This is a genomic window from Brevundimonas balnearis (assembly GCF_042434805.1).
Lineage (GTDB): Bacteria > Pseudomonadota > Alphaproteobacteria > Caulobacterales > Caulobacteraceae > Brevundimonas > Brevundimonas balnearis.
The window spans coordinates 10,001-65,632 of record NZ_JBHLSW010000004.1 but is presented as its reverse complement, the minus strand read 5'-3'; the positions used below and the strand labels follow the sequence as shown (position 1 = coordinate 65,632).

At 70.4% G+C, this 55,632-nt stretch carries 52 protein-coding genes and 1 tRNA gene (2 of these 53 only partly in view); 39 read left to right on the top strand and 14 right to left on the bottom strand.

Going from position 1 to position 55,632, the window contains the following annotated elements; genetic code table 11:
• The 10 genes from ACFFGE_RS05960 to ACFFGE_RS05915 form a co-directional block, all read left to right on the top strand.
• Positions 1-715 carry the final stretch of a heme lyase CcmF/NrfE family subunit gene (locus ACFFGE_RS05960; protein WP_376835332.1) on the top strand. 1,262 nt of this gene lie to the left of the window's left edge, so only the last 715 of its 1,977 coding nucleotides appear in the window; the start codon falls outside the window, past its left edge; the stop codon is at positions 713-715.
• A complete protein-coding gene (locus ACFFGE_RS05955; RefSeq protein WP_376835330.1) occupies positions 712-1,218 on the top strand; it encodes a cytochrome c-type biogenesis protein in 507 nt (168 codons plus the stop codon). The genes ACFFGE_RS05960 and ACFFGE_RS05955 overlap by 4 nt, the downstream gene beginning before the upstream one ends.
• A gap of 105 nt (positions 1,219-1,323) precedes the next feature.
• Positions 1,324-2,886, top strand: coding sequence for a Do family serine endopeptidase (locus tag ACFFGE_RS05950; RefSeq protein WP_376835328.1), 1,563 nt, complete (start codon positions 1,324-1,326; stop codon positions 2,884-2,886).
• Between the two features lie 70 nt (positions 2,887-2,956).
• Positions 2,957-3,628, top strand: coding sequence for a response regulator transcription factor (locus ACFFGE_RS05945; RefSeq protein ID WP_376835326.1), 672 nt, complete (start codon positions 2,957-2,959; stop codon positions 3,626-3,628).
• A gap of 19 nt (positions 3,629-3,647) precedes the next feature.
• Complete coding sequence (locus ACFFGE_RS05940; RefSeq protein WP_376835324.1) at positions 3,648-5,048, top strand: sensor histidine kinase; 1,401 nt, start codon at positions 3,648-3,650, stop codon at positions 5,046-5,048.
• Entirely contained in the window at positions 5,045-7,873 is a 2,829-nt protein-coding gene (locus ACFFGE_RS05935; RefSeq protein WP_376835322.1) for a bifunctional [glutamine synthetase] adenylyltransferase/[glutamine synthetase]-adenylyl-L-tyrosine phosphorylase, read from the top strand. The genes ACFFGE_RS05940 and ACFFGE_RS05935 overlap by 4 nt, the downstream gene beginning before the upstream one ends.
• A gap of 79 nt (positions 7,874-7,952) precedes the next feature.
• Positions 7,953-8,462, top strand: coding sequence for an EF-hand domain-containing protein (locus ACFFGE_RS05930; protein WP_376835320.1), 510 nt, complete (start codon positions 7,953-7,955; stop codon positions 8,460-8,462).
• 71 nt (positions 8,463-8,533) lie between these two features.
• A complete protein-coding gene (locus tag ACFFGE_RS05925) occupies positions 8,534-9,097 on the top strand; it encodes an RNA polymerase sigma factor (protein WP_376835575.1) in 564 nt (187 codons plus the stop codon).
• Between the two features lie 2 nt (positions 9,098-9,099).
• Positions 9,100-9,534: a hypothetical protein gene (locus ACFFGE_RS05920; protein WP_376835318.1), complete on the top strand. Its 435-nt coding sequence runs from the start codon at positions 9,100-9,102 to the stop codon at positions 9,532-9,534.
• Positions 9,531-10,022 (top strand): periplasmic heavy metal sensor, encoded by a 492-nt coding sequence (locus ACFFGE_RS05915; protein WP_376835316.1) that lies wholly within the window; start codon positions 9,531-9,533, stop codon positions 10,020-10,022. Before ACFFGE_RS05920 ends, ACFFGE_RS05915 begins: the two co-directional genes overlap by 4 nt.
• Before the next feature lie 20 nt (positions 10,023-10,042).
• Here the strand turns inward: ACFFGE_RS05915 and ACFFGE_RS05910 are convergent, their stop codons facing one another.
• A complete protein-coding gene (locus ACFFGE_RS05910; RefSeq protein WP_376835314.1) occupies positions 10,043-11,035 on the bottom strand; it encodes a complex I NDUFA9 subunit family protein in 993 nt (330 codons plus the stop codon).
• 148 nt (positions 11,036-11,183) lie between these two features.
• Between ACFFGE_RS05910 and ACFFGE_RS05905 the strand changes: the two genes are divergently transcribed.
• From ACFFGE_RS05905 to ftsA, 15 genes are all read left to right on the top strand, one after another.
• Positions 11,184-11,270: transfer RNA gene (locus ACFFGE_RS05905), tRNA-Leu, on the top strand.
• Positions 11,271-11,370: 100 nt separating this feature from the next.
• On the top strand, positions 11,371-11,985 hold the full coding sequence (locus ACFFGE_RS05900) for a ribonuclease D (protein WP_376835312.1): 615 nt from the start codon (positions 11,371-11,373) through the stop codon (positions 11,983-11,985).
• Positions 11,986-11,987: 2 nt separating this feature from the next.
• A complete protein-coding gene (gene lptC / locus ACFFGE_RS05895; protein WP_376835310.1) occupies positions 11,988-12,635 on the top strand; it encodes an LPS export ABC transporter periplasmic protein LptC in 648 nt (215 codons plus the stop codon).
• Position 12,636: 1 nt separating this feature from the next.
• Positions 12,637-13,107 carry an LptA/OstA family protein gene (locus ACFFGE_RS05890; protein WP_376835308.1) on the top strand — a complete coding sequence of 157 codons (471 nt, stop codon included), beginning with the start codon at positions 12,637-12,639 and terminating at the stop codon, positions 13,105-13,107.
• Between the two features lie 11 nt (positions 13,108-13,118).
• Positions 13,119-13,964 (top strand): LPS export ABC transporter ATP-binding protein, encoded by an 846-nt coding sequence (lptB, locus tag ACFFGE_RS05885; RefSeq protein WP_376835305.1) that lies wholly within the window; start codon positions 13,119-13,121, stop codon positions 13,962-13,964.
• 308 nt (positions 13,965-14,272) lie between these two features.
• Entirely contained in the window at positions 14,273-15,763 is a 1,491-nt protein-coding gene (gene rpoN / locus ACFFGE_RS05880) for an RNA polymerase factor sigma-54 (protein ID WP_376835303.1), read from the top strand.
• Between the two features lie 50 nt (positions 15,764-15,813).
• Entirely contained in the window at positions 15,814-16,893 is a 1,080-nt protein-coding gene (gene murG, locus ACFFGE_RS05875; protein WP_376835301.1) for an undecaprenyldiphospho-muramoylpentapeptide beta-N-acetylglucosaminyltransferase, read from the top strand.
• A gap of 180 nt (positions 16,894-17,073) precedes the next feature.
• A complete protein-coding gene (locus ACFFGE_RS05870; protein ID WP_376835298.1) occupies positions 17,074-18,186 on the top strand; it encodes a mechanosensitive ion channel family protein in 1,113 nt (370 codons plus the stop codon).
• 33 nt (positions 18,187-18,219) lie between these two features.
• Entirely contained in the window at positions 18,220-19,650 is a 1,431-nt protein-coding gene (murC, locus tag ACFFGE_RS05865) for a UDP-N-acetylmuramate--L-alanine ligase (protein ID WP_376835296.1), read from the top strand.
• Entirely contained in the window at positions 19,647-20,099 is a 453-nt protein-coding gene (locus ACFFGE_RS05860) for a GFA family protein (RefSeq protein ID WP_376835294.1), read from the top strand. Before murC ends, ACFFGE_RS05860 begins: the two co-directional genes overlap by 4 nt.
• Entirely contained in the window at positions 20,096-21,010 is a 915-nt protein-coding gene (gene murB / locus ACFFGE_RS05855; RefSeq protein WP_376835292.1) for a UDP-N-acetylmuramate dehydrogenase, read from the top strand. The genes ACFFGE_RS05860 and murB overlap by 4 nt, the downstream gene beginning before the upstream one ends.
• A gap of 43 nt (positions 21,011-21,053) precedes the next feature.
• Positions 21,054-22,622, top strand: a complete 1,569-nt coding sequence (locus ACFFGE_RS05850) for an MASE1 domain-containing protein (protein WP_376835290.1) — start codon at positions 21,054-21,056, stop codon at positions 22,620-22,622.
• 64 nt (positions 22,623-22,686) lie between these two features.
• Positions 22,687-23,625, top strand: a complete 939-nt coding sequence (locus tag ACFFGE_RS05845) for a D-alanine--D-alanine ligase (protein ID WP_376835288.1) — start codon at positions 22,687-22,689, stop codon at positions 23,623-23,625.
• A gap of 86 nt (positions 23,626-23,711) precedes the next feature.
• Positions 23,712-24,491 (top strand): cell division protein FtsQ/DivIB, encoded by a 780-nt coding sequence (locus ACFFGE_RS05840; protein ID WP_376835286.1) that lies wholly within the window; start codon positions 23,712-23,714, stop codon positions 24,489-24,491.
• Positions 24,488-25,804 carry a cell division protein FtsA gene (gene ftsA, locus ACFFGE_RS05835; protein WP_376835284.1) on the top strand — a complete coding sequence of 439 codons (1,317 nt, stop codon included), beginning with the start codon at positions 24,488-24,490 and terminating at the stop codon, positions 25,802-25,804. Before ACFFGE_RS05840 ends, ftsA begins: the two co-directional genes overlap by 4 nt.
• 250 nt (positions 25,805-26,054) lie before the next feature.
• Here ftsA and ACFFGE_RS05830 read toward each other — a convergent pair whose 3' ends face one another.
• Complete coding sequence (locus ACFFGE_RS05830) at positions 26,055-29,165, bottom strand: TonB-dependent receptor domain-containing protein (RefSeq protein WP_376835282.1); 3,111 nt, start codon at positions 29,163-29,165, stop codon at positions 26,055-26,057.
• Between ACFFGE_RS05830 and ACFFGE_RS05825 the strand changes: the two genes are divergently transcribed.
• From ACFFGE_RS05825 to lpxC, 4 genes are all read left to right on the top strand, one after another.
• Positions 29,146-29,406 (top strand): hypothetical protein, encoded by a 261-nt coding sequence (locus tag ACFFGE_RS05825; RefSeq protein WP_376835280.1) that lies wholly within the window; start codon positions 29,146-29,148, stop codon positions 29,404-29,406. The two genes, ACFFGE_RS05830 and ACFFGE_RS05825, sit on opposite strands and share 20 nt — an antisense overlap.
• 83 nt (positions 29,407-29,489) lie before the next feature.
• Positions 29,490-31,529: an alpha/beta hydrolase family protein gene (locus ACFFGE_RS05820; RefSeq protein WP_376835278.1), complete on the top strand. Its 2,040-nt coding sequence runs from the start codon at positions 29,490-29,492 to the stop codon at positions 31,527-31,529.
• Positions 31,530-31,757: 228 nt separating this feature from the next.
• On the top strand, positions 31,758-33,290 hold the full coding sequence (gene ftsZ / locus ACFFGE_RS05815; protein WP_376835276.1) for a cell division protein FtsZ: 1,533 nt from the start codon (positions 31,758-31,760) through the stop codon (positions 33,288-33,290).
• Between the two features lie 206 nt (positions 33,291-33,496).
• Complete coding sequence (lpxC, locus tag ACFFGE_RS05810; RefSeq protein ID WP_376835274.1) at positions 33,497-34,399, top strand: UDP-3-O-acyl-N-acetylglucosamine deacetylase; 903 nt, start codon at positions 33,497-33,499, stop codon at positions 34,397-34,399.
• Positions 34,400-34,555: 156 nt separating this feature from the next.
• Here lpxC and pgeF read toward each other — a convergent pair whose 3' ends face one another.
• From pgeF to lgt, 3 genes are read right to left on the bottom strand one after another with little or no spacing between them, the layout of a single operon-like run.
• On the bottom strand, positions 34,556-35,329 hold the full coding sequence (gene pgeF, locus ACFFGE_RS05805) for a peptidoglycan editing factor PgeF (protein ID WP_376835272.1): 774 nt from the start codon (positions 35,327-35,329) through the stop codon (positions 34,556-34,558).
• Positions 35,326-36,399 carry a class I SAM-dependent methyltransferase gene (locus ACFFGE_RS05800; RefSeq protein WP_376835270.1) on the bottom strand — a complete coding sequence of 358 codons (1,074 nt, stop codon included), beginning with the start codon at positions 36,397-36,399 and terminating at the stop codon, positions 35,326-35,328. The genes pgeF and ACFFGE_RS05800 overlap by 4 nt, the downstream gene beginning before the upstream one ends.
• Complete coding sequence (gene lgt / locus ACFFGE_RS05795) at positions 36,396-37,268, bottom strand: prolipoprotein diacylglyceryl transferase (RefSeq protein WP_376835268.1); 873 nt, start codon at positions 37,266-37,268, stop codon at positions 36,396-36,398. The genes ACFFGE_RS05800 and lgt overlap by 4 nt, the downstream gene beginning before the upstream one ends.
• Positions 37,269-37,455: 187 nt before the next feature.
• Between lgt and ACFFGE_RS05790 the strand changes: the two genes are divergently transcribed.
• From ACFFGE_RS05790 to ACFFGE_RS05780, 3 genes are all read left to right on the top strand, one after another.
• Entirely contained in the window at positions 37,456-37,731 is a 276-nt protein-coding gene (locus tag ACFFGE_RS05790) for an accessory factor UbiK family protein (protein ID WP_376835266.1), read from the top strand.
• Between the two features lie 64 nt (positions 37,732-37,795).
• Positions 37,796-38,299 carry a type III secretion system chaperone family protein gene (locus tag ACFFGE_RS05785; RefSeq protein ID WP_376835264.1) on the top strand — a complete coding sequence of 168 codons (504 nt, stop codon included), beginning with the start codon at positions 37,796-37,798 and terminating at the stop codon, positions 38,297-38,299.
• Positions 38,296-39,087 (top strand): pyrroline-5-carboxylate reductase family protein, encoded by a 792-nt coding sequence (locus ACFFGE_RS05780; protein ID WP_376835262.1) that lies wholly within the window; start codon positions 38,296-38,298, stop codon positions 39,085-39,087. Before ACFFGE_RS05785 ends, ACFFGE_RS05780 begins: the two co-directional genes overlap by 4 nt.
• Before the next feature lie 3 nt (positions 39,088-39,090).
• On the opposite strand, the gene ACFFGE_RS05775 is transcribed toward ACFFGE_RS05780, so the two are convergent.
• The 4 genes from ACFFGE_RS05775 to ACFFGE_RS05760 all read right to left on the bottom strand — a co-directional run bounded on the left by ACFFGE_RS05775 (position 39,091) and on the right by ACFFGE_RS05760 (position 42,833).
• Positions 39,091-40,332, bottom strand: coding sequence for a glutamate-5-semialdehyde dehydrogenase (locus ACFFGE_RS05775; protein WP_376835574.1), 1,242 nt, complete (start codon positions 40,330-40,332; stop codon positions 39,091-39,093).
• A gap of 17 nt (positions 40,333-40,349) precedes the next feature.
• On the bottom strand, positions 40,350-41,483 hold the full coding sequence (gene proB, locus ACFFGE_RS05770) for a glutamate 5-kinase (RefSeq protein WP_376835260.1): 1,134 nt from the start codon (positions 41,481-41,483) through the stop codon (positions 40,350-40,352).
• 44 nt (positions 41,484-41,527) lie between these two features.
• Positions 41,528-42,364: a KPN_02809 family neutral zinc metallopeptidase gene (gene ypfJ / locus ACFFGE_RS05765; RefSeq protein WP_376835258.1), complete on the bottom strand. Its 837-nt coding sequence runs from the start codon at positions 42,362-42,364 to the stop codon at positions 41,528-41,530.
• 61 nt (positions 42,365-42,425) lie between these two features.
• Positions 42,426-42,833, bottom strand: a complete 408-nt coding sequence (locus tag ACFFGE_RS05760) for a DUF1761 domain-containing protein (protein ID WP_376835256.1) — start codon at positions 42,831-42,833, stop codon at positions 42,426-42,428.
• A 121-nt stretch (positions 42,834-42,954) separates the two neighbouring features.
• Here ACFFGE_RS05760 and fabD point away from each other — a divergent pair, with 121 nt between their 5' ends.
• Together fabD and ACFFGE_RS05750 are read left to right on the top strand one after the other, a co-directional pair.
• Positions 42,955-43,914, top strand: coding sequence for an ACP S-malonyltransferase (fabD, locus tag ACFFGE_RS05755; protein ID WP_376835254.1), 960 nt, complete (start codon positions 42,955-42,957; stop codon positions 43,912-43,914).
• Between the two features lie 85 nt (positions 43,915-43,999).
• On the top strand, positions 44,000-45,235 hold the full coding sequence (locus ACFFGE_RS05750; RefSeq protein WP_376835251.1) for a cation:proton antiporter domain-containing protein: 1,236 nt from the start codon (positions 44,000-44,002) through the stop codon (positions 45,233-45,235).
• A 19-nt stretch (positions 45,236-45,254) separates the two neighbouring features.
• On the opposite strand, the gene ACFFGE_RS05745 is transcribed toward ACFFGE_RS05750, so the two are convergent.
• Positions 45,255-46,031 (bottom strand): PhoH family protein, encoded by a 777-nt coding sequence (locus tag ACFFGE_RS05745; RefSeq protein WP_376835572.1) that lies wholly within the window; start codon positions 46,029-46,031, stop codon positions 45,255-45,257.
• A gap of 298 nt (positions 46,032-46,329) precedes the next feature.
• Between ACFFGE_RS05745 and ACFFGE_RS05740 the strand changes: the two genes are divergently transcribed.
• Together ACFFGE_RS05740 and ACFFGE_RS05735 are read left to right on the top strand one after the other, a co-directional pair.
• Positions 46,330-46,857, top strand: coding sequence for a gamma carbonic anhydrase family protein (locus ACFFGE_RS05740; protein ID WP_376835249.1), 528 nt, complete (start codon positions 46,330-46,332; stop codon positions 46,855-46,857).
• A gap of 95 nt (positions 46,858-46,952) precedes the next feature.
• Positions 46,953-47,825 carry a hypothetical protein gene (locus ACFFGE_RS05735; RefSeq protein ID WP_376835247.1) on the top strand — a complete coding sequence of 291 codons (873 nt, stop codon included), beginning with the start codon at positions 46,953-46,955 and terminating at the stop codon, positions 47,823-47,825.
• Positions 47,826-47,945: 120 nt separating this feature from the next.
• On the opposite strand, the gene ACFFGE_RS05730 is transcribed toward ACFFGE_RS05735, so the two are convergent.
• The gene (locus tag ACFFGE_RS05730; protein WP_376835245.1) at positions 47,946-50,795 is read right to left on the bottom strand and encodes a M16 family metallopeptidase; all 2,850 of its coding nucleotides are present in this window, start codon (positions 50,793-50,795) and stop codon (positions 47,946-47,948) included.
• Between the two features lie 126 nt (positions 50,796-50,921).
• On the opposite strand from ACFFGE_RS05730, the gene ACFFGE_RS05725 reads away from it, so the two are divergent.
• Positions 50,922-51,893, top strand: coding sequence for an alpha/beta hydrolase (locus tag ACFFGE_RS05725; protein ID WP_376835243.1), 972 nt, complete (start codon positions 50,922-50,924; stop codon positions 51,891-51,893).
• Here ACFFGE_RS05725 and hfaD read toward each other — a convergent pair.
• The 3 genes from hfaD to hfaA are packed head-to-tail and all read right to left on the bottom strand — an operon-like array spanning position 51,882 to position 54,500.
• A complete protein-coding gene (gene hfaD / locus ACFFGE_RS05720; protein ID WP_376835241.1) occupies positions 51,882-53,090 on the bottom strand; it encodes a holdfast anchor protein HfaD in 1,209 nt (402 codons plus the stop codon). The genes ACFFGE_RS05725 and hfaD overlap by 12 nt on opposite strands.
• Positions 53,050-54,060 (bottom strand): holdfast anchoring protein HfaB, encoded by a 1,011-nt coding sequence (gene hfaB / locus ACFFGE_RS05715; RefSeq protein ID WP_376835570.1) that lies wholly within the window; start codon positions 54,058-54,060, stop codon positions 53,050-53,052. Before hfaB ends, hfaD begins: the two co-directional genes overlap by 41 nt.
• A gap of 5 nt (positions 54,061-54,065) precedes the next feature.
• Positions 54,066-54,500: a holdfast anchoring protein HfaA gene (gene hfaA / locus ACFFGE_RS05710; protein ID WP_376835239.1), complete on the bottom strand. Its 435-nt coding sequence runs from the start codon at positions 54,498-54,500 to the stop codon at positions 54,066-54,068.
• A gap of 115 nt (positions 54,501-54,615) precedes the next feature.
• On the opposite strand from hfaA, the gene ACFFGE_RS05705 reads away from it, so the two are divergent.
• Together ACFFGE_RS05705 and ACFFGE_RS05700 are read left to right on the top strand one after the other, a co-directional pair.
• Positions 54,616-55,290, top strand: coding sequence for a rhomboid family intramembrane serine protease (locus ACFFGE_RS05705; protein ID WP_376835237.1), 675 nt, complete (start codon positions 54,616-54,618; stop codon positions 55,288-55,290).
• Positions 55,291-55,331: 41 nt separating this feature from the next.
• Positions 55,332-55,632, top strand: partial view of a CBS domain-containing protein gene (locus ACFFGE_RS05700; protein WP_376835235.1) — the 5' portion only. 128 nt of this gene lie beyond the right edge of the window; the window shows 301 of its 429 coding nt (coding positions 1-301); its start codon is at positions 55,332-55,334; its stop codon lies beyond the right edge, outside the window.

Sequence of the window (55,632 nt, the reverse complement as noted above, 5' to 3'; positions counted from 1 at the left end):
CCAGCGGCTGGTCTGGGCGGCGGGCGCGGCCATGGCGGCGGGCGTGCTGACGTTGGCGGTGAGCGACCTCGGCAAGGCGCTCGCGGCGGTGGGCGTCGCGGTCGGCGTCTGGCTGATCGCCGGCGCTTTGGCCGAGGTGGCCGAGCGGGTGCGCCTGTTCCGCGCGCCGTTCGACGAGGTGCGTCGCCGGACTCTGGGTCTGCCGATGGGCGCCTGGGGCACGACCCTGGCGCACGCCGGTCTGGGCGTGTTCCTGCTGGGCGCGGTGGTCGAGACCAGCTTCAAGGTGGAGGCTCAAGGCGTGGTGTCGCCCGGCGAGGTGGTGCGCGCGGGGCCTTACGCCGTCACATTGAACGCCGTGCGGGTCGTCGAGGGCCCCAATTATCTGGCGGAGCAGGGGCGGGTGACCGTGCGGCGCGCCGACGGCTCGGGCCCACGCGACCTGACGCCGGAGCGCCGGTTCTTCCCAACCGGCGGACAGACCACGACCGAGGTCGGACTGGATTTCCGGGGGCTGGACGACGTCTATGTGGTGCTGGGCGAACGCCGGGCGGGCGAGGACGGGCGTCAGGCCTGGAGCCTGCGGGTGCATCACAATCCCTGGGCGCGGCTGATTTTCCTCGGAGCCGCCGTTATGACGGCGGGCGGGCTGGTCAGCCTGCTGGACCGGCGGCTGCGCGCCACGCCGCTTCAGCCCCGGAAGGCCGCCCCATGATCGGTCGTCTGGTCTTCGCCGCCGTCGCCGTGGTGATGCTGACCGCCCAGGCCGAGCCGCTGTCGCGGCCAGACGCGCCGCTGCCGGACGCCGCGGAGGAGGCCCGGGCCCAGGCCCTGTTCGAGGACATTCGCTGCGTCGTCTGCCAGCACGAGGCGATCTCGGACTCCCCCGCCGGCGTCGCCGCCGACATGCGCGCCTGGGTTCGGGAGCGGGTGGCGGAAGGCCGCACCGACAGGGAGATCCGCGAGGAGCTGGTGCGCCGCTATGGCGACTATGTGCTGTTCGAGCCCCCGTTCCGCGCGGGCACGCTGATGCTTTGGCTAGGGCCGTTCCTGATCGCGGCGGGGGCGCTGGCGGGTCTGACGGCATGGGCGCGGCGCCGTCGCACGGCGGAGCCCGCCCCCCTGTCGCCGGAGGAGGAGGCGCGGCTGGCGGAGATTACCGGCGCGGCAAGCCGCCGCCCTGATCCTGACGCAACCTCGCCTCAAGGCGGGCATTGAGCCCGAGAACGATCGCGAACCGGCGTTGGCCATCGGCGGCGCCGCGCTATATCTAGGACGATCAAGGCTTTCGGGCCGACCTCAAGCACGAGACGACGGGACCAGATGGTGAAGCGCAAGGAGTTCATGCTCGGGGCCGCGGTGGGGCTGACCTTCGCGGCGGCGGCGACGGCGGGCGGGGTCATCGACTGGCCGACCGCGCGGGCGGAGACCGTTCAGGCCGGGCGGATCGTTCCGAACTCCGGCGTCGCCGGGGCGGCCTTCGCCCCTCCGCAGGGCGCGCCGCGCTCCTTCGCCGACATCTTCGACCAGGTCGCCCCGGCCGTGGTCCAGATCGACGTCCGGGCCCGCATCCCGACCCCGCGCGGCGGCGGAATGTTCACCATTCCCGGCACGCCCTTCCAGTTCCCCATCCCGCCCGGCGCGCAGCCGCCCGGCCAGGGTCAGGGCGAGGAGGATGAGGGCGTGGTCTCCGAAGGCTCCGGCTCGGGCTTCTTCATCTCGGCCGACGGCTTCATCGTCACCAACAATCACGTGGTCGAGAACGCCGAGGAGATCACGGTGCGTCTCTCGGACGAGCGGGAGTTGACCGCCCGGCTGGTCGGGCGCGACGAGGACACCGACCTCGCCGTGCTCAAGGTCGACGGCGGACCTTTCCCGTTCGTGCAGTTCGAAGGGGACGCCGCGCCGCGCGTCGGCGACTGGGTCCTGGCCGTCGGCAACCCCTTCGGCCTGGGCGGCAGCGCCACGGCGGGCATCGTCTCCAGCACCGGCCGAAACCTGCCGCTGCGCGAAGGCACCTTCACCGACTTCCTGCAGATCGACGCCGCCATCAACCGGGGCAACTCGGGCGGTCCGACGTTCGACATCTACGGCCGCGTCGTCGGCGTGAACACCGCCATCTTCACGCCCACCGGCGGGTCGGTCGGCGTGGGCTTCGCCATCCCTGCCTCCACCGCCAAGACCATCACCGACCGCCTGATGCGCGGCGAGCAGATCGAGCGCGGGTATCTGGGCGTGGAGATCGGCAATGTCCTGGAGGACCAGCGCGACGCCCTGGGCCTGCCCTCCGACTTCCGCGGCGCCTACATCAACAGCGTGACGCCCGACACCCCCGCCGACCGGGCGGGCCTGCGTCCGGGCGACATCGTGACGGCCGTGGACGGGCGGGCGGTCGACGGATCGACCGAGGTCACCCGCGCCGTCGCGGCCAAGCGGCCCGGCGAGACGCTGCGTCTCGAGGTCCTGCGCGAAGGACGCCGCCAGACCGTCGAGGTGCGTGTCGGACTCCGGCCCCGGAACCTGGGCGCCGAGACCGGCCCCGCGCCTTCGGTCGAGGAGCCGACGCCGGAGGCTCCGGCCGGCGAGACCGTCGTCGGTCTTCGCGTCGCCCCTGTCAGCGCGACGTTGCGTCAACGCTACGACCTGCCCGCGAACGTGGGCGGCCTGGTCATCACCTCGGTCGAGCCGCAATCGACGGCGGCCCGGATCGGCTTCGAGCCGGGCATGGTGATCCTCCAGGCCAATCAGCGACCCGTCGCCTCGGCGGCGGATCTGCGCGCCGTGGTGCAGGCCGCCCGCGCCGCGAACCGCACGGGTGTTCTGCTGCTGGTCCGCACCAGCCAGGGCAACCGCCCTGTGGTGCTGGAGCTTCCGGACGCGGAGTAATGCGGCGCGCCCTGGATCGCGTTAGCATCCGGGGCGATTCCGCCATGAGAGACCTCGGGGGAGGGGTTTGATGCGCATTCTGGTCGTCGAGGACGACGCCGAGGCCGCCGGCGCCATGGTGCGCGGCCTGTCTGAGGCCGGGCACGAGGTCACCCACGCTGTGGACGGCGCCTATGGTCTGCTGGAGGCGCAGAAGGGCGGCTACGACGTCTACGTCGTGGACCGCATGATGCCGCGCCTCGACGGGGTCGGGATGGTCGAGACCCTGCGCGGCGGCGGCGATCAGACGCCGGTGCTGTTCCTGTCGGCGTTGGGCGAGGTCGAGGACCGGGTGACGGGCCTCAAGGCCGGCGCCGACGACTATCTGGTCAAGCCCTACGCCTTCGCCGAGCTGATCGCGCGGGTCGAGGCCCTGTCGCGACGGCGTGAGACCGGCGGGGTGCAGACGGTGCTGAAGGTCGGCGACCTGGAGATGAACCTGATCGCCCGCACCGTCCATCGCGCGGGTCAGGAGATCGACCTGCAGCCGCGCGAATTCCAGCTGCTGGAGTTCCTGATGCGCCACGCCGGCCAGTCGGTGACCCGCACCATGCTGCTGGAGAAGGTCTGGGAGTACCACTTCGACCCTCAGACAAACGTCATCGACGTGCACATCAGCCGCCTGCGGGCGAAGATCGACAAGGGCTTCGACCGGGCCATGCTCCAGACCGTGCGCGGCGCGGGGTACCGGCTGGAGGCGTGAGCCCCGGCCGGCGTCGCCGATGAAACTCCCCTCCCTTTTCCGCCGCACGCCGTTCAGGGTGACGCTGCTGTTCGTGGCGCTGTTCGCGGCGGCGGCGAGCGCGATCCTGGGATGGGTCTACGTCACCTCGGCCGAGGAGGCGCGGGCGCGGGCGGAAGCCGATATTCGCACCGAGGTGGAGGTGCTGAGCGCCATTCACCGCGAGCGGGGGATCGAGGCGCTGAACGCCGCCCTTGTCGAGCGCACGGCCCGGGGCGGCACCTATCTGTATCTCCTGATGCGGGCCGACGGGACGCCCATCACCGGCAACATCAGCGTCTCGCCGATCGAGGACTTCGATGGAGAGACGCGGTGGCAGACGTTCCGTCTGACCGGCAATGACGAGGCGGGACGGGTGGTGCGGCCGCAGTCTTTGGGAGTCCAGATGCGGCTCACGGGCGGGCAGATGCTGTTCGTCGGCCAGGACATCGGCGACATCGAGCGCTATCTGGGTCGGCTGACCCAGGCGCTCTGGGCCTCGATGCTGGCGGTGCTGCTGCTGGGCGTCGGCGGGGGCCTGTTCATCAGCCGCAACGTCGAGCGGTCCATGGCGCGGCTGAACCGCGTCGTGACCGCCGTCGAGGGCGGCGACCTCTCCGCTAGGGCCGAGGTGCGCGGCTCCGGAGATGAGATCGACGAGCTGGGCCAGGGCCTGAACCACATGCTGGATCGGCTTCAGGCCTCGATGGCCTCGATTCGCCACGCCGGCGACGCCATCGCCCACGATTTGCGCTCGCCGCTGACCCGGATGCGGGCCAAGCTTGAGGTCGCTTTGATCGACGCCGAGGCTGGCCGCATCGACGGCGCCGACGCCCTTCAGACGGCGCTGGGGGAGGCCGATCACCTGCTCAAGACCTTCAACACCGTCCTGGCCATCGCCCGCCTGCAGGCGGCCTCCGAGCCGCCGGATCCCGAGCTGTTCGACGCCGCGACCCTGGCTGCAGACATGGCCGAGCTCTACGAACCCGCCGCCGAGGACAAAGGCCTGGAGTTCTCCGCCGAGATCGAGACGGGACTGATGCTGAAGGCCAACCAGCCGTTCCTCGCCCAGGCGCTCGCCAACGTCATCGACAACGCCATCAAATACACGCCCGAGGGCGGCGCCGTGATGCTTAGGGCGCGCCGCCGCTCGTCGGGCGAGGTGGAGTTCTCGGTCACCGACACCGGGCCCGGCGTGCCCGACGAGGATCGCCAGCGCGTCGTCGAGCGGTTCGTTCGACTGGACAACAGCCGCAGCCAGGCGGGCGCGGGCCTGGGCCTGTCGCTGGTCACCGCCGTGCTCGACGCCCATCGCGGCCGGGTCGAGCTGGACGAGGGCCCCGGAGCCTACGGCGGCTCCGGGCCGGGGCTGCGGGTCGCGCTGGTCCTGCCGCCGGCATGAGGTTGGCGGACCGGATCAGGCCCTGCGGTCCCATCGTCGACCCCGTCGCGGCCGAGCGGGCGCGCGACGATCTGGCGGGTCCCGAGCCGTGGGAGGCGCTGGCGCCGGTCTTCGCCGCCTCGCCCTATCTCACCGCGCTCTGTCGACGGGATCCCGGACGTCTCACCGCGACATTGGACGCCGATCCGCAGGCCCGGTTGCGCGACATCCTGGCTCGGACCGACGCGCTGACCGGCGGCGCGGACGGGGTCCGCGCCCCGCTCCGGCGCCTGAAGGGCGACCTGCATCTCCTGACGGCGCTCGCCGATCTGGGCGGCGTGTGGGATCTGGATCGCGTCACGCAGGCGCTCAGCGATTTCGCCGACGCCGCCGTTCGCGCGACCCTGAGGGCGCTGGCCCACGATCTACGCGCGCGCGGCGCCCTCAGGACCCCGCCGGACGATCGGCGCGGGCCTGTTCCCGGCCTCTTTCTTCTGGCGATGGGGAAGCACGGGGCGGGTGAACTGAACTACTCGTCGGATATCGATGTGTCGGTGTTCTGGGAGCCGGAGGTCGTGAGCGAGGCCCTGGCCGAGGGTGTCGAGCCGCAGCGGGCCATGGACCGGCTGGCGCAGGGGTTGGCGAGCCTGCTGTCCGAACGCACCGGCGAGGGCTACGTCTTTCGCACCGACCTGCGCCTCCGGCCCGACCCCTCCTCGACGCCCCCGGCCGTGGCCGCGCCGATGGCGCTCGCCTACTACGAATCCGTGGGTCAGAACTGGGAGCGCGCCGCCTTCATCAAGGCCCGGGCGATAGCGGGGGACCTGGCCGAGGGCGAGGCCTTCCTGAAGGCGCTGAGGCCCTTCGTCTGGCGCCGCAGCCTGGACTATCCGGCGATCCTCGACATCCAGTCGATCAAGCGGCAGATTCACGCCCACAAGACCGGCGACGGCCTGAGCGCAGCGGGGGCCAACCTGAAGCTCGGCCGGGGCGGCATCCGCGAGATCGAGTTCTACGCCCAGACCCAGCAGCTGATCCTCGGTGGTCGCGACCCGGCCCTGCGGGCGCCGCGCACCCTCGACGCGCTGGCGGCGCTGGCGGTCGCCGATCGCATCCCCGTCGAGGTCGCCCAGGCGTTGTCGATCGCCTACGTCCGCCTGCGGACGCTCGAGCATCGGGTCCAGATGCTGGAGGACGAGCAGACCCACGTCCTGCCGCAGGACGCGGCGCGCCGGCGCGCTGTGGCGGCGCTGGCGGGGGAGGGAGACCTCGCCGTCTTCGACGCCGAGGTCGAGATGCTGCTGGGGAGCGTGAACGCACGCTACGGCGAGCTGTTCGCGGACGAGGAGGACCTCTCGTCACCCTGGGGCAGCCTGGTCTTCACGGGGGTGGAGAACGATCCCGAGACCCTGCTCACCCTGGACCGGATGGGCTTCGACGATCCAGCGTCGGTCAGCGCGACGATCCGGGCATGGCATCACGGCCGGATTCCCGCGACGCGCACCGCGCGGGGCCGCGAGCTGTTCACACGGCTGGCCCCCCGCCTGCTGACCGCGGCCGCCCAGACCGGCGCCCCCAACGCGGCCTTCACGCGCTTCTCGGCCTTCTTCTCGAACCTGTCGGCGGGGGTGCAGGTCCAGGCCCTGTTCCTCAACCAGCCGGAGCTGTTCGCCCTGATCGTGCGGGTCATGGCGTTCGCGCCCAAGCTGGCCCGAGCGCTGGCGCGGCACCCGGCGACGCTGGACAGCATCCTGGACGAACGCTTCCTGGCGCCGCTGGACGAGGATTCCGGCGTGCTGGACGAGATCGCGCGCGCGGCCGACGGCGCCGACTTCGAGGACGCCATGAATCGCGTCCGGCGCGCCGCGCGGGAACAGGCCTTCCGGATCGGGCTTCAGACCATTCTCGGGCGAGCGGGCGCCGAAGCGGCCGGGCGAGCCTTCACGGCGCTGGCCGACGCTGCGCTCGCCGCCCTGGCGCCCGCGGCCCTGAGCGAGGCGGCGCGCATCGGCGGCGCCTTCCCCGGCGCGGTGGCCGTGGTGGCGCTGGGCAAGGCCGGGTCTCGCGAGATGACGGCGTCCTCCGACCTCGACTTGATGACCGTCTACGCGGCGCCGGACGGGGCGGTGTCGGCGATCAGGGGCTGGGCGGCGGACGTGTTCTACGCGCGCTTCACGCAAAGGCTGATCGCGGCGCTGTCGACCCAGACCGGCGAGGGCGGCCTCTATGAGGTGGACATGCGGCTGAGGCCTTCGGGCTCGGCCGGCCCGGTCTCGGTCAGCCTGAAGGCGCTTCAGGACTACTATGCCGGCGAAGCCGCGACCTGGGAATTCCTGGCCCTGACCCGCGCGCGGGTCGCCTGGGCCAGCGACGCCGCCTTCGGCCGACAGGTCGCCGACGCCATGGAAGCGGCGCTGAGGCAGCCGCGACCGGACGTGGACGTCGCGGCCGATGTCCTGGCCATGCGCCGGCTGATGGAGCGCGAGCGTCCGGCGAAGGACTTCTGGGACCTGAAACTGGCCCCCGGCGGCCTGGTGGACGCGGAGTTCGCCGCCCAGTTCCTGCAGCTCAGGGCGGCGGCGGCGGGCGGCCCCCTGACCGTGTCCACCCTGCAGGCCCTCGCCGATGAGCCCGACCTGGCGTCGGCCTGGCGCGTTCAGCAGCGGCTGGCCCAGGTGCTGGCCTGCGCCCTGGACGAGCGGGGCGACGTCGAGGACGAACCGAGCGGCTTCAAGCAGAGACTCGCCGAGGCCGCCGACGTGCGCGATTTCCCGGCCCTGAAGACTCGACTGAGCGAACTCCGGTCCGCCGCCCGGGCGCGCCTTCTCCGGCTGCTCCAGAGCTGAGCGACGGACTCCGGCCTGCTCTGCGTTTCAGTTCCGTGGGGCGAGCATCGCGGCGAGCGTCGCCGGACGGAGACAAGACATGAAGCGCATCATCTATGGGACGGCCTTCGGGCTGATCGTGCTGACGGCTGGCGCGGCCATAGCGCAGGAACCCCGCGGTCCCGGCGGGCCCGGCATGGCCATGGCCCGGGCGGACGCCGACGGCGACGGGATCATCACCCGCGACGAGTTCGTCGAGGCTCGGCTGGCGTCGTTGCGTCGCCTCGACGCCGACGCGAACGGTACGGTCACCCGGGAGGAGGCCGAGGCCGCCCGCACGCAGCTTCAGGCCCAGGCGGAGGCCCGCGCCGAAACGCGCGCCGAACGCCGGCGCGAACGCAATCAGCGCCGCGCCGATCGCCGGATGGAGCGGCTGCCGATCACCCTGGCCGAGGCCGAAGCCCAGGCGACCGCGGGCTTCGACCGGTTCGACGCCAACGGGGACGGTCGGCTGACTACTGAGGAGATGGACGAGGCCCGCGCCCGCATGTGGGCCGCGCGCGCGGGCGCGGGTGGATTTCCGGGCTCGCCGGACGGCGGGGAGGAGTAGTAGGTCTGATGACGGACGAGGCGGCGACCCTATTCGCGCCGCCGCTCGCTTGGACGGCGGATCGAGGCGGCTTGGCGCGGGTGGACGATCCTGACGAGGACCTGATTCGCCGTGTCGCGCGCGGCGATCCCGCAGCCGTTCAGGCGATGGTGGCGAGGAAGCTGCCGCGTATGGTTTCGCTCGCCTACCGCATGCTGGGCGACGCCTCCGAAGCGGAGGACGTCGCCCAGGAAGCCATGTTCAAGGCGTGGCGACAGGCCCCGCGATGGCGCCCGGGCCAGGCCCGCTTCGACACTTGGCTGCACCGCGTGGCGCTGAATCTCTGCTACGACCGGTTGCGACGGCGACGCGAGGTCACGCTGGACGCCTTGCCCGACGGGCCCGACGAGAGCGCCGACCCCGCGCGGGGGCTTGAAGCTCGTGACGTCGGAGTCCGGGTGAAGGCCGCCCTGGCCCGGTTGCCCGAACGCCAGCGTGAGGCGATCGTGCTTTGTCACTACCAGGAACTGACCAACATCGAGGCGGCGAGTCTGATGGCGGTCAGCGTCGAGGCCTTGGAGAGCCTGCTGTCGCGCGGACGGCGGGCCCTCCGACAGACGCTGATGGAGATCGCGCCCGAACGGGCGGGAGGCTGAAGATGGATGCGACAAGACTCAGTGAACTGGCGGACGCCTACGGAGCGGACTGGCGGCGCTGGCCCGAGACGGAGCGCGATGCGGCCAGGTCGTTGCTCGCGCGCGATCCGGAGCTGGAGCGCGTTCTGTTCGAGGCGCGGGGGCTGGACGCCATACTTCACGCCGCGCCTCGTCTGGACGTGAGCGCGCGACTGCGGGAGCGGGTCATCGACGCGGCTCCCAAAGCGCGCAAGGGGCCATTCGCGTGGGCGCCCCGGGCGACTTCGCGTGCGCCTCGCTCCGCTTGGCTGTCCGGCGCGGGCGTGGCGGCGGCGGTCTGCGCGGGGCTGCTCGTCGGCGAAGCGGCGGTCAGCCGAGCGGCGATCGACATCCAGGCGGACGTGGTGCTGTACCAGGCTGCGGCCGACGGCGTGGACGATACGGAGATTCTGCAATGACGCCGCGCCTGTTGGGCATCCTGCTGGCCGTCTCCTTGGCGTTGAACGCTTTTGCGGTGGCCGGCGGCGTCGCGGCCTGGATGCAGTGGAAGGAGATCGAGGCGCGCGTGTCCGAGCGCCTGCCACGCCGCGGCGGCCCGTTTGGCCCGGCCCTGGCTCAGCTGGAGCCGGAAACCCGTGAACGCGTGCTGGCCTCGATGAGAGAGGCTGCGCTGGCCGCCCGTCCGGACTTCGAGGCCGCGCGGGCCGCGCGTCGCGAGGCCGTCGCGCTGTCCCAGGCGGCAGTCTTCGACCCAGCGGCGGTCGCGGCCCTGCTGGAACAGTCGCGTCAGGCCGAGGTGCGCGGTCGCGGCCGGCTGGAAGGGGCGATGCTGGAAACGTTCGAGACGCTGACGCCTGAGGAACGGGCGGTGCTCAGTCCTGTTCTGTCGCGCCGGATGAAGGGGCTGCGCGGCGCCGAGCGGTCGGGTCCGCCCCCGTCCGCGTGAGCCCAGAGCTTCGGTGTCCCTCAGGCCGGCAGCGCGTCTTCCGTCTGGCGTGGAGCTTCGGCGAACTGGCCGCCGCGGCGATAGCGCCACAGATAGCTGGGGGCGATGGCCTCGAGCCCGGTCGGCTGGACGCCGAGGTCGGTCAGACCAGGCGCGCCGGCGGAGACGATGTTGTCGCTCTGCAGCATCAGCACCTGGTCGCGCGTCAGCTGCGGCGCGACGCCGATCACCGCCGTGAGCTGGGCGAAGCTGCCCAGGATGCGCGCCGCCATGAAGGGGATGGGCAGCAGGATTCGCTGCCGCTTGGTCTCCCGCAGGATCAGTTCGAGGATCTGCTTGAAGCTGAACACCTCGGGCCCGCCGAGCTCGAACGTCCGGCCTCGGGCGTCGGCGCGCTCCAGGCCCGCCGCGATCGCCTCGGCGACGTCGCCGACATAGACCGGCTGGAACTTCGTCACGCCGCCGCCGATCAGGGGCAGGGCGGGAGCCATCGTCGCCAGGCTCGCGAAGCGATTCAGGAATCCGTCCCCGTGCCCGAACACGATCGACGGACGCAGGATCACCGCATGGGGCATGGCGTCGCGCACGACCACTTCCGCCTCGCCCTTGGTGCGGGCGTAGCCGGCTGCGGCGTTCTGGTCCGCGCCGATGGCCGAGATGTGGACCAGCTGTTCGACGCCCTTCTCGCGGCAGACTTCGGCGATGTGCCGGGCGCCGTCCACATGGGCGGCCTGGAAGCTTCTGCCGCCGCCCTCGAACAGCAGGCCCACCAGATTGACCGCCGCGTCCGCCCCTTCGAGCGCCGCCGCCACGTCCTCCCGACGGGTGATGTCGCAGCGCATGGCCTGGATCTGCCCGATGTCTCCGAGCGGACGGAGCGGCCCGGCGAGGTGAGGCTTCCTGACGGCCACGCGCACGCGCCAGCCGCGCTTGGCCAGCGCCCTGACCGCCTGGGCGCCCACGAAGCCGGAACCGCCGAACACCACGACGACCTTGCCCGCCATCTGAGCCATGTGACCCGCTCTCCGAAACCTGTGTGCGCGGATTAGACGATGGCGCCTTGCGCCGCAACGCGAGGGGTCGTCGCGGGGGGTGCGAAAGGGCTGTTGACCGCACCCGTCGCCTGCCTTAAGGGTCCGCGCCTTCCGGTCGAGAGATCGGGCCCAGGTGGCGGAATTGGTAGACGCGCTGGCTTCAGGTGCCAGTGGCTTAACGGCCGTGGAGGTTCGAGTCCTCTCCTGGGCACCAGTTATGAGAAGGGCGTCGGAGCGATCCGGCGCCCTTCTTGGTTTCCGCGCCTATCGCCTCGCGGCCCCGGCTCGGCTATCGGAGGCGTGAAGGAGACGTGATGACGGTTCACCTGCATGAGGGCGACCTGCCGGACGGCCTGGACCTCGGCCCGGTGGTGGCCGTGGATTCCGAGACCCTGGGATTGCGGTTCCGACGCGATCCGCTTTGTGTCGTGCAGCTGTCGTCCGGCGACGGCGACGCCCATGTGGTTCGTCTGAACCGGCCGGCCTACGACTGCCCGAACCTGAAGCGGCTGCTGGCCGATCCGGCGGTGCTGAAGCTGTTCCACTTCGGGCGCTTCGACATCGCCATGTTCCTGCTGCACCTGGGCGTGGAGACCCGGCCGGTCTACTGCACCAAGATCGGTTCGAAGCTGGCGCGCACCTACACCGACCGCCATGGCCTGAAGGACGTGACGCGCGAGCTGGCGGGGGTGGAGATCTCCAAGGCGCAGCAGAGCTCGGACTGGGGCGCGACGACCCTGACCCAGGCGCAGGTCGATTACGCCGCCTCCGACGTCCTCTATCTTCATGCGGTGAAGGCGAAGCTGGACGAGATGCTGGCGCGTGAGGGACGCACCGAGCTGGCCCAGGCCTGTTTCGACTTCCTGCCGGTGCGGGCGCGCCTGGACCTCGAGGGCTGGGACGAGATCGACATCTTCGCGCACGCCTGACGATGGACGAGCTGGAGCGCCGCACGCAAGCCGACGAGGCCCGGGTCGCCCGGACCGCCGAACGCTTCCGCGCGCGGGCCCGACGGGTGCAGCTGGCGAGACGGGTGCTGCCGGCGGCGATTCTGGTGCTGGCGGGCGGGGCGCTGAGCTGGACGGTGCTGCGGACCGTCATCTCCGGCGTGGAGCGCGAGGCGAGCGAGAGCCGGGAGATCCGGCTCGACAACCCCGTCTTCCACGGACAGGACGCCCTGGGCCGCTCATTCGTGATCGGAGCCGAAGGCGCGGTGCGCGACCCTCAGACCGGCTTCTTCCGCCTGAACGGGCCGGTGCTGCGGCTCAACATGGGCGGCGACGCCGTCACCGAGCTGACCGCCGACGCCGGCGTCTACGACCAGGCCAGAAAGACCGTCACCCTCGGCGCCAACGTGCGGATCGTGGACGCGGACTCGGGCTTCCGGTTGACCAGCCCGGAGGCGGTGGTGGACACCGATACCGGCGTCGTGACCGGCGACAAGGGCATAGAGGGGACCGGCCCTCTTGGAACCATCCGCGCTTCGGCCTATGCCATTCACGATCAGGGCGAACGCATCGAGCTCTTCGGGCGGCCCGGAGAGAAGGTGCGCGGCACTCTCAGCGTCGCGGGCGACTGACATGACGAAGCTGACCTCAATCCTCGCCGTCGCGGTGATCGCCGCGTCCGCCGTGGCCGCATCGGTCTCCGCGCAGACCGCGCCGAGCCGCGAGCCGATCATGTACGGCGCGAACACCGGCGAGTACACGCCGACCGGCATCGCGCTGCGTGGCGACGCGGAAATCCTGCAGGGGCAGAACCGGCTGCGGGCGGAGGCGGTGGAGGTCACCCTGACGAACGGCGCCATCACGCGGATCGAGGCGAGCGGCGGCGTCTACTACGTCACCCCGGAACAGACCCTGCGCGGGGATCGCGCCACCTATGCGGTCTCGACCGGCGTGGTGACGGTCACCGGCGACGTCATCCTGACCCAGGGTCAGAACGTCCTGACCGGCTCGACCGCCACCTATGACGTGGACAGCCGCACGGCGCGCCTGTCGGGCGGCTCCAGCGGCCGGGTCGAGGGCGTCTTCTACCCCGAGCAGAACTGAGCGCCGACGACGTGCCGCGCAAAGAGCTGTCCCTTCTGAACCGCGCCCCCCAGGCGGCCGCGGAAGCGACGCCGATCGGCGACGTGGACCCTCGGCCCAAGGGGCTGCGCGTCGAGCATATCGCACGCGCCTTCGGGGCGCGTCAGGTGGTGCGCGACGTCTCCCTGACCGTCCAGCGCGGCGAGGTGGTGGGCCTGCTGGGCCCCAACGGCGCGGGCAAGACGACCTGCTTCTACATGATCACCGGCCTGATCCCGCCGGACTCCGGCCGCATCTGGCTGGACGGCGAGGACATCACGCCCCAGCCCATGTACCAGCGCGCCCGCATGGGCCTGGGCTATCTGGCGCAGGAGGCCTCGATCTTCCGGGGCATGACGGTGGCGGAGAACGTCGCCGCCGTCGCCGAGCTCAACACGCCGAAGGACGAGGTCTGGGCCGAGGTGGATCGCCTGCTCGAGGAACTGCACATCGGGCATCTGAAGCAGGCTCCGGCCGGCGGCCTGTCGGGCGGGGAGCGGCGCCGGGTGGAGATCGCCCGCGCCCTGGCGGGCAAGCCCAGCTTCATGCTGCTGGACGAGCCGTTCGCCGGCATCGACCCCCTGGCCATCGCCGACATCCGCCAGGTGATCCGCTATCTGGCCGAGCGGGGGATCGGGGTGCTGATCACCGACCACAACGTGCGCGAGACGCTGGAGATCACCGACCGCGCCGCCATCATCTCGGCCGGTCAGGTGCTGTTCGAGGGCGCGCCGGAGGACATCATCGCCGATCCGGAGGTGCGCCGCGTCTATCTGGGCGACCTCTACGATCCGGACGCCCATCCGGCGCCGAAGGGGCGGCGCAAGGTGAAGGACTAGGTGAGATGCCGGAGGCGAGGTGAGCGACGTCGCCGGCGCTGGCGTTTCTTGTCGTCGCGCTCGGGACCTTGGCGGTCGGTGCGTTCGGAGGCGTCGCCTTCGTCGTCTGGACGTTCGGGACCGGCTGCGATGCAGCGCTAGATCCGTGGGACGTGCCGGAGCGGAGCCAAGCGGCTTCATGATCTCCTCCCCGTGCAACGGGGAAGGAGAAGGGCGTGGCTTCAACCCGCGTTAACCCCTCGCCGCCACTCTGGGCTTTAGCAAGTTTCGGGCCATTCGGTCCGAGCCTTTCGGGAGCTGGGGCGGACGTGCTCGGACAGAGGCTTGAGATCCGGCAGGGCCAGGGGCTGGTGGTCACGCCCCAGCTGCAGCAGGCGATCAAGCTGCTGCAGCTCTCCAATCTGGAGCTCGAGGCCTTCGTCGAGCAGGAGCTGGAGCGCAACCCGCTGCTGGCGCGCGAGGACGCCGAGGGCGAAGCCGAGCCCGTCGCCGAGACCCCCGACCGCGAGCTGAGCCTGGACGACGCCGGGGCCGAAGAGGCGGCCGGGGCCATGGATGCCCGCGCCGACGACCTCTACGGCGAGGCCAGCCCGGGCGAGCGGGTGAGCGATCGCGCCGACGAGACCGCCCAGCCGGGGCTCGCGGACTGGTCCGCCGTAGGGCGCGGCGGCGCGGCGCCCGAGGATCTGGACGGCGACCGGCCGGACCGGCGCGAGTTGACCCTGTGGGAACACCTCCAGGCCCAGGCGTCGTCCGCCAGGCTGTCGACCGCCGACCACGCCATCGCGCTGGCCCTGATCGATCAGGTCGACGAGGGCGGTTACCTGCGCGGCGAATTGGCCGAGGTCGCCGACCGCCTGGGCTGCGGCCTCGATCGCGTCGAGGCGGTGCTGGCGGTCTGCCACGGGTTCGAGCCGACCGGGATCATGGCGCGCTCGGTGCCGGAGTGCCTGAAGCTGCAGCTGATCGAGCGCAACCGCTTCGACCCGGCTATGGCGGCGCTGGTGGAGAATCTGGAGCTGCTGGCCCGGCGCGACCTGGCGGGCCTGCGCAAGGTCTGCGGCGTCGACGCCGAGGATCTGACCGACATGATCGCCGAGCTGAAGGCGCTGACGCCTCGGCCCGGCGCGGGCTTCGGCGGCGAGCCGGCCCAGACCCTGATCCCCGACGTGCACGTGCGGCCCGATCCGGCGGGCGGCTGGCGGGTCGAGCTGAACACCGACACCCTGCCGCGCGTCCTGGTCGACAAGCGCTATCACGCCGTCGTCGCCGGCGCGGCGCGCTCGGACACCGAAAAGGCCTTCGTCGCCGACTGCGCGGCCCAGGCCAACTGGCTGGTCAAGTCGCTGGACCAGCGGGCCAAGACCATCTTGAAGGTGGCGTCGGAGATCGTTCGCCAGCAGGACGCGTTCCTGGCGTTCGGGGTCGAGTTCCTGCGCCCCCTGAACCTCAAGACCGTCGCAGACGCCATCGGCATGCACGAATCCACCGTCAGCCGCGTGACATCGAACAAATACGTCGCCACGCCGCGCGGCGTGTTCGAGCTGAAGTTTTTCTTCACCGCCGCGATCCAGTCCTCGGACGGGGGCGCGACCCACTCGGCCGAGGCGGTGCGCCACCGCATCAAGTCGATGATCGAGGCCGAGGCGGCCGGCGCGGACGTGCTGTCGGACGACCGCATCGTCGAGCTGCTGAAGGAAGCCGGCATCGACATCGCGCGCCGCACCGTCGCCAAGTATCGCGAGGCCCTGCGGATTCCCTCGTCCGTCGAGCGCAAGCGGATGCTGAAGACAGCGTGACGTGAGGCGCGGCGGGTGACGTGTGCGCCCGGCTTCGCTAGACCGCAGGGATGCGCGCAGCCTACAGAACCGCCGTCGTCGCCGCCGGGGGCACCGGCGGCCACATGTTTCCCGCCGAGGCCCTGGCCCGGGAGCTGACCGCGCGCGGCTGGCGGGTGGTGCTGGCCACCGACCGGCGCGGCGAGGCCTACGCCCACGCCTTTCCCGCCGAGGAACGATTGGCGCTGGACGCCGCCACCGGCTCAGGGCCCGTCGGATTGATGAAGGCGGGCGTGGCCATCCTGAAGGGCGTGGTGCAGGCGCGGGCGGCGTTCAATCGGCTGCAGGTCGACGTGGTGGTCGGCTTCGGCGGCTACCCTTCGGCGCCCGCCCTGCTGGCGGCCCTCAGCCAGGGACGGCCGACCCTGATCCACGAACAGAACGCGGTGCTGGGCCGCACCAACCGCCTGCTGGCCGGACGGGTGCGGGCGGTGGCGTCCTCGTTTCCGACGCTGGAGAAGACCCCGGCGGGCGTGACGCCGCATGTGGTCGGAAGCCCGGTGAGGGCCGAGATCGCGGCGCTCTACGACCACCCTTACGACGCGCCGACCGAAGAGATTCGCGTGCTGGTCACCGGCGGCAGCCAGGGCGCGCGGGTGCTGAGCGAGACCGCGCCCCGGGCGCTGGCGGCCCTGCCCCAGGCGCTGCGGGATCGGCTGCACGTCCAGCAGCAGTCCCGGCCCGAGACGCTGGAGGCGGCGCTGAACCTGTACAACGACGCCGGAATCGCCTGCGAGGTCGCGCCCTTCTTCCGTGACATGGCGGGGCGTCTGGGCCGGGCGCATCTGGTGATCGGGCGCGCGGGAGCCTCGACCTGTTCGGAGCTGGCGGTGGTCGGGCGGCCCTCGATCCTCGTGCCCCTGAAGATCGCCACTGACGACCACCAGCGGCTGAACGCGCGGCTGCTGACCGACGTGGGCGCGGCCGAAGTCATCCTTGAGGACGACCTCACCGTCGAGCGCCTGAGCCGGGCGGTCGAGGCGATGCTGAGCGATCCGGCGGCCCTGGCGGCGAAGGCGGCGGCGGCCCGATCCGTCGCCATTCCCGACGCCGCGCGGCGTCTGGCGGATCTGGTCGAAAGCCGGGCGTAGATTCCTTCCCCGTTCACGGGGGAGGGGGACCGCGAAGGGGTGGAGGGGGCGACCCCAGACGCCGACGCTTGAAGTCGCCCCCTCCACCACCCTTCGGGCGGTCCCCCTCCTCCTCGCGAGGGGGAGGAATGCGGAACTGCTCGTCAGGTCTTGCGCTATGGTCAACTCATGCCCCGCGAAATGAATGAGATCACGCGCTGGATCATCCTCCAGTGGCGACGTTTCGACTGGCTGCCGGAATGGGCGGTCATCGCCCTCGTCGTCGCGCTGTGCGTCGGCGTCGGCTGGGTGGCGCACCGGGTCGTGTTCAGCATCCTGCGCCTGATCGTGAAGAGCCGCGACCTGTTCTGGCGCGGGGTGGTCGAGCGCGCCCGCAAGAAGCTGCGCATCCTCGTGATCCTGATCACGATCGCGGTGGGGGTCACGATCTCTCCGCTCGATCCCGCGCCCTCGGCGCAGATCCGGCACGTCTGCGGCTTCTTCTCGATCCTGGTGCTGGGCTGGATCGCGCTGGACGCCGTCGATATGTGGGCGGTCGTCTATCTGCGCCGCTTCAACCTCCAGTCGCCGGACAACCTGATCGCGCGGAAACACATCACCCAGACCCGCATTCTGCAGCGGGTCGCGGTGGTGGTGGTCGGCATGGTCACCGTGGCGCTGGCGCTGATGACCATTCCGGGCGTCCGGCAGTGGGGGGTCAGCCTTCTGGCCTCGGCCGGCGTCGTCGGCATCATCGCCGGCTTGGCGCTGCAGCCGGTGCTGACGAACCTGCTCGCCGGCATCCAGATCGCGGTGACCCAGCCGATCCGCATCGACGACGCGGTGATCGTCGAGGGCGAGTGGGGCAACATCGAGGAGATCACCTCCACCTACGTCGTCGTGCGCCTGTGGGACTGGCGGCGCATGGTGCTGCCGCTCAGCTATTTCATCTCCAAGCCTTTCCAGAACTGGACCCGCGAGAACGCGCGGCTGATCGGCTCGGCCTTCTTCTACGTCGACTACGCCGCGCCCATGGACCGGCTGAGGGCGGCGTTCGAGGCGATCGTGAGGGCCTCGCCGCACTGGGACGGTGACGTGCAGGTGCTCCAGGTCACCGACGTCACCGAGCGGACGGCCCAGGTGCGCTGCCTCGCCAGCGCCGCCAACGCGGGGGCCGCCTTCGATCTGCGCTGCGAAATCCGCGAGGGGATGCTGGCCTTCATGCGCGACGAATGCCCCGAGGCCCTGCCGAGGGATCGGATGCGCTGGCCGGATGGAGAGGAAGCCTGGACACCCCCGGGGAAGGACGACTAGCCCGCCCGGCCTCCCGCCTGCTAAGCCGCGCGGATGATCCGTCGCCTGCGCCCCGTCCCCTTCGACATCGGTCCCGTCCATTTCGTCGGCATCGGCGGCATCGGCATGAGCGGCATCGCCGAGATCATGCTGAAGATCGGCTATCAGGTGCACGGTTCGGACGCCAAGGCGTCGGCGAACACCGAGCGGCTGGAGAAGCTGGGCGCCAAGGTCTTCATCGGCCATGACGCGGCGCATGTGTCGGACGGCGTTTCGGCGCTGGTCTATTCGACGGCCGTCAAGCCGGACAATCCGGAGCTGAGGATCGCGCGCGAGCGGCGCATCCCGCTGGTGCGCCGGGCCGAGATGCTGGCCGAGCTGATGCGGCTGCAGTTCTCGATCGCGGTCGGCGGCACACACGGCAAGACGACGACCACCAGCATGGTCGCGGCCCTGCTGGACGCCGCGGGCTTCGACCCGACGGTGGTCAACGGCGGGATCATCAACGCCTACGGCACCAACGCCAAGGTCGGCGACGGCGACTGGATCGTGGTCGAGGCCGACGAGAGCGACGGCAGCTTCCTGCGGCTGAAGTCCACCGTGGCGATCGTCACCAACATCGATCCGGAGCATCTGGACCACTACGGCGACTTCGAGGGAGTGCGGGCCGCCTTCGTGGACTTCGTGGAGAACATCCCGTTCTACGGCTTCGCCGCCGTCTGCCTGGACCACCCCGAGGTGGCGCGGCTGGTCGCCCAGATCGATAACCGGCGCCTGGTCACCTATGGCGTCAACCCGCAGGCCATGGTGCGGGCCGACAACTGCCAGATGGGGCCGGACGGCGCGCGCTTCGACGTGGTGATCCAGAAGCGGGGCATGGCCGCGCTGGAGGAGCCGGACCGGATCGAGGGCGTGCACCTGCCGATGGCGGGATGGCACAACGTCTCGAACGCGCTGGCCGCCATCGCCGTCGCCCGTGAGCTGGACGTGCCGGACGAAGCGATCAAGGCGGGCATGGCGGGTTTCGGCGGGGTCAAGCGGCGCTTCACCACCACCGGCGTCGTCAACGGCGTGCGCGTCGTCGACGACTACGGCCATCACCCCGTGGAGATCGCCGCGGTGCTGAAGGCCGCGCGTCAGGTGGCCGAGGGACGCGTGATCGCAGTGGTTCAGCCGCACCGCTACACCCGCCTCAGGGACCTGATGGAGGAGTTCTCCACCTGCTTCTCGGACGCGGACTCGGTGATCGTCGCCGATGTCTATCCGGCCGGCGAACAGCCGATCGAGGGGGTGGACAAGCACGCTCTGGTCGAGGGCGTGCGTCGGTTCGGCCACCGCAATGTGCATCCGTTGGAGAACGCCGCCGTCCTGCCTCGTGTGATCCGCGAGGAAGCCAAGCCGGGCGATCTCGTCGTCCTGCTCGGCGCCGGCGACATCACCAGCTGGGCCTACGCCCTCCCGGCGCAGCTGGAGGCGATGGGGTGAGCGCGCTGACGGGCGGGCGCCAGTGCGGCGAGGTTCGCTACCGCATCAAAGGCGGCGTGTCTCACAACCACTTCTGCCACTGTCGGATGTGCCAGAGGGCGACGGGTGGAGTTTTCGCCGCGCTGGCGGGCGCGCCGAGATCGAAGGTCGCTTTCGAGGGGCCGCTGTCCGTCTTCGAAAGCTCCTCCGTAGCGGAGCGCGGGTTCTGCGCGCGCTGCGGCACGCCGCTGACCTTCGCCTACAAAGACAGCGAGTGGATGAACGTCACCATCGGCAGTCTGGATGATCCCCAGGCCGCACCTCTGGAGATGCATTGGGGGATCGAGGGACGGGTGCCCTGGCTGGAGCTCGGGGACGGCAAGCCGGCGCATGCGACGGGAGATGGACTGGAGGCGCACCAGCTGGAGCGGCTTGAGCGGATGGTTTCTCACCAGAGAGGGGGGCGATGAGCGACTGGCGCGAGTCTTTGCCCGAAGCGCGCGGCAAGTTGCTGCTGGACGAGCCGCTGGGCCCTTACACTTGGTTCCGGGTCGGCGGAGCGGCGGACGTGCTGTTCATCCCGGCCGACGCGGAGGATCTGGCGGACGTCCTGAAGGCGCTCGATCCGGGCGTGCCCGTCACGGTGCTGGGCGTAGGCTCCAACGTCATCGTGCGCGACGGCGGTGTCGAGGGCGTGGTGATCCGGCTGGCGGGCCGCGCCTGGGCCCAGGTGGCGACCGGGGGCGACATGATCACCGCCGGCGCCGGCGCGCTGGACGCCATGGTCGCGAAGGCCTCGGCCCGGGCCGGGATCGCGGGCCTGGAGTTCTACGCGGGCATCCCGGGCACGATCGGCGGGGCCCTGACCATGAACGCCGGCTGCTACGGCTCTGAGACGAAGGACGTGCTGGTGTCGGCGTGGGGGCTGAACCGGCGGGGAGACCGGGTCGACTACGCGCTGGCGGACTTCGGCTACACCTACCGTCACTCGGAGGCGCCGGCGGACATCATCTGGATCGAGGCGACCTATCGCGGCGCGCTCGACGCGCCCGAAGCGGTTCAGACGCGGATCGACGAGATCACCGCGCGGCGGGAACAGACCCAGCCGATCCGAGAGAAGACCGGCGGCTCGACCTTCAAGAACCCGCCGGGCCACTCGTCCTGGAAGCTGGTCGACGAGGCGGGCTGGCGCGGCAAGCTGTTCGCCGTGACGGGCGGCGGCGCGAAGTTCAGCGAGCTTCATTCCAACTTCATGATCAATCCCGGCGAGGCCACCGCCGCGGACATCGAGGGCCTGGGCGAGGCGGTCCGTCAGGACGTCTTGGCCAAGACGGGGGTGCGGCTCGATTGGGAAATCAGGCGCATGGGTCGCGCGAGCTGAGCCGTTAATGGGCGGGTAAGCGCCCAGGCGTCACATCGCCGTCATGATCTCGCGCGCGCAACTCGGCAGGCTCGTCGGTGTATCCGCACTGGGCGTCCTGACCTTCCTGATCTGCTGGGGCGCGATCCACTTCTTCAGGGGAACCGCCGCCGTCGCCGCCGTGTGGCCCGCGAACGCCCTGGTTCTGGCGTTCATCCTGCGCGCCTGTCCGACGCGGGTCTGCGAGCGCATGGCCGTCGGCGTCGCCTCCGTCGCCATGGTCGGGGCGAATCTGGCGGCGGGGCGTCCGCTGGGACTGTCGTTGGCCTTCCCAGCCGCGAACGTCATCGAGATCCTGATCGCCGTCCACTTCCTGCGCGGCGTCTCCATGCCGCTGGCCGCGCTCAAGGACCTGAGAGGCTTTTTCCTCGGCGCGGTGTTGGCCGGGCCCCTCGCCTCCGCGACGGTTGCGACGGCTGTAATGGCCCTGGGGCTTGACCTGTCGGGCGCCGCGCTTCTGGCCGAGGCGGGAGGCTGGTTTCTGGCCGACGCGATGGGCATGGCCATCGTCGCCCCCTTCGCCTTGTCGATCTCCAGCCGGAGCACATGGCCCGTGTGGCGCGGGATGGCGGCCCCGGCCGCCGCGGGACTGATCTTCTTCGCCCTGAGCTTCCAGAGCCAGGCCCCGGCGCTTCTGCTCGCCTTTCCGCTGGTCACGCTCGCGGTGCTGTACGACCGTGACCGGGGCGGCGCCCTTGCGATCGGATTGGTCGCCATGGGGCTGATCGGATCAGCCCTGATGGGAGAAGGGTCGTTGCCGCGTCTCGCGCGCTACGGAGTCGATCCGGTGGTGTGGGCGCAGATCTTCCTGGGGTGTCTGGTCGCCACCGCCTATCCGCTCGCCATGATGCTGAAGCGGCTCGACGCCATCGCCGCCGACGCTGAGGCGAAGCGCGTCGCGGCCCAGGCCGAGACCGACGCGAAGGTCCGGCTCATCGGAGAGGTGGGGGAGGAGCTGCGCTCCCCGCTGTCCGGCGTCGTCACCCTCGCTGAGATGCTGCGCAGCGGCCGGCTGGGGGACCTCAATCCCCGTCAGCGCGAGCTGCTCAGCCGAATCGCCGAGAGCGGCGCGGAAATTGAGGCCCTGTCGCGCGAGATGATCGCCGGAGGCCCGCGCGGGGCTTCTCGTCAGGCCCATGACGTCGGCCGGGTGCTGGCGGAGGCGATAGGCGCGACCGCCTTCGCGGCGCGTCGGCGCGGAATCATCGTCGAGCAGCGACTCGAACCGGGCCATCTGACTGCGCTGGACCGGCCGAGGGTCGCACGACTGATCGAGGAGGCGCTGATCGCGGCGACGGAGGCGGCGACGGTCGGCGGCAGGCTGCGCGTGTCCCTGACCGGCGACGGCGTCAATGTGCGGATCCTGATCGAGGACGACGGGGCCGACGATCGCGTCCTGCGCCTCACCGCCGAGCAGACCTCGAAGCTGGACGCGACGCCCACGTCCGGCAGGGCTTTCGACAAGGCCTGGCTGCGTAAGCGCGGGGGCGACCTGCGGACCGGCGTCTCGGACCTCGGCGGCGTGCTCAGCGAGATCGTCCTGCCCGTGACGAAGGCCGAACGCGCCGCCTGAACGTCCCGCCGCTTTTCACGAGTCCGGCGGATTGCTAACCAGCGCAGGACAGCCGGAGCTTCCCATGTCCCGCCTCCCCGCCGACCTGCATGTCGCCGTCCTGATGGGCGGGCTGTCGTCGGAGCGGGAGGTGTCGCTGAGCTCCGGCAGGGGCTGCGCGGACGCGCTGGAACGGGTCGGCTATCGGGTCACGCGGGTCGATGCGGGCCGGGACCTGGCCCAAGTGCTCGCCGATCTCGGGCCCGACGTCGCCTTCAACGCTCTGCATGGCGCATGGGGCGAGGACGGCTGTGTCCAGGGAATCCTGGAGACCCTTCAGATCCCCTACACCCACTCCGGCGTCCTGGCCTCGGCCCTGACGATGGACAAGGACAAGACCAAGTCGATCCTCAAGGCGGCGGGGGTGGCGGTGCCGGGGGGCGGGCTGTTCGACCGTCACGAGGTGGCGAGCCGCCACGTCATCGACCCGCCCTACGTCATCAAGCCGAACGCCGAGGGTTCGTCGGTGGGCGTCTATCTGGTGCCGGAGGGGGCGAACGGGCCCCAGGCGGCGGTCGGCGCGCCCGACTGGACCTATGGCGAGCTGGTGATGGTGGAGCCCTATGTCGCCGGCAAGGAGCTGGCGGTGGCCGTCATCGGGGACGCGAGCGGGCCGCGCGCCCTGACCGTCACCGACATCACCCCGACGAAGGGCTTCTATGACTACGAGGCCAAGTACGCGCCGGGGGGATCCGTCCACAAGCTTCCGGCGGAGCTGCCGGCGGCCGTGTTCGAGCGCGCCCTGAGGGAATCCGAGCTCGCCCACGTCGCCCTGGGTTGCCGAGGCGTGACGCGATCCGACTTTCGTTATGACGATGTTAAGGACGTTCTCGTTCTGCTGGAGGTCAACACTCAGCCCGGCATGACGCCGACCTCGCTCGTCCCCGAGCAGGCGGCGCACGTCGGAATGAGCTTCGAAGACCTGGTTCGGTGGATGGTGGAGGACGCCTCATGCCCGCGGTAGTGCGCGGCGGTCGGCGACGGAGTGCTAGTCAAGGCGGCAAGGGACGGGGCGGGGCCTCTCGGAACGCTCCGGGAGTTCCGGCCAAGGTGTCCGCGCTGGGCCGGCTGGACCTCTCGCCGCGCGCCGTCGGCCTGGCGTTCTCGGCGACGGCGACGGCCGTCGTGATCGTGCTTCTGGCCAGCGGGGGCGGCGAGCGCCTGATCGGGGCGGTGACGACGGCGGCGGACCGCGGCGTGGTGGCGGCGGGCTTCGGACTGCGTCGGGTCTCCATCGAGGGCGCATCGCGCGAGGCCGAGCCGATGATCCAGAGGGCGCTTCAGCTCTCCGCCGGTCAGCCGATCACGCGCCTCGATCTGACCGCCCTGCGGGAGGACGTCGAGTCGGTGGGATGGGTGAGGTCCGCCAAGGTGATCCGCCTCCTGCCCGACACCCTGATCGTCCATGTGGTCGAGCACGACCGGCTGGCGGTGTGGCAGGACGGGCGGCGCGCCTGGGTGATCGACGCCTCCGGCCAGGTCATTCCCGGGGCGGATGCGCGGGCCCACGCCGAGCTGCCGTTGGTGGTTGGGGCCGGGGCGGCCGACGCGGCGCCGCAGATACTGCCCCTTCTGCGCGAGCGGCCGCGCCTCTCGTCGCGGCTCGAGGCCCTGGTGCGGGTGGATGAGCGTCGCTGGGACCTCAGGCTCAAGGACGGCTCCGTCATCCTGTTGCCGGCGGTGGGCGAGGAGGCGGCGCTGATCCAGCTCGACGCCATGGATCAGCGGGAGCGGCTGCTGGACCTGGGCTTCTCGCGCGTCGATCTGAGGACGCCGGAGGCGGTGGCGCTCCGCCCGGCCGGACGCGAGACGGCGGGAGCGGCGGCATGAGGCGCGAAGCTGGGGATCGCCAGCCCACGACGGATCCTCGCGCGCCCGTCGTGGCGGCGCTGGACCTCGGGGCCTCGAAGATCGGCTGCTTCATCATGAAGCCGGACGGCGTTCGCCACGCCGACCGCACCATCCGCGTCGCGGGCGCGGGCCATGTCCAGTCCAAGGGCGTCAAGGGCGGCGCGATCATCAACATGGACGAGGCCGCCCAGGCCATCGGACAGGCGGTCGAGCGCGCCGAGCGCGCGGCCGGCGCCCCCGTCTCCGGCGTCGTGGTCGGCACCGCCATCGGCCAGATGTCCACCCACCGGGTGCGCGCACGGGTCTCGCTTGGCGCCAGCCCGATCGGCGACGCCGACCTGGCCCGGGCGATCGGCATGGCTCTGGCCGAGATTCGCCTGCCGAACCGACGGCCCATCCACGTCCTGCCCGTCGCCTGGTCCGTCGATGGGGCCAAGGGCGTGCGCGATCCCCGCAATATGCGCGGCGGCTCGCTGGGGCTCGACCTCGTGGTGGTGTCGATGTCCGAGGGGGTGTTCCAGACCCTCAGCCACTGCCTGGAGCTGGCCCATCTCGACCTTCAGGGCGTCGTCGCGGCGCCGGTCGCCTCGTCCCTGGCGGCGCTGGAGGACGACGAGACGGATCTCGGCTGCGTCTGCATCGACATGGGCGGCGGCTCCACCACCGCCGCGGTCTGGGGCGAGCGTTCGCTGCTCCACATCGAAAGCCTGAACGTCGGCGGGGAGCATGTCACGGCCGACATCGCGCGCGGCCTGTCGACCTCGCGCGCCGGCGCCGAAAGGCTGAAGACGCTGCACGGGTCGGCCATGGCCTCGGCCAACGAGGACCGCGAGATGCTGGAGGCCCCGCCGCGCGGCGAGGACGCCTCGGCCGGTCCGGTGGTGGTGCCCCGGGCGATGCTCAAGACCGTCATCGCGCCCCGGGTGGAGGAGACGCTGGAGCTCCTGCGGGATCGGCTGCGACAGTCCGGCGTGGGGCTCGAGCCCGGCACGGGTCTGGTGCTGACAGGCGGGGCCAGTCAGCTGAACGGCGTGCGTGAGCTGGCCGTCAGGGTGTTCGACCGGCCCGTCCGTCTCGGTCGGCCGCAGCGGGCGCCTCACCTCGCCGACGCGGCGTCCGGGCCGGCCTTCTGCACCGCCGCCGGCGTCCTCCTGCGCGCCGCCTACGGTCCGCGAGAGGCGGTGTCGGCCCGCAAGCTGATGGCGCGGCAGATCACCGCCGCCGACGCTCCCAGCCCCCACGCGCGAGGCCTGATCGCGCGCTGCGCCGGCTGGCTTCGCGAGAATCTCTAGACGATCGCGCGATCAACCCGCGTCCGCACGGGCCCTGAGGCCCGGTGAGGACCTCCCGCGCGCCGAAGCGTGCGCGGATCACATCCGTGGACTGGCGGTCGAGCTCACGCGAGCCGCGCCGGGCGGCGCTCTTCGGGAGAGGGCGGGGCCTGGCCGATCGGCGCCCGACCTGCTCCGCAAGCCGGACCCGAGACAAGAAAAAGGGCGGCGGGATGTCCCGCCGCCCTCGCAGTCTGACTTGTTCGAAGCCTTAGAAGGTCTTCGAGATGCTCACGAAGCCGGTCCGGCCGTTCCAGTCGTACTGGGTGGCCAGCGGCGTGTTGCCGATCACGGTCGAGCCCGACGAGATGCCGAAGTAGGGCGGGTTCTCGTCGAACACGTTCTGGATGCCGACCTGGAAGGTCCAGTCGTCCATCTGCTTGCGCACCGAGATGGCGTGGGTGAGGTATTCCTCCGTCCCGCGTTCCACGAACACCGGCTCTCCCAAGAAGGTCGTGGCGTTGCCGGGGGTCGCGAAGAACGGATCGTTGTCGGACTCACCGACGTAGTCGATGCCGTAGAAGACCGTCCAGTCGCCGCGGTCGAAGCGGAAGTTCAGCTCACCCACCGTTTCTGGCGAACCGACGCGGCTGTTGTTCACCGTCACGACCGACGAGTTGAAGACCTGCGTCGTCCAGTCGAGGATGTGGCTGACGCGGCCGGTGATCTGCAGATCGCCGAAGGAGAACTCGCGGTTATACCGAACGTTGATGTCCAGACCTTGGTTCTTCTGCTGCGAGATGTTGACGTAGTTGTTGTTGACCGTCAGCACCTGCAGGTAGCGCGCCGAGTTGGGGTCGCGGTCACGGGTGAACAGGGTGCAGAGCGGTTCGTTCGGGTAGTTTTCCGACGTGTAGCAAGCCGACAGGATGTTGGCCGCGCCGAACTGCGCCACCTGGTCGTCGACCTGGATGTCGAAGTAGTCGATAGCGATGTTCAGGTCGATCCAGCTGGGCGTCCAGATCAGGCCGATCGAGGTGGCCTCGGCGGTTTCCGGATCCAGCAGGCCGACGCCGCCGCCCGCGATGACGGTCGCGGACGAACCCGGAACGGCGTAGTCGTCCGGGATGCCCTCGGCGGCGCAGTTGTCGCGCAGGACCTGGTTCGTCGAGGTGCCCCAGTTGCGGCACGGATCGATGTTGGCCTGGCCGATGAAGCTGGTCTGGTTGGCCAGGTACAGCTCATACAGCGCCGGGGCGCGGAACGAGGTGCCGTTCGAGGCGCGGATGCGCCATTCCGGCGTGATCTCCCAGTTGAGGCCGACCTTGTAGGTCGAGTTCTCGCCGTAGGAGTCGTAGTCCGAGAAGCGGCCCGACAGGTTCACCGTGAACGCCTGCACCAGCGGGATGTCGCGGACGATCGGCAGCTCCACTTCCGCGAAGACCTCACGGATGGTGTCCTCACCCACGGTGCGTCCGGCCGAGGTCGAGCCCCAAAGGTTGTTGCGGAGTTGCTCCGGCCCCGGGGTGTCGTCAATCTCTTCCTTGCGGATTTGGAAGCCCAGGGCCGCGCCGACGGGACCGGCCGGCAGGGTGAACGGTTCGCCCGACACGACGCCTTCGATGTACATGTGATCGTAGGTCGTCAGGCCTTCCTCGTAGCCCGAGATGAAGTTGTATTGGTCGGCCGGCAGCACGCCGTCGCGCAGGAACTCCGGGCTGAACCAGTCGATGCCGCCGGCGGGGCAGTCGGTGGCCGAGATCAGGATCGCCGCATCGCAGTTGCCGGTGGCGGCGCCGAACGCACGCGGTGCGCGATCGGTCGCATCGATATCGCCGTCGCCGTCGAGATCGGCGAAGTTGCCGGTCGCGTCCCGTCCGAACAGGGCGTAGTAGCCGGCGGTGGCCTCAACGCGGTCGTTATAGAAGAAGTTGCCGCCGTAGGTGCCTTCCGAGCGGCTGTACTGCGCCGCCAGCTCCCAGTCCCAGTTCTTGCCGAACGCGTCGAAGTCGCCGCGCAGGCCCGCGACGATGCGGCCGTAATCGACTTCCTGACGGTTGATCGAGTCCACCAGGGCCACCGGCGTGGCGTAGTAGCCGCCGTTGAAGGTGTTGGTCTGACCGTTGAAGGGGCCGCCGAAGGGGTTGTCGCTGTGGAACGGCGACACCGTCGGGAACAGCTGACGCCAGGAGTTCTGCTCGGACTCGCGACGGTTCAGCAGCAGTTCGTAGAAGGCCTCGATCCGCGGGGTCACGTCGAAACCGCCGAACGAGGTGATGCTGTAGCGCTTCACCGGCGAGATCGCGGTCCGGCTCGAATAGCGGTCGTTATAGAGCGGGTAGACCGAATAGGCCGCGCGGCGGACATCCGTGGGCGAGGCGGTGATCGAGCAGTCCGGGCCAGGGGTCGCGGCGCTGTTGAAGCCGCCGGCCACGTGACGCCAGCCGGGGATGTTACAGCCGGTGAAGCCGGTGCCCTGGGTCGCGGTCGGGTCGAAGATGAAATCGCCGTCGCGGCGGTTGGCGACCGCCACCGGGCCCGCCGAGCCGGCCAGCTGGGTGCGGATGATGCTGTTCAGGACGAAGTCGCACTTGTACTCGCCGTTCTCCAGCACGTCGCGACGCACCAGCAGGCTTTCGTCGGCGAAGACGCGGTCCTGCGGGCAGTCGAACCAGTCGCGATCGCCGAACAGCGTCGCCTTGCGCTCATAGTAGTCGGCGCCGACGTTGAAGTAGCCGCGGCTGAACGTCTGGCCCCAGGAGCCCGAAATCCGGTACTCCTCGCCGCCCTCGCGCTCCGGCACCGAGGCGAAGGCCTCGAAGTTGCCGCCGTCCTGGTTGCTGCGCGTGATGATGTTGATGACGCCCGCGACCGCGTCCGAGCCGTAGATCGACGAGGCGCCGTCGGTCAGGATCTCGACCCGCTCGATCTGCGAGCTGGGGATGGTGTTCAGGTCGAACGGACCCACCGTGCCGCGCACGCCGGCCGGGCCGGCGCGACGGCCGTTGACCAGGATCAGGGTGCGCTGGGCGCCCAGACCACGCAGCGACACCGTGTTCACGCCCGGGCCGCCGGTGGTGACGAAGCCGGTGAAGAAGTTGTTGATCTGCGTGGCCGTGTTCGCCGCGGTCGAGGACTGCAGAATCTCGGTGGTGTCGGCCAGGCCTTCGAGCGTGGCCTGCTCGGAGGTGATCACCTGGATCGGCTGGGTCGAGGTGAACTCGTTGCGCCGGATGCGCGAGCCGGTGATGACGACTTCGCCGACTTCCGTCGCGTCGTCTTCGGCTTCCTGCTGCGATTCAGACCCGGTGTTCTGCGAGTCCTGCGCCATGACCACCTGCGGCGTCATGAGCGCCAGGCTCATGAAGACGGTGGTGGTCAAAAGCCTGTTCTTGGTGACGGCCATCAATCGGCTCCCCCAGTTTCAAATGACTTTGCTGGCGAGCACACGTCTCGCCGCCGATGAGACCATGGGTCTCGACAATGCGACGTTAGCAGCCGCAGCGGCGACGCCAAGCGATTGCGGCCACGATGCGACAGGATTCAGGCGGCTGTATCACAACCGCAACATATTCGTCGCGAGGTTGCATTCGAGCCACGGCGTGGCGTGGGTCGCGGCGTGATGAGACGTCCGGCGAAGCTTGACGCGGTCGGCTCGCCGCGCATGACTGGCGCCGGGTGTCCAGTCGGAGGAGCGTCTAAAGCCATGAAGGCCCGAAATCTTTTGTCCATCGCGGTTGGTGCGGTGGTGTTGTCGATGGCCCCGGTGGGGGTCGCGACCGCGCAGACGGCGCAGCCGACGCCGCCGCCCGCGACCGCATTCGCCCGAGAACAGGCTATCGCGTCCGTCGACGTTTCGCCGGACGGGCGACACATTGTCGCCGTGATATCGCCGGACGGCCGCACGCGGGCCGTCGCCATCTGGCGCGTCGCCGACTTGAGCGCGCCGCCCTTCCTGATCGGCTCCGATGACGAGCGGGCCGAGGTCGTGGCCGCCAGCTTCATCAAGAACGACCGCATATTCGTCACCACTCAGCAGCTCATCGACTTCAACCCGTTCTCGGGCGCCCAGGAGCGGACTTTCGCGAGCCGCACCCAGGTTCTGGACCTCGAAGGCAATCCCGTCCGGGTGTCGCTGGAGTTCGACGGCCTGAACGAGCGCCAGCAGGCCTTTGTCGGCATCGGCGGCCTGGTCAGCTCGCTGCCGCAAGACGAGCAGAACGTGATCGTGCGCGATCCGCTGCGCGGGGACCTTTATCGCCTCAACCTCTACAACGGACGCGCCCAGCGCATCGATCGCGGCTCCAGCCGCTATTCCGGCGAGCAGGCCGACCTGAACGGCGAAATCCGGGCCCGTCAGGAGTTCGACTTCGACGGCGGCGCCGCCTACATCGCGATTGAGCTGAAACACCCGGACACCGGCGAATGGTCGGAGCACTTCCGCTGGTACGCGCGCGACCGGCAGCCGATCGAGGTGGCGGGCTTCAGCAACGACCCCAACATCATCTTCGTCCAGAGCGTCGAGGGGCGGGACCGGTCGGCGATTTACGAGTACGACATCCGCGCTCGCCAGATGGGCGAGATCGCCTTCGCCCATCCGCTGTTCGACGCGGAGGGCGTGATCCGCTCGACCGCCCCGGCCGATTTCGGCGAGGTGGTGGGCTTCACCTATCAGGGCGAGCGTGGACGCACCTACTATACCGACCCCGTGCTGAGGGACGGCTATAACCAGCTTCGCGAAGCGCTGCGGATTCAGACGACGCCGGTCAGCTGGGTGGACATCGAGACCGGTGAACGCACCCGGTTCAGCGTCGGCGACGGTGCGGACATTTCGATCATCGCGGCTTCGGACGATCGGTCCAAGCTGGTCGTGCGGCGGTCCGGCCCGCAGACGCCACCCGAATACTGGGTGCTGATCGACGGCCGGCTCGCGCTGCTGGGCCGGGCCTATCCCGAGCTCGCCGAGGTCGATTTCGGCCCCACCGAGCTGATCCAGTACGAGGCGCGCGACGGTCTGATGATCCCCGCGTTCATCACCAAGCCCAACCCCGACATCTACGGACCCGGTCCCTATCCCACGATCGTGACGCCGCACGGCGGTCCATGGGCGCGCGACAATCTCGACTGGGACGTCAGCGGCTGGACCCAGTACTACGCTTCGCGCGGCTACGCGGTGCTCCAGCCGCAGTTCCGCGGCTCGCTGGGCTGGGGTCAACGCCTGTGGCGCGCCGGCGACCGCGAGTGGGGTCGCAAGATGCAGGACGACAACGATGACGGCGTCCGCTACCTGATCGAGCAGGGGATCGCCGATCCGGCCCGGGTGGCCATGCACGGCTACTCGTACGGCGGCTACGCCTCGATGATGGCCGCCGTTCGCCCCAACGGCCTGTACCGCTGCGCCGCCGCCGGCGCCGGCCCGGCCACGATCGCCCTGTTCAAGAAGGGCACCTACAACAGCCGCTACCTGCGCGAGTTCCAGCATCCGACCGCCGACGGCGAGGACCCGCTGGTGCGCGTGAATGAAATCTCGATCCCGCTCTACCTCTATACGGGCGACCGGGACACGCGCGTCCTGCCGTCCGAGTCCGAGACCATGGCCGCGGCGATGCGTCGGGCGGGCAAGCAGGTGCGTCTGACCATCCTTCCGGACATGGAGCACACCATCAACACCTGGACGCCGGCGAACTTCGCCGCCGTGCTGACCTCGGTGGAGGAGTTCCTGGAGACGGACTGCGGCATGGGCTGATAGGCCGTCGCATTCATGAATTGGGGGCGGTCCTGCGGGGCCGCCCTTTTTTCTGCGCCGAACGTCCGGCCAAGGTTCATTTTCCCCTTACCAGCACTGCGACTCGGCCTAGTGCGTAACCTCGCGTTAACGCATGTCGCGTTTTCCTTAACAGGCCCATAACCATCGTGATTCGACGGGGCGACACGGTGGGGTTTCCGGGCAGGTCGGCAAGGTCGGAAATCTAGAATGTCTCTTTCGCTGGTGCGTCCGCAAACCACGGAACTGAAGCCCCGGATCGTCGTGTTCGGCGTCGGCGGGGCCGGCGGCAACGCCGTCAACAACATGATCGACGCCGGGCTGGAGGGCGTGGAGTTCGTCGTCGCCAACACGGACGCGCAGCACCTGTCGTTCGCCAAGACCGACCGTCGCATTCAGCTGGGCGAGACGATCACACAAGGGCTCGGCGCGGGCGCCCACCCCGAGGTCGGCATGAACGCCGCCGAGGAGTCCGCCGACGAGATTCACGCGCACCTGGAAGGCGCGCACATGGTCTTCATCACCGCCGGCATGGGCGGCGGCACCGGCACGGGCGCCGCGCCGATCATCGCCAAGTGCGCGCGCGATCGCGGCATCCTGACGGTCGGCGTCGTGACCAAGCCCTTCACCTTCGAGGGGCGTCACCGCATGCGCCTGGCCGACGCCGGCATCGCCGAGCTGCAGCGCTACGTCGACACCCTGATCGTCATTCCGAACCAGAACCTGTTCCGCGTCGCCAACGAACGCACGACCTTCGCCGACGCCTTCGGCATGGCCGACCAGGTGCTGCACTCGGGCGTGCGCTCGATCACCGACCTGATGATCCTGCCCGGTCTGATCAATCTCGACTTCGCCGACGTCCGCGCCGTCATGTCCGAGATGGGCAAGGCCATGATGGGCACGGGCGAGGCCTCGGGCGAGGACCGCGCCCTGCTGGCGGCCCAGAACGCCATCGCCAACCCGCTGCTGGACGAAACCAGCCTGAAGGGCGCCAAGGCGGTCCTGGTGAACATCACCGGCGGCCTGGACATGACCCTGCTGGAGGTCGACGAGGCCGCCAACGCGATCAGTGCGGAAGTGGACGGGGACGCCAACATCATCTTCGGCGCCGCCTTCGATCCCGCCCTGGAAGGCAAGATCCGGGTGTCCGTGGTCGCCACCGGAATGGACCAGGGCGAGACCGTGGCGGTCGAGCCGCCGGTCTCGCGTTCAACGGCCCCGCTGCGCCAGCCGGCTCAGTCGGCGCCGCCGCAAGCGCCGGTCCGCGCCCCGGAGCCGATCGTCCCGACCTTCAGCCGCCAGCCCGAGCCACTCCGCTCGCCGGAGCCGGAAATCCGCCCCGAGCCGGTGATCCACGCCGCCGAGCCCGCGCCCCGTGCGCTCGAACCGATCGTCGATCCCTGGGTCGAGGCGTTCGAGGCCGGCGAGGTGAAGCCCGCCGCTCGTGCGCCGCAGGAGGAGGAGCAGGGCGACCTCTACTTCGATCGTCCCGCCGCCCAGGAGCCGGCCTATGAGGCCGACGATCGCGACCACAGGAAGAGCGGCTGGAGCCTGTTCGGACGTGGCCGCCGTCAGCCGCAGGCCGCCCAGCCGACCTATGCGCCCCAGCCCGCCCAGCCGCCGCGCGCCAGCGCGCCGGTCGCCCGGGGCGGCGCGGCGGCGCAGCCGGTCTATGACGCGGCGCCCGAGGCCGAGGACGACGACCTGGAGATTCCTTCTTTCCTGAGGCGCCTGGCCAACTGACGCCTTCCAGAGCCTGAAGCTCCAACGGCCCGGGCTCGCCCGGGCCGTTTTCGTTTGGCCGTAGGCCAGGCCGTATCGGCGCCGGTTTCGCAGCGCGAAACAATCCGAAACGGGAGTTTCATTTATCGCTGGAAAGGGGTCGTTTACCTCGACGACGGGGCGGACCTCGCGCGCGAGCCGGGGTCGCAAAGTCGAGAGTTTCACGCGTGCCGCAGCCGTCGAGCGAGCATCTGGAGAAGACCGTCGTCGCGCCGGCGATCTGCGCCGGCGTGGGCGTCCACACCGGGCGGCGGGTGCGTTTGGTCGTCCGTCCGGCGCCCGTCAACACCGGCATCGTCTTCGTCCGCACGGACATCCGCGACCGTGACAACCGCATTCCGGTGTCCGGCGAGGCGGTGGTCGAGGCGCGCCTCAACACCATGATCCAGAACGCCGACGGGGTTCAGCTGTCCACGATCGAGCACCTCATGGCCGCGCTTTGCGCGCTGGGCGTTTCGAACGCGGTCATCGAGGTCGACGGGCCCGAGCTGCCCATCCTCGACGGATCGGCCCTGCCGTTCGTGCGCCTGCTGGACCGGTCCGGCTTCCGTCGCCAGGAGGCGCCGGTCCGCTACATCGAGATCCTGGAGCCGATCCGGGTCGAGGAAGGCGACAAGTCGGCCGTCCTGCTGCCCTGCGACCGCTACGAGATGCGGTTCGAGATCGAGTTTCCGACGCCGGTGATCGGCCGCCAGGTGGTCGACTTCGTCGTTGACGAGCCGACGTTCCGCAGCGAGATCATGTCCGCGCGCACCTTCGGCTTCGCCCACGAGGTCGAGGCGCTGCGTCAGGCCGGGCTCGCGCGCGGCGGCAGCCTGGAGAACGCGGTCGTGATCGACGGCGACGAGATCCTGAACCCGGGCGGCCTGCGCATGGAGCGGGAGTTCGTGCGGCACAAGGCGCTGGACGCCATCGGCGACCTGTATGTGCTCGGCGCGCCGCTGATCGGCCGCTACGAAGGCGTCAAGGCGGGTCACGCCCTGAACAACAAGCTGGTGCGCGCGCTTCTGGACGCGCCCCGCGCCTGGCGCGACGTCGTGCGTACGCCGGAACTGGCGATGGTGGGGTGATCGCATCCTTCTCCCCTCGTGGGAGAAGGTGGCATGCGGAGCATGACGGATGAGGGGGATGTATCCGCCCGCTCATTGTCCGAAGGTTTGCTCGCTGAACCCGCCCCCTCATCCGAGCGCCTCCGGCGCCCACCTTCTCCCACGAGGGGAGAAGGATCAGGAAATCGAGATCGCGCTCATGAGGCGGCCGAAATCCGGCTCGCCGCGCCGGTACGCGCGCCGGTTCGAATAGAAGCGCGTCTCGTCCGGGCAGGTGTCGTGTCCGGTCCAGGCCGCCTCGCCGACGCCCGCCTGCTCCAGTCGCCACAGCACGAAGCCGGGCAGGTCGAACAGCCGTTTGTCATCAGCGGCGCCGGGACGGAAGAACCGTTCCGAGCCGGGATCGTGGTGGGCGAACTGGTCCATGAAGTCGGCGCCGACCTCATAGCTTTCCGGGCCGATGCAGGGGCCGACGACAGCGACCATGCGCGAGGCCTGGGCCCCCAGCGCCTCAAGCGCCTGAACCGCGCTGTGAGTCACGTCGTGAAGCGCCCCCTTCCAGCCGGCGTGCACCGCGGCGACGAACGGACCCTCGGGGTCGCAGATCAGGACCGGAGCGCAATCCGCCGTCAGGACGCCGCAGATCACGCCGGGCGTGGTGGTCGCCACCGCGTCGCCCTCCGGCCGGTCCCCGCGCCAGGGGCCCTCTGCGACCCTGACGATGGCGGAATGCACCTGGTAGCAGGTGGCCAGGTCGTCAGCCTGACGCCCGAACCACGCGGCGACACGGCGGCGGTTCTCCGCGACCGCGGCCGGATCGTCCCGAGAGCCGACGCCGACGTTCAGCCCGGCGTAGAGGCCCTGTGACACGCCGCCCTGGCGGGTGAAGAAGCCGTGGCGCACGCCCGCGCGGTCGAGAAGCGGGTGGGTGATGGGGGCGAGGTCGGTCATGCGTTGAAGGCGGGCAGGTCCAGACTGCGGGGCGAGAAGATCGCGCACGCCTTGAACAGCTCGCCCATCTGATCCGGCGCGACGAGCCGCGAGAGCTGGCGATCGATGACGGGCGCCGCCTCGGGCCGCGACGCCTTCAACCGATAGGTCCGGGTTTCGATCCCTAGGCGCTTAAGGAACTCGCCCTGGGCGAGGCACCCCGTCACGTCCGCGCCCGCCCGCACGGCGGCTTCGAGCACCGTGGGGAAGTCGGCGCACTGCGTCAGGTCGCAGGCGCCGGGCTCCGCCAGGGGATCGACCTTTCGGTGTCGCTGCAGGGCCTGCAGCGTGTCGCCCGCTTCGGGGCGGGCTCGGCCGTAGTCGATGAGCAGGGCCGCGCCGCCCGACCGTCGGATCAGGTCGCCCAGGTCGCGGCCGAAGGCGGCCTGCTGCTCGGACACCTCAAGCACCTGACCCACGCCCACCTCGGCCGTGGTCTCGATCAGGCCGCCGGTGAGCGCCGACAGGCCGAACGTCAGTTCCCCGTCCTCGGTCACCCCCACGCGGCGCTCCGCCCAGCCGCCTTCGGTGCGGACGAATTGGCGGGCGGGCAGGCAGTCCAGCACCTCGTTGGCGACCAGCAGGATCGGCGCGTCGGCGGGCAGGGCGGCGACAGAGGCGACCCAGCGAGGCTCCAGCGCGCTCTCGGCGAGCTGTCGCGCCTGCGCCTCGCGCAGCGGGCGGCTGGGTTCGATCAGAACGAGGTCGGCGGCCTGGAGGAAGTCGGGCGCCACATGCGCCGCTCGCAGCAGGTCCAGCATCAGGGTTCCGTCGCCGGGGCCCACCTCGACCAGCCGGAACCGGTCCGGCGCGCCCAGGCGACGCCAGGTCTCGATCATCCACAGGCCGATCAGCTCGCCGAACATCTGGCTGACCAGGGGCGCGGTGATGAAGTCGCCGCGCGCGCCGAGCTCAGGCCGGGTGGCGTAGTAGCCGTCGGCCGGATCGTGCAGGCAGCGGGTGACGTAGTCCGCCACCGTCATCGGCCCCGTAAGGGCGATCTCGCGCGCCAGTCTCGCCTTCAGGCTCATTCGGAGACGGGCGGCCGGCTCCGCGCGCGGTGGATCAGCCAGGCGCCGGCGATGATCATCGGGATCGACAGCAGCATGCCCATGGTGATCACGCCTCTCAGCGCTTCGGGCATGTGCAGGTCCGGCTCCCGAACGGTCTCCAGCAGCGCCCGGCTGAGGCCGTAGCCCAGAAGGAAGATGCCGGTGACGAAGCCGGGCTTGGAGAACAGCTTCAGCCGCCACACGGCGAACCACAGCAGCACGAACAGCAGAAGACCCTCCAGACCGGCCTCATAAAGCTGGCTCGGGTGGCGGGGCTCGTTGCCGGCCGGGCAGAACTCATAGGTCTGAAGGATGCGCTCGTTGCAGAAGCGGATCGCCCAGGGCACGTCCGTGACGCGGCCCCACAGCTCGCCGTTGATGAAGTTGGCCAGCCGCCCGAAGAACAGGCCCAGCGGCACCACCGGCGCGACGAGGTCGGCGATCGACAGCAGTCGCACGTCGTTCCGTCGCGCGAACCACAGGACCGCCAGCGCCACGCCGATGAAGCCGCCGTGGAAGGACATGCCGCCGGTCCAGACCTGCAGGATCTCCAGCCGTTCGCCCCAGGACTGGCCGCCGAAGATCTGCAGGAACAGCGACGGCTTGTAGAACAGCGCGTAGCCCAACCGGCCGCCGGCGATGATGCCGACGGCGATCCAGAGCACCAGATCGTCGAGTTGGGTCGTGGTGATCGGCGGCTTTCCGGCGGGCCAAACGCCCGGCGTCTTGATCAGCCGGGCGGCGTACCACCATCCCAGGCCGATGCCCGCGACATAGGCCAGCGCGTACCAGCGCAGGGGGAAGGGGCCGATCTGGATGAGAACGGGATCGAACTCGGGAAACGGCACGGGACCTCCAGCACGAGCGTCGCTTTGACCGGGCGTTTAGCAAGCCGCCGGGCCCGCGTCGCCTGTCGTTTTCGCCCGCTTCGCTTGCGGCGCGCGACGAACGGGGGCATCGACCGTTAGGCTTTCATTCACCATGTTCGCCTGAGCCTGACGCGACCCGCGTCGGGGCCGGAGCCATCGAGACGCCATGCAGACCAGGAACCCCTTCCTCGACGAGTTCGCCAAGCTGACCACCGGCGCCATGGGCCTCGCCCAGGCCGCCGGCGAGGAGGCGAAGGCCGCCTGGCGCGCCCAGGCGGATCGCATGGTCGCCGAGCTGGATCTGGTGCGGCGCGACGAGTTCGACGCGCTGCGGGCCGAGGTCGCGGCGCTGCGCGCGGAACTGGCGACGCTGAAGGCGGTGAAGAAGCCCCAGAAGGGAACGTCCACAGGCCAGACTCCCCCGCAGGACGCAGCCGGTTGAGCCGAATCCGCGAACACGCCTACCGTTCCCCCAGAGGCCGTGAGTCGCGGCCATTGAGGCTTTCATGGATGCTCTGAGACCCGACGAGGTCGATGTTCCGTTCGATCCCCTGGATGTGGTGGAGCATGTCCTGACGGCCGAGAACCTGCCGTTCGACCGCAACAACGACGGGGACCTGGCGTTCGCGCTCGCCGGAGACTGGAAGGACTATGAGCTCTGGTTCGCCTGGCGGCCGGAGGGCGACTGCCTCCAGGTCAGCTGCGCGCTGGACCTGCGGGCCAAGAAGTCGCGCCGCGCCGCCGCCTACGAGCTGGTGTCTCTGGTCAACCAGCGGAACTGGCTCGGCCATTTCGAGGTGATGAGTGAGGACGGCGAGATCGTCTATCGCCACTCCCTGGCCCTGCCGCTCGGCGAGCGGCCGACGCTGGCCCAGGCGGCCACCATGATCGACGCGGCGGTGCAGGCGGCGGACCGGTTCTATCCGGCCTTCGACTTCCTGGTGCGGGGGGCCAAACGGCCCCAGGACGCGCTGGACGCCTGCATGTTCGAGACCGTCGGCTCGGCGTGAGCGGGCGCGACGTCGTCCTCGTCGGCTGCGGTCGGCTGGGTTCGGCGATCCTTGAGGGCTGGCTCAAGACCGGCGCGGTTCCGCCCGAGCGCCTGATCGTGCTCACCCCGTCGCCGAAGCCCGCGTCCGAGATGGCGCGGGCGAGCGGGGGTCGGGTCAATCCACCCCTGGATCAGCTGGCGTCGGCCGGCGCGGTCGTCATCGCTGTGAAGCCGGCGATCTGGCGGGCGGCGCTGGCCCCGCTGCTTCCCCATCTGGCCCCCGACGCTGTGATGGTCAGCGTGATGGCCGGCGTATCGGTGGCGGCCACGTCGGAGGGAAGCGGCGGTCGCGCGGTCGTCCGGCTGATGCCGACCACGGCCGTGGCGCAGGCGCGGGGCGTCGCGGCGCTTTGGACGGACGACGCGAACGCGGCGGCGGTCGGGCGCGCCCTCTTCGCCCCGATCGCCGATCTGGTCGAACTGGCGGATGAGGCGGACCTGCATGCGGCGACGGCGGTGTCCGGCTGCGCCCCGGCCTTCGTGCAGGCGTTCGTCCTGGCGCTGGCCGAAGCGGGCGCGGCGAAGGGGCTGTCGCTGGACGCGTCGCTCAAGCTGGCGCGGGGGGCCCTGAGGTCGGCCGCCGCCACGGCGGAGACGGGCGAGCCGCTGGAGGCCCTGATCGACCGGGTGGCGTCGCCCGGCGGCGTGACGCGCGCGGGATTGGACGCGATGGCTTCAGGCGGCGTGTCCGATCTGGCGGCGGCGGCCGTGGAGGCCGCGATCCGACGCTCCAGGGAGATCGGCTGACGTTCAGGGCCGGACGTGGCCCCGGCCGCGCACCACGTATTTGTAGCTGACCAGCTGGGCCGCGCCGACCGGGCCGCGGGCGTGCAGGCGCGAGGTCGAGATGCCGATCTCGGCGCCGAAGCCGAACTCGCCCCCGTCCGCGAACTGGGTCGAGGCGTTCCACATGACGATGGCGCTGTCGACGCGGTTCAGGAAGCGGGCGGCGGCGGCGGCGTCCTCGGCCACGATCGCCTCGGTGTGGCCGGAGCCGTGGCGGACGATGTGCTCGACCGCCTGATCGACGCCGTCGACGACGCGCACCGCCAGGACGGGGGCCAGATACTCGGCGGACCAGTCGGCTTCGTTCGCCTCCGTCATGGTCGGAACCAGCGCCCGGGCGGCGACGTCGCCCCGCAGCTCGCAACCCGCGGCGATCAGGTCCCCGGCGACCGGCGGCAACAGGCGCTCCGCCCCGGCCCGATCCACGAGCAGGGTCTCGGTCGCCCCGCAGATCGAGGTCCGTCGCATCTTGGCGTTCAGCACCACCTTGCGCGCCATCTCCAGGTCGGCGGAGGCGTGCAGATAGGTGTGACAGACCCCCTCCAAGTGGCCCAGCACCGGGGCGCGCGCCTCCTTCTGCACCCGCTCGACCAGGCTGCGGCCCCCGCGCGGGATGATCAGGTCGATCGCGCCGTCCAGGCCGCCGAGGATGTGGCCGACCGCATCCCGGTCGGGGGTGGCGACCATCTGGACGGCGGTCTCGGGCAGGCCGGCGGCCCGCAGGCCCTCGGCGACCGCCGCGTGGATGGCGAGCGCGCTGTTCAGGCTGTCGGAGCCCGCCCGCAGGATCGCCGCGTTGCCCGAGCGCAGGCAGATGACGGCGGCGTCGGCCGCCACGTTCGGGCGGCTCTCGAAGATGATCGCCAGAACGCCCAGCGGGACGCTGACCCGCGCGATGTCCAGGCCGTTCGGCGGCGACCAGCGGGCGGTCTCCGCGCCCAGCGGGTCGTTCTGGGCGGCGACGGCTTCCATGGCGCCGGCGATGGCGGCGATGCGGGTGGGATCGAGCCTCAGCCGGTCGACCATGTTGGCGGGCGCGCCTCGGCCCTCGGCGGCCAAGACGTCCTCGGCGTTGGCGGCCAGCACAACGTCGACGCGACGGCGCAGCGCCACGGCCGCCTCGCGAATGGCCAGGGTGCGCTGATCGGCCGGGGCTTCGGCCAGGGGCCGGGCGGCGGCGCGGGCGGCCCGGCCCATGGCGACCATGTGCGCCTCAAGGTCGCTCACGCGCGCGCCTCCAGCACCATGTCGTCGCGATGGACGGCGACGCCGGGGCCTCGATAGCCGAGGATCGCCTCGATCTCCCCGGTCCTGCGGCCCGCCAGTCGACGGAGTTCGTCGGCGGCGTAGGCGGCGACGCCGACGCCCAGGCGGACCCCGGCCGGGTCCAGCAGGGCGACGCTCTCGCCCTTGTCGAACTGACCGTCGACCCGGGCGAGGCCGGCGGGCAGCAGGCTCCTGCCTGCCTTGAGGGCTTCGCCCGCGCCCGCGTCCAGCCACAGGGCGCCCGCCGGCGAGACGCTGCCGGCGATCCATGCCTTATAGGCCTGAAGCGGCGTGTCCGGCGCCGTGATCAGGGTGCCGGCGCCTATCGCCGCCGCGGTGGTCAGGGGCGCCGCGACCCGTCCGTCCAGAATCAGGGTGGCGCAGCCGGCGGCGCGGGCGATGCGCGCGGCCTCCAGCTTGGTGCGCATGCCGCCCGACCCGACGCCGTCGGCGGCGTTGGCCTCGCCCGCCATAGCCAGGATTTCGGGCGTCAGGCTGTCGACCCGGGCCAGCCTGCGCGCGGACGGATCGCGACGGGGATCGGCGGTGTAGAGCCCGTCCACGTCGGACAGCAGGACCAGCAGATCCGCGCGCGCCAGTTGGGCCGTGCGCGCGCCCAGCCGGTCGTTGTCGCCGTAACGGATCTCCTCGGTGGCGACGGTGTCGTTCTCGTTGACGATGGGGACGGCGCCGAGCTCCAGAACCGCATCAAGCGTCGCGCGGCCGTTCAGCCAGCGGCGGCGGCGCTCGGTGTCCTCGCGGGTCAACAGCACCTGGGCTGGCGTCAGGCCGTGGGGCCGAAGCGCGGCCTCCCAGGCCTGCATCAGCAGCGACTGGCCGACGGCGGCGGCGGCCTGCTTGCGGTCCAGCGTCGTTTCGCGGGGCAGGCCCAACCGCGCCCGCCCGAGCGCGATGGCGCCGGACGACACCACGATCACCTGCACGCCCTCGGCGCGCAGCCGGGCGATCTCGGCTCCCAGGTCTTCGAGACGGCCGCCGGCCACGAGGGCGGAGCCGACCTTCAGCACCACGCGGCGCGCGGCGCTGAGCGCTGAGGCGATGGCGGCGGACGCGGGCTGAACGGCGATCATCCCGCCACCATGACCGACCGTGTGCGGCGCAACAAGATCGGCGGTCAGAGCCCCTGGAAGGTGTCGCATGCCGAGGGATGGCCCGCCTCGTAGCCGCGCCGCAACCAGGTCATGCGCTGTTCGGACGAGCCGTGGGTGAAGCTCTCGGGGGAGACGCGGCCGCTGCGGCCCTGGAGCGCGTCGTCGCCGATGGCGGAGGCCGTCTGCAGCCCGGCTTGGAGATCGCCGGCCTCGAGCGCCACCTGCCCGTTTGACACGCGCGCGGCGTTGGCGGCCCAGACCCCGGCGTAGCAGTCGGCCTGAAGCTCCAGCGCGACGGAATAGCGGTTGGCCTGCGCCTGGCCTGAGGCGCGCTGCCGCGCCTGGCGCACGCGATCGGAGGCGCCCGTCAGGGTTTGGACGTGGTGTCCGTACTCGTGGGCGATGACATAGGCGCGGGCGAACTCGCCGCTCGATCCGCCGAGCGCCTCCAACTGGGACCAGAAGGACAGGTCCAGATAGACGCTCCGGTCCGCCGGACAGTAGAAGGGGCCCATCGCCGCCTGGCCGAAGCCGCAGCCGGTGGATGTCCCCTGCGTGTACAGCACCGTGTTCGGCGGCGTGTAGCCGGGCAGGGCCTGGGCCCAGACGTCGTTCAGATTCGTGCCGATGACATCGACGAACTGACCCGCCTCATCCTCGGGCGTGCCGCGCTCGCCTTCGACCTGACCCTGGGCTCCGAACTGGCTGGCCAGCTGGGTTGTGGTCTGCGGATCGATGCCGAAGACGAAATAGCCGATCGCGGCCAGCACCATCACGCCGATCCCGCCGCCGGCGACCGCCCCGCCCGCGCCCCGCCGATCCTCGATGCCGCCCCCGCGACGTCCGCCCTGCCAGCGCATCCTTCGGCCCTCCCTGCAAGCCTGATCAAGCTAGGCCGAAACTCGCCGGCGCGAAATCGGTTCAGGCGACACCCGGCGGCGGGGTCAGGCCGACCAGGGTCATGACCAGGGCCTGGACGCTCATGACCACCAGCCAGTGGGCCGCGTCCCAGCCGGCGGTCCTCAGCGGAACCCGGCGGTAAGCGTGGGTGACGACGATCGCGGGCGCGACGAAGCCGATCCAGATCACCACCGGCGTGGCCATGGCCATGACCCACTCGGGCGCCTCGGGCGGGGCCAGGATCAGGGCGCCGGCCAGGATGCAGGCCAGCCAGAACTCGCACAGCGCGGTGATCGCGATCAGCTCGGGCCGGCCGGCCACGGGGGCCGAGGTCAAACGCCCGGTCAGCCGGTGATGCAGGGCGCCGACGGCGAGGCCGGCCAGCGTCGCCAGCGCGATCGGCCACAGGTTCTGCACGATGTAGATCATCACGTCGCTCCGGCTGTTCGAGGCAACCTAGACCGGAGGGCGCCCGCCGCGCCATCGCTTGCTCCAGATGGGCGCATCGCCTACCGGTCCGCGCAGGATTCACGGACAGGACCAACGCCTTATGACGCTCGCGCTTCTCTTCCCCGGCCAGGGCAGCCAGTCGGTCGGCATGGGCGTGGCGCTCGCCGACGCCTTCGCCAGCGCCAGGGAGGTGTTCGCAGAGGTGGACGAGGCGCTGGGGCAGAAGCTGTTCGACCTGATGCGCGAAGGGCCGGAGGATAAGCTGACCCTGACCGAGAACGCTCAGCCGGCCCTGATGGCCGTGTCGGTCGCCGCGATCCGGTCGCTGAAGGCGGAGTTCGGCGTCGATGTGACGAATGCGGCCTTCGTCGCCGGGCATTCGCTGGGTGAGTATTCGGCGCTCGCGGCCGTGGGCGCGATCAGCCTGTCGGACACCGCGCGCCTCTTGAAGCTGCGCGGGCAGGCGATGCAGCGGGCCGTGCCGGTCGGCAAGGGCGCGATGGCGTCCCTGATCGGGCCCAAGACCGACCTGGCCCTGGCCGAGGCCGCGGCGCGGGCGGGCGCCGAGGTCGGCGTCTGCGTCGTCGCCAACGACAACAACAAGGGCAACGTCGTCATCTCCGGCGAGAAGGCGGCGGTGGACCGCGCGATCGAGGAAGCCAAGGCGCTCGGCGCCCGGGCCATCCCGCTGAACGTGTCAGCCCCGTTCCACTGTCCGCTGATGCAGCCGGCGGCCGACGAGATGGCCCAGGCCCTGGCGGCGACGACGATCTCGGCGCCGGTCGTGCCGGTGATCGCCAACGTCACGGCGCGGCCCGAGCAGGACCCGGAAGCGATCCGCCGACTGCTGGTCGAGCAGGTCACCGGCCGAGTGCGCTGGCGCGAGAGCATGGAGTGGATGGCGGGCCCGGAAAGTGCGGGAGGGGGTGGTGTCACCCGCTTCGTCGAGATCGGCTCGGGCAAGGTCCTGACCGGCATGGCCAAGCGTATCGCGCAGGACGCCGAAAGCCTGGCCCTGAATACGCCCGAGGAGTTGGAGGCCTTCGCGCGCAGCGTCTGACGCCGGACATTGATCTGAGCGCCAGCGAAGCCATATCGAGGCTTCCCGCCGCAAGGATTCACCCTCTGCCCCGAACGGAGCGCCGATGCCGCATGCCGACAGCCTGATCCTGACTCTCGTCGCGGGCTTCGTGCTCGCTTTCGTGTTCGGGATGCTGGCCAATCGGCTGAAGCTGTCGCCGCTCGTCGGCTATCTGGTCGCCGGGGTCGTGGTCGGCCCGTTCACCCCCGGATATGTCGCGGACACCGAGCTGGCGCCTCAGCTGGCGGAGATCGGCGTCATCCTGCTGATGTTCGGGGTGGGGCTGCATTTCTCGCCACGGGACCTGATGCGGGTCCGAAAGGTCGCGGTGCCCGGGGCTTTGGTGCAGATCGCGGCGGCGACCGTCATGGGGTGGGCGCTCGGACGCTTCATGCTGGGTCTGGGCGACGTCGAGTCCCTGCTGCTCGGCTTTTCCCTGTCCGTCGCCTCGACGGTGGTGTTGCTGCGCGCGCTGGAGGAGCGCGGGCAGGTCAAGGGCGAGATCGGCAAGGTCGCGGTCGGTTGGCTGATCGTGGAGGACCTGGTCATCGTCGTAGCGCTGGTGATGCTGCCGCTCCTGGTGTCCTCCGCCGGCGAGCCTCTCAGCCCTGGCGCGCTCGGCGCCAATATCGGCTGGACCCTGGTCAAGGTCGCCGCCTTCGTCGGCCTGATGCTGATCGTCGGGGGCCGGGTCCTGCCGTGGCTTCTGGTCAGGATCGCCCACACCCGCTCACGCGAGCTGTTCACGCTCGGCGTGCTGGCCATCGCGCTGGGGATCGCCTGGATCGCCTACGGCGTCTTCGGCGCCTCGTTCGCGCTCGGCGCCTTCGTGGCGGGGCTGGTGCTGAACGGCACACCCCTGGGCCACAACGCGGCGGAGCGATCGCTGCCGCTGCGGGACGCCTTCGCCGTGCTGTTCTTCGTCTCGGTGGGCATGTTGTTCGACCCGACCATCCTGTGGCGAGAGCCGCTGGCGGTGCTGGGTGTCCTGTTCATCGTGGTCGTGGGCAAGACGCTCGCGGCGCTGGCCATCACCTCCGCCTTCCGGCTGGATCGGGCCGCCAGCCTGACGGTGGGCGCGAGCCTGGCCCAGATTGGCGAGTTCTCGTTCATCCTGGCGGCGCTGTCGGTCTATCTGGGCGCCATGAGCCGCGAGACCCACGACCTGGTGCTGGCCGCAGCGCTTCTGTCGATCACGCTCAATCCGTTCGTGTTCAAGCTGATCGACCGGATGGGGGCCAAACCCGAACCGCCCTCCGCGCAAGACAAGGCCGCCGCCGGAAATCCGGCGACGGCCTGATCCGCCGCGATCAAGGATCCTACAGAACGCCGATCATCGAGGCGACCAGCGGGTGACGGACGATGTCGCGCTCGGCCAGCTGGACCACCGCGATCTCCGGCACCAGCTTCAGTTTCTCGGAGATGTCGGCCAGCCCCGAAACACCGGGCAGCAGGTCGGACTGATGCGGGTCGCCCGTGACCACCATGGTCGAGTGCCAGCCCAGTCGCGTGAGCAGCATCTTGAGCTGCACGTAGGTGCAGTTCTGGGCCTCGTCGACGACCACGAAGGCGTTGTTCAGCGTGCGACCCCGCATGTAGCCGATGGGAGCGATCTCGATCAGGCCCTCGGCCATCAGCGCCTTGACCCGCTTCATGCTGAGCCGGTCCGACAGGGCGTCGTAGAGGGGACGCAGATAGGGCGCGAGCTTGTCCTCCATGTCGCCGGGCAGGAAGCCGATGGACTCGCCCGCCTCGACGGCGGGACGGCTGAGCACGATGCGGCCGACCTTGCCCGCCTCCAGGGCCTCCACGGCCTTGGCGACGGCGAGGTAGGTCTTGCCGGTACCCGCCGGGCCCAGGGCCATGACCAGGTTGTGCGCGTCGATGGCGTTCAGAAGCGCGGCCTGCCCCTCGGACTTGGGCTTCAGGGTCTTGAGGTAGCCCTGGTCGCGTTCGTCGTTGGAGGGGTAGGGAGACCAGCCCGCATGGGTCGGCAGCCGCCGCACCTTGGCGTCGTCCGAGAACTGATGGGGATCGAAGACCGCCTCGCGGGCCTGACGCTTGAGGGCTGAACGCTTGGTCATGAACGCCTCCAGGGCATTAAAAAAGGCGAGTCCGGAACGGACTCGCCTGCGAGCGACGTGGTTGGGGAGGAGAAGACGCCTTCGGATGCGACGGGACCGCCGGGATCGGGAGACAGGCCGACTTCATGCGGGCGAACCCGCGGCCTTACCGAACGCGACAATCCACGTCCTCCTTGGCCAGGCCGGACCGGGATGGACCGGCTTCAGAAACGAGACCCGCATCCGGTTCTCGAATCGTGCTGACACCTTGATGCTAACGTGGTTTCTGAATGCTTAAAGCCTGCATTTGTTCAGAAGAGAAGCGCCGCACATGACGATTCTGCGACTTGGCGACAAGCAACCCCAGCTCCCGCCGGAAGGGGAATACTGGATCGCGCCGAATGCATTCGTCTTAGGAGACGTGATTCTGAAGCCGGGCGCCAGCGTCTGGTTCGGCGCGGTGCTGCGCGGCGACAACGAGCCGATCACGCTCGGCGAGGACACCAACGTCCAGGACGGGGCGGTGCTGCACACCGATCCCGGCTCCCCGCTGACGCTGGGCCGCGGCGTCACGGTGGGCCATCAGGCGATGCTGCACGGCTGTGAGGTCGGCGACCACAGCCTGATCGGCATCGGCGCGGTGGTCCTGAACGGCGTGAGGATCGGCCGGAACTGCATCATCGGGGCCAAGGCGCTGATCACCGAGGGCAAGGTGATCCCGGACAACAGCCTGGTGGTCGGCGCGCCGGGCAGGGTCGTGCGCGAGCGCGACCCTGCCGACGAAGCCGTACTGCGAATGTCGGCCGAGCACTATGTTCAGAACTGGAAGCGCTACGCGCGCGACCTGACGCCGGTTTAGGCAACGGAAACGCAAGGGTTTGCTGGTCCCATGGCCGGATAAGCGGCCCGGACCTTGCATGTCGGGCGGCGCGTGTCTCGACAGGAGCCCGGCCCATGCGGTTGCGGATCAACATCTGGCTGCCGGCGGCGATCGCCTTCTTCGCCCTGACGGCTTCAGCCGACAAGGCTTCCGCCCAGTGCGGCACAGGCTGCGAGCCCCCGCCCCCGCCGTGCTGCGAGCCGCCTCCGCCCCCGCCGCCTCCGCCGCCGCCCCCGTGCTGCGAGACGCCTCCGCCGCCCCCGTGCTGCGGCGGGGATGTGAACATCAACGTCAACGTCAACGCCGGCGCGAACGCGTCGGCCAGCGCGCGGAGCTATCTGAACGCCCGCGCGGGCGCCTCCGCCGGTGGTTTCGGCCGTGGCGGCGGCTACGCCCACTTCAGCGTCGATCAGCCGTATCCGACGGTCATTCAGGGCCTGAACGTGGAGGCGGCCTCGGTGGCGCGCACGATCCGCGTGCCCTATTCAATGACGCGCCGCGTCTCCAAGCGGGTCGTGATTCAGGCCTTCTGCATCGACGACCGCAACGTTCCGCACCCGGCGTCACAGGTGCGGCCGGATCGCGATGTCTATGAGGACTACGAGGGCGAGCTTTATCGCTGCATCGCCGGAACCCGGCTGCAGATCACCATCGCCGACTACGAGGGCGACATCCGCTTCGACGGCGGCGAGACCCTGCTGTGCCAGAAGGGCGAGGCCCTGTGGCACGGGCGCGGCGGCATGATCCAGTGCCGCGTCCAGCGCGCCGAGCGGGACTGCAATGAACGCTCGCTGCTGCGCCGCTATGGGGCGGGGGTGAAGATTCTGACGATGTACCGCGAAGAGACCTACACCGAATACCGCGAGGAGGTGGTTCACGAGGCCGGTGCCGTCGTGGTCGGCTCCTCGATCACGCTGGACGGCGGCGTCGGCGGACGGGTGTTCTGAACCGGCCGTTCAGCGTGGCGTCAGGCCCCCGGGCCTAGGGTTCCGGTGGGTCGAGTCTCCGTCGACTCCTGACAGACTGCCCCGCTCCGGCCATCCGGAGCGGGGCTTTTTGCGTCCGCCTTACTCGGTCGCGCCGGCCGAGACGACCGAGGCGCGCCAGGCGCGGTCCGCGACCAGATAGCGTTGCGCCAGCGCCTGGATATCGGCCGCGGTGACGGCTTCCAGGTCGGCGACGTGACCGACGATGTCGGCCACCGCATTCGCGTCCCCGGCCGCGTCGCTGAGCTGGCTCAGCCAATACTCGTTGCCGGCCTGGGCACGGCGCAGGCGCTCGATCATCGGTGCGCGCGCACGGGTCAGCTCGTCCTCGTCGACCGGCGTATCGCGCAGGGAGGCCGCGATCGCGTCCATCTCGGTGAAGAACACCGACTGATTCTCCGGCGTCGTCTGAGCCGAGGCGAAGATCGAGCCATAGCCGCGATAGACGTCCGACGAGGAGGAGCCCGCATTGGGGGAGTAGGCGATGGCCAGCTCCTCACGGATGCGGTCGGTGATGCGCAGCTCGAGGATCGCGGCCAGGACCGCGATCTGGCGGGCCTCGGTGGCGTCCGCGATGGCGTCCGTCGTGGGCCAGGCGATGTAGCCCAGCGCCTGCTCCGCCGGCCCGGTGTGGGTCAGACGGACCGGCTCGGGCGTGCCGGCGGGGAAGCGCAGCACCTCGGCGCCCGGCGCGGGGGCCGGACGGGCCGAACGCGGGGGCAGGGCGCCGAAGGTCGAGGCGGTGGCGGCCACCGCGTCCTCGACCGTGACGTCGCCGACCATGACGATCTCGATGGGGCCCTGGGCCAGGCCCGCCGTGACGTCGGCCTTGAGCTGATCGTTGGTGAAGCCGGCCACGGCCTCCGCGGACGGGAAGCCCTGACGGGCGTCGCCCGACGCCAGAAGACCCGGCGCCTGCAGGCCGAAAGCCCCGCCCGGCGTCGCCGACTGTTGGGCGACGATCTGCGGAAACAGCGCCTTGATCTGCTCGAACGGGGCCGGGCGCACGCCGGGGTCGGTTAGATAGGCGGCGAGCACCTCCATCTGCAGCTCCAGGTCCTGGGGACGGGTGGCGCCGCTCAGGCGGTAGGCGTCGCCCTCGATCCCGAAGCCGACGCTGTAGATGCGCCCGGACAGAACGCGGTTGAGCTGGTCCAGGGTCAACTCGCCGAGGCCGCCCTGGGTGAAGGTCAGGGGAGCCAGCAACTGCGCCGTCGGCCGATCGGTCGGCAGACCGAGCTCGCCGATGCCGGTGCGGACGCTGACCAGGATCTGCTCCTCGCGGAAGTCGGTCGGCTTGACCGTCAGGCGCACGCCGTTCGGGAAGGTGACCACCGTCGTCTCGATCTCGCCGATCACGCGCTGGTCGCTCGGCGCGGTCGACGCCCCGAACTCCGCGTAAGGCCATTCCAGCGCGGCCTCCTCGGCGCGCGCCGTCACGGGTTGGGCGCGGGAGGCTTCGAGCCAGCCGGTGACCGCCGCCTCGCCGCCCTCGATGGGCTCGGGCGTGACGACCAGGACCAGCGGGCCTTCGCCCTGGAAGGCCTGGGCGACGGCCGCGTTGACCGCCTCGGGCGTGAGGCTCTCGACCGTCGTGTTGAACAGGTCGAGGTTCGTCTGCGGGCTGGTGAAGACGGCGTCGGCGTTGGTGGCGTTCAGCAGGCCGGACGCCAGGGCGGGCGTGGTGCGGGTCGCCGCGGCGTTGACCGCGTTCTCCAGCGCCGTGCGGCGGTCGGTGATCTCGCGCTGAAGCTCCTGGGCGGTGACGCCGAACTCGGCGAGGCGACGCGTCTCCTGCTCGATGGTCTCCAGCGCGCGCTTGAGCCCGCCCGGATTGAAGGCGGCCGAGACGCTGGTCAGGTCCAGGCTGTCCACCAGGGTGTCGACCGAGGCGCCGGCCCCGATGAACGGCGGATCGTCCGCCCGCGCCAGCTCGCCGAGGCGACGGTTCAGCACCGCCAGGCCCAGGCCGACGACGGTGTTCTCGCGCCGCTCGGCGATGCTGTCGGGGTCCAGGTCGGGATCGCGGGTGAAGTTGATCTGCACGTTGGACTGCACGCCCGGCTCGACCAGGATGCGAGTCTCGGGTTCGCGGTCCGCGACTTCGCCGAGGTCCGGCTCGGGCCCGTCGGGGCCGCGCGGCTCCCAACTGGCGAAGGCGTCGCGGATCTTCTGCTCCATGACGTCGACGTCGAAGTCGCCGACCGCGATCATGGTGGCGCGCGAGGGCCGGTAGTAGGCGTCGTAGAAGGCGACGAAGCGTTCGCGGGGCGCGGTGCGGATGACCTCCAGGTCGCCGATCGGCAGGCGGTTGGCGATACGCTGGCCCGGGGCCAGCAGCGCCAGCTGCGCCTTCAGCGATCGCAGCTGCGGCGTGTTGCGGGTGCGCTCCTCGCCGACGATGACGCCGCGCTCCTCGTCGATGGCGTCGGGCGCCATCAGGGCCTCGGACACCTGTTCGCGCATGATGCGCAGGGCGGTGTCGACCGTCTCGTCGTTCGTGCGCGGCAGCTCCAGCATGTAGAAGGTCTGGTCGAACCCGGTCGCGGCGTTGGTGTCGGCGCCGAACGCCAGACCGAGCCGTTCCAGAATGCGCAGCAGGTCGTTCTCCGGGATGTTGGTCGTCCCGTTGAAGGCCATGTGCTCCATGAAGTGGGCGAGGCCCAGCTGGTCCTCGTTCTCCATCAGCGAACCCGCATCGATCCGCAGCCGCAGGGACGCCTGGCCGGGCGGGGTCGCGTTGCGCAGGATCGCGTAGCGCATGCCGTTCTCCAGGGTGCCGAAGCGCACCGCCGTATCGACGGGCACGTCGCTGGAGGCCTGGGGCCAGGGATCGGACGGCGCCACCTGGGCGAAGGCGGGCAGGCCGGCGGCCCCCAAGAGGGCCACGCTCGAGGCGCAGACGAGCAGAAGACGGCGAACGCGGATCATCGGAAAACCCCCTGAAGGCAAGGATGCTTTACATGGCAGAGGGCGGCGGGGTCGCCAAATGACGAAAACTTCATCTTCGGCATGCGTCGGGCGGCTATGCTCCGACCAGCGAAGGGAGGGACGACAATGAACAGGTTCGCTGCGATCGCCGCCGGTTTGGTTCTCGGCGTCACGGCCGCCGCCGCCGCGGCGCAGACGTCTCAGGATGTGGAGGTTTCAGGCCCTTCGGGACGGCTGGGCGGGTCCTACATCGCGCCGTCGCAGGACGGGCCGGTGGTGGTGATCATCCCGGGCTCCGGCCCGACCGATCGCAACGGCAACAGTCCGTTGGGCGTCGCGGGCGGGGCCTATCAGAGGCTCGCCGAGGCGCTCGCCGCACGCGGGATCGGCTCCATCCGCATCGACAAGCGAGGGATGTTCGCCAGCGCGGCGGCGGCGGTCGATCCCAATGCGGTGCGCATGACCGACTACGCCGAGGATGTCCGCGCCTGGACCGCCGAGGCGCGGCGGCTGACGGGCGCGCCCTGCGCCTGGGTGCTGGGCCACAGCGAGGGCGGGCTGGTCGGGACCCTCGCGGTTCAGACGGACCCCAACGCCTGCGGGCTGGTGCTGGTGTCGGCGCCGGGACGGCCGCTGCAGACGTTGCTCCGCGAACAGCTGACGGCCAACCCCGCCAACGCGCCGATCATGAGCCAGGTCGATGCGATCATCGCCGCCCTGGAGGCCGGCCAGACGCCGGATCTGACCGGCGTGCATCCGGGTGTCGCCGCGCTCTTCAACCCGGTTCTGAACACCTACTTCACGAGCCTGTTCAGCCACGACCCCGCGGAGGAGCTGGGCCGCTACGGCGGCCCGGTCCTGGTGGTGCAGGGCGAGACCGACATCCAGGTTACGGCGGCCGACGCCGAACGCCTGGCGGCCGCCAGGGGGCTGGAGCCCGTGATGATCCCCGGCATGAACCACGTCCTGCGCGATGCGCCGGCGGACCGGGCGGCGAACGCGGCCACCTATCGGCTGACCGACGCGCCGCTGTCGGACGGCCTCGCCGATGTGATCGTCGACTTCATCAAGGGGAGCCGAGCCGCCTCAGTTCCCTGAGCCGGTGACGTAGAAGGTGGCGCGGTTGCCCACGGCGTTCGCGCCGGCGACGGTCGTCCGCCCGGCCCCGCCGACCTGCACGTTCGCGGTGGCGGTCACGGCGGCGGCGTTGGTCTGCGTATTGGTCGCGACCAGGGTGGCCTCGCACTCGGCGCACGCATAGCCGACCACGACGTTGCCCGAGGCGTTGGCCCCGACGTACGCGTCATAGCCGTAAGCCCCGGCGAAGGTGGCGTCCGCCGTGATCACCCCGCCGTTGAACTGGGTGTTGTCGATCTCGACGTAACGGTCGTTGTTGCCCACCTCGACCGCATTGCCGGCCGCCTCTGCGGCGGCCTCCGCGCGCCCGTAGTCGTAGGCGGTGACGAGCGAGGCGGCGGCCACGGCGGACTGGCTGGTCTGGTCGATGCGGCTGACCACCGAGCCGCCCGCGTTGTGGATCACGGTCTGGTTCGCGGCGGCGCGCGCGCGGCCCGCGAGGTCCCAGGCGTTGCCGGCGTTGGCGCTGGTCGCGGCGGTCACGAGGGCGCCGCTGGAGGTCTGGCGCACCTCCAGGTTCGCGCTCGAGGCGCCCGTCCCGGTCGACTGCACCGCGTTGCCCAGCGCCTGGGCCGTGAAGTCTGCGCGGGCGGGGATGTACTGCGTCACCCCCAGCGTGCCGGCGTCGACCGAGGCGGCCGCCGAGGTCTGGTCGATCACGCCCGTGATCCGGCCGCTGGTCGCGCCGAGCGCGGCGACGTTGCCGTTCGCCGCGCTGGCGATCGTCCCGCCCTCCAGCAGCCGCGCCTCGTCATCCTCCAGCCGGGCGCGCGCGATCATCGAGGGGGCGCCGACCGTCTGACGAGCGTCGACGTCGACGGCCGAGGCCTCGGCGGTCGCCGCCAGATAGTTACCGCTGGCCTGGACGCGGGCGTCCACCGCGCCGGTGTCGCCGCCCAATGTCATCTCCAGCGTGGCCCGCGACCCGCCTTCCGTCGTCTGGTCGGACACGATCGCCGCGTCCACCCCGACGAAGGCGGCCGTCGCGTCATTGCCCTGGGCCGAGACGTCGACGTCGACGCTATCGGCGTCGACCACGTCCAGCGTCACGTTCGCGACGCTGTCGTTCAGGTTGATCTGTCCGTTCAGGACGGTCGAGCCGTCCTGCGCCAAGGCCTCAGTAGCGGCCGCGACGCACGTCATGGTCGCGGCGATCATGCCAGCGACCCGGATCCGCGCGGGTGTCGCCATTGTTCGTTTCCGTGTTCGCATAGGCCGGGTAGTAGCCGCCCGTGGGGCCCACGGTTCCGAGCGGGTCGTTCCGGGCGTCGAGGCACACCTGGGGGCCTGGCGCGCCGTAGAGGTTGGCCATCATCTCCAGGGTCGCACGCTCGACAAGCGCCCGCACCGCCAGCTGCACCGGCTCGAACCCGCCCGTGCCCGCCGACACGTCGAAGACGTTGCCGTTCAGGAAATCGAAGACGCCCGCCGAGATCTCCCGGCCGATGATCTGCTTCTGGTAGGAGATGACGTCGACCACCTCCAGCGTCTGGGTCTGCACCAGCCGCAGGTCCAGGGCGACGTTCATGACATAGACGCGGCCGGTGAAGATGCCGGAGCCGCCGTTGTCCTGGACCTCGCCGCCGGCGATGTCCACGCCGGCCGAGCGGATGTTGTAGTTCACCTCGGTGATGCCGCCGACGATGTAGAAGTCCGAGCCGGGCACCTGGCCGGCCATGATCCGGCGGAACTCGGTGTCGCCGGGGGCTTCCGGGTTGGTGCTGTCGTCGCCGATCAGCCGGTTGTTGGCGTAGCGCAGTTCCAGCTCGGAGACCGAGGTGTCGTAGCGCTCCACGATCCGCGCGCCCGACTTGGCCAGGGCCGAGGTGGCCATCAGGGACGCGCCTTGGGTGATCTGGCGTCCCCCGTCGGAGGAGATGGTGCCGGTGTAGTCGCTGATCCGGCCGACCGCGATCCGCGGCGAGGGCAGGTTGTAGCGCCGCGCGTAGTCCGCGAGGCAGTAGAGCGCGGTGGAATAGGGGGTCGGGTTGGCCGTGACCGGCGCATTGCCGATCGGCCGGGCGTAAAGGCCGCCCGGGCCTGCCGTGCCGCTGACGGCGCAGGCCGACAGCAGCGTCGAAGCGGCGGCGAGAACGCCGATCGGCCGCGCTTTCTTCAGGGCGATCATCAGGCTCATGGCAGGTTCAGGGTCCCGTTCAGCACCGTGCCCGCGGAGACGTCGCCGGAGTTGGTCTGGTTGGAGTTGACGATCACCGTGTTGCGGTTGCCGGTCACCACGACGTTCAGTTGGTTGCCGATGGCGGTCGAGCCGCCGACCTGCGTCCCAGACTGCGTTCCGCCGGCCCCGGAGTAAGACCGCGCCACGCCGCCCGACGAGGATGAGTACGAGCTCGCGCCCGCCTGGATGATGCCGTTGACGATCAGGCGATTGCCGTTCGCGTCGCGGGTGGATCCGGTGGCCGGGGTCGCCACGGCCGAGCGCGCGTCGCCGTATCCGGACTGGAACCGGGACGCGCCGGACGAGGTCGCCTGCTGTGCGGCGGCGGGCGGGACCGCGATCACGGTCAGGAGGAGGGCCGCGAGCGCGGCGGGAACAGGCGTCTTCATGGTGCGTCCACCAGACATTTCAGCGATCATGGTTAAGCAATCGCCGTGCCAAAGTCGGACACGTCTCTTAAGAACCGCTTGATGGCCGGGGCGGAGCGACCCCATTTGAGGCCGCATGCATCCCGAGCCGGACCGATTCGATCGTCGCGAGCGCGTCTTCAACGCGCCGACGGTGGCGTTGCTGCTGGCGTTGTCGATGCCCGTGCTCTTCTGGTTTCAGCGGCAGCTGCCGGATCAGGGGCTCGGCTACGCGCTTCGGCCGGCCGAGATGCTGAACGGCGCCTGGTGGCAGGCGATCACGGTCATGCTGCTGCACGGCGGCTGGGCGCACGTCGCCATGAACGCCGTCGGCGCCCTGACCTTCGGCGCCGCGGTCGCCCGGCTCATGCCCGGCGTGCGGGGCGTGGGGGCCTTTCTCGCCTTCTATATAGTGACGGGCGTGCTGGCCGGGGTCGGCTACGCGCTGATCCATTCCTCGAGCGGTCAGCCGCTGGTCGGCGCGTCCGGCGCCGTGTTCGGCCTGATCGGCGGGGCCACGCGACTGCTCGGAGGGGAGGGGCGGTTGCTGCCGCTGCGGGACGGGCGGGTGATGTCCGCCGCCCTGGCCTGGATGGGGCTCAACGCCTTCGTCGGCCTGATCGGCTTCGCGCCGGGGGCTGAAGGGGCGGGAATCGCATGGGAGGCGCACGCCTTCGGCTTCATCGCCGGCCTGATTCTGATCGGACCCTGGGCGCGGCTGTATGGCCCGCCGTTTGATTCGCGCGCCGAAGTGAGCGACGCTCCCCTCTAGAGAAGCGGTCCGACCGCGACCGCCTGGTCGAGGAGCAGCGCATGCTGGTGGCGGAGATTCTCAAGGCGAAGGGCGGGGCGGTGCACTCCGTGGCCCCGAAAGACAGCGTGGCCGACGCGGCGCGGACGTTGGATGCGAGAAAGATCGGGGCCCTTGTCGTCTGCGACGGCGACCGCTGCGTCGGCGTGCTGTCGGAACGCGACATCGTCAGAGCGATCGCCAGGGACGGCGCGGACGCCCTGTCCAGGCCGGTCTCCGTCTATATGACGAGGAAGGTGATCTTCGCGGACCCGCGGGAATCGACCGCCGAACTGATGACCCGCATGACCGACCGCCGGATCC

Excerpts from the sequence above, each read along its gene's own strand:
- ACFFGE_RS05950 (WP_376835328.1), top strand. The coding sequence starts at position 1,324 with ATGGTGAAGCGCAAGGAGTTCATGCTCGGGGCCGCGGTGGGGCTGACC.
- ACFFGE_RS05730 (WP_376835245.1), bottom strand. The coding sequence starts at position 50,795 with ATGATCCGCGTTCGCCGTCTTCTGCTCGTCTGCGCCTCGAGCGTGGCC.
- ACFFGE_RS05910 (WP_376835314.1), bottom strand. The coding sequence starts at position 11,035 with ATGGCTCAGATGGCGGGCAAGGTCGTCGTGGTGTTCGGCGGTTCCGGC.
- ACFFGE_RS05935 (WP_376835322.1), top strand. The coding sequence starts at position 5,045 with ATGAGGTTGGCGGACCGGATCAGGCCCTGCGGTCCCATCGTCGACCCC.
- hfaD (WP_376835241.1), bottom strand. The coding sequence starts at position 53,090 with ATGATCGCCGCGACCATGACGTGCGTCGCGGCCGCTACTGAGGCCTTG.
- ACFFGE_RS05870 (WP_376835298.1), top strand. The coding sequence starts at position 17,074 with ATGAATGAGATCACGCGCTGGATCATCCTCCAGTGGCGACGTTTCGAC.
- pgeF (WP_376835272.1), bottom strand. The coding sequence starts at position 35,329 with ATGACCGACCTCGCCCCCATCACCCACCCGCTTCTCGACCGCGCGGGC.
- ACFFGE_RS05705 (WP_376835237.1), top strand. The coding sequence starts at position 54,616 with ATGCATCCCGAGCCGGACCGATTCGATCGTCGCGAGCGCGTCTTCAAC.
- ACFFGE_RS05775 (WP_376835574.1), bottom strand. The coding sequence starts at position 40,332 with ATGGTCGCCATGGGCCGGGCCGCCCGCGCCGCCGCCCGGCCCCTGGCC.
- ACFFGE_RS05890 (WP_376835308.1), top strand. The coding sequence starts at position 12,637 with ATGACGAAGCTGACCTCAATCCTCGCCGTCGCGGTGATCGCCGCGTCC.
- ACFFGE_RS05820 (WP_376835278.1), top strand. The coding sequence starts at position 29,490 with ATGAAGGCCCGAAATCTTTTGTCCATCGCGGTTGGTGCGGTGGTGTTG.
- murC (WP_376835296.1), top strand. The coding sequence starts at position 18,220 with ATGATCCGTCGCCTGCGCCCCGTCCCCTTCGACATCGGTCCCGTCCAT.
- ACFFGE_RS05750 (WP_376835251.1), top strand. The coding sequence starts at position 44,000 with ATGCCGCATGCCGACAGCCTGATCCTGACTCTCGTCGCGGGCTTCGTG.
- fabD (WP_376835254.1), top strand. The coding sequence starts at position 42,955 with ATGACGCTCGCGCTTCTCTTCCCCGGCCAGGGCAGCCAGTCGGTCGGC.
- murG (WP_376835301.1), top strand. The coding sequence starts at position 15,814 with ATGCGCGCAGCCTACAGAACCGCCGTCGTCGCCGCCGGGGGCACCGGC.
- ACFFGE_RS05800 (WP_376835270.1), bottom strand. The coding sequence starts at position 36,399 with ATGAGCCTGAAGGCGAGACTGGCGCGCGAGATCGCCCTTACGGGGCCG.
- ACFFGE_RS05845 (WP_376835288.1), top strand. The coding sequence starts at position 22,687 with ATGTCCCGCCTCCCCGCCGACCTGCATGTCGCCGTCCTGATGGGCGGG.
- ACFFGE_RS05920 (WP_376835318.1), top strand. The coding sequence starts at position 9,100 with ATGGATGCGACAAGACTCAGTGAACTGGCGGACGCCTACGGAGCGGAC.
- ACFFGE_RS05760 (WP_376835256.1), bottom strand. The coding sequence starts at position 42,833 with ATGATCTACATCGTGCAGAACCTGTGGCCGATCGCGCTGGCGACGCTG.
- proB (WP_376835260.1), bottom strand. The coding sequence starts at position 41,483 with ATGATCGCCGTTCAGCCCGCGTCCGCCGCCATCGCCTCAGCGCTCAGC.
- ACFFGE_RS05735 (WP_376835247.1), top strand. The coding sequence starts at position 46,953 with ATGCGGTTGCGGATCAACATCTGGCTGCCGGCGGCGATCGCCTTCTTC.
- ACFFGE_RS05790 (WP_376835266.1), top strand. The coding sequence starts at position 37,456 with ATGCAGACCAGGAACCCCTTCCTCGACGAGTTCGCCAAGCTGACCACC.
- ACFFGE_RS05850 (WP_376835290.1), top strand. The coding sequence starts at position 21,054 with ATGATCTCGCGCGCGCAACTCGGCAGGCTCGTCGGTGTATCCGCACTG.
- ypfJ (WP_376835258.1), bottom strand. The coding sequence starts at position 42,364 with ATGCGCTGGCAGGGCGGACGTCGCGGGGGCGGCATCGAGGATCGGCGG.
- ACFFGE_RS05825 (WP_376835280.1), top strand. The coding sequence starts at position 29,146 with ATGAAGACGGTGGTGGTCAAAAGCCTGTTCTTGGTGACGGCCATCAAT.
- ACFFGE_RS05930 (WP_376835320.1), top strand. The coding sequence starts at position 7,953 with ATGAAGCGCATCATCTATGGGACGGCCTTCGGGCTGATCGTGCTGACG.
- lptC (WP_376835310.1), top strand. The coding sequence starts at position 11,988 with ATGGACGAGCTGGAGCGCCGCACGCAAGCCGACGAGGCCCGGGTCGCC.
- ACFFGE_RS05900 (WP_376835312.1), top strand. The coding sequence starts at position 11,371 with ATGACGGTTCACCTGCATGAGGGCGACCTGCCGGACGGCCTGGACCTC.
- ACFFGE_RS05785 (WP_376835264.1), top strand. The coding sequence starts at position 37,796 with ATGGATGCTCTGAGACCCGACGAGGTCGATGTTCCGTTCGATCCCCTG.
- ACFFGE_RS05945 (WP_376835326.1), top strand. The coding sequence starts at position 2,957 with ATGCGCATTCTGGTCGTCGAGGACGACGCCGAGGCCGCCGGCGCCATG.
- ACFFGE_RS05940 (WP_376835324.1), top strand. The coding sequence starts at position 3,648 with ATGAAACTCCCCTCCCTTTTCCGCCGCACGCCGTTCAGGGTGACGCTG.
- ACFFGE_RS05740 (WP_376835249.1), top strand. The coding sequence starts at position 46,330 with ATGACGATTCTGCGACTTGGCGACAAGCAACCCCAGCTCCCGCCGGAA.
- ftsA (WP_376835284.1), top strand. The coding sequence starts at position 24,488 with ATGAGGCGCGAAGCTGGGGATCGCCAGCCCACGACGGATCCTCGCGCG.
- hfaA (WP_376835239.1), bottom strand. The coding sequence starts at position 54,500 with ATGAAGACGCCTGTTCCCGCCGCGCTCGCGGCCCTCCTCCTGACCGTG.
- ACFFGE_RS05915 (WP_376835316.1), top strand. The coding sequence starts at position 9,531 with ATGACGCCGCGCCTGTTGGGCATCCTGCTGGCCGTCTCCTTGGCGTTG.
- ftsZ (WP_376835276.1), top strand. The coding sequence starts at position 31,758 with ATGTCTCTTTCGCTGGTGCGTCCGCAAACCACGGAACTGAAGCCCCGG.
- ACFFGE_RS05955 (WP_376835330.1), top strand. The coding sequence starts at position 712 with ATGATCGGTCGTCTGGTCTTCGCCGCCGTCGCCGTGGTGATGCTGACC.
- murB (WP_376835292.1), top strand. The coding sequence starts at position 20,096 with ATGAGCGACTGGCGCGAGTCTTTGCCCGAAGCGCGCGGCAAGTTGCTG.
- hfaB (WP_376835570.1), bottom strand. The coding sequence starts at position 54,060 with ATGATCGCCCTGAAGAAAGCGCGGCCGATCGGCGTTCTCGCCGCCGCT.
- ACFFGE_RS05725 (WP_376835243.1), top strand. The coding sequence starts at position 50,922 with ATGAACAGGTTCGCTGCGATCGCCGCCGGTTTGGTTCTCGGCGTCACG.